The sequence below is a fragment of the Mucilaginibacter sp. AK015 genome (assembly GCF_014200785.1).
Taxonomy (GTDB): domain Bacteria; phylum Bacteroidota; class Bacteroidia; order Sphingobacteriales; family Sphingobacteriaceae; genus Mucilaginibacter.
In genome coordinates, this window is sequence record NZ_JACHCV010000005.1 from 173014 (window position 1) to 230684 (window position 57671).

57 protein-coding genes (2 of these 57 only partly in view) are annotated in these 57671 nt (G+C 43.9%); 20 read left to right on the plus strand and 37 right to left on the minus strand.

From position 1 onward, the window contains the following. The 7 genes from HDC91_RS18170 to HDC91_RS18200 all read right to left on the minus strand — a co-directional run. On the minus strand, positions 1–119 hold the beginning of the coding sequence (locus HDC91_RS18170) for a hydroxymethylglutaryl-CoA lyase (RefSeq protein ID WP_183554602.1). Its footprint begins 739 nt before the window's first position; the window shows 119 of its 858 coding nt (coding positions 1–119); it begins with the start codon at positions 117–119; its stop codon lies beyond the left edge, outside the window. 3 nt (positions 120–122) lie between these two features. Next, the gene (locus HDC91_RS18175; protein WP_183554604.1) at positions 123–1436 is read right to left on the minus strand and encodes an NAD(P)/FAD-dependent oxidoreductase; all 1314 of its coding nucleotides are present in this window, start codon (positions 1434–1436) and stop codon (positions 123–125) included. 168 nt (positions 1437–1604) lie between these two features. Continuing rightward, positions 1605–4583, minus strand: a complete 2979-nt coding sequence (gene secDF / locus HDC91_RS18180) for a protein translocase subunit SecDF (protein WP_183554606.1) — start codon at positions 4581–4583, stop codon at positions 1605–1607. Between the two features lie 114 nt (positions 4584–4697). Beyond that, entirely contained in the window at positions 4698–5180 is a 483-nt protein-coding gene (locus tag HDC91_RS18185) for a dihydrofolate reductase (protein WP_183554608.1), read from the minus strand. After that, complete coding sequence (locus tag HDC91_RS18190; RefSeq protein WP_183554610.1) at positions 5177–5557, minus strand: type II toxin-antitoxin system death-on-curing family toxin; 381 nt, start codon at positions 5555–5557, stop codon at positions 5177–5179. Before HDC91_RS18190 ends, HDC91_RS18185 begins: the two co-directional genes overlap by 4 nt. Further along, the gene (locus tag HDC91_RS18195) at positions 5554–5754 is read right to left on the minus strand and encodes a hypothetical protein (protein ID WP_162432962.1); all 201 of its coding nucleotides are present in this window, start codon (positions 5752–5754) and stop codon (positions 5554–5556) included. Before HDC91_RS18195 ends, HDC91_RS18190 begins: the two co-directional genes overlap by 4 nt. Positions 5755–5778: 24 nt before the next feature. After that, positions 5779–6600 carry a thymidylate synthase gene (locus HDC91_RS18200; protein WP_183554612.1) on the minus strand — a complete coding sequence of 274 codons (822 nt, stop codon included), beginning with the start codon at positions 6598–6600 and terminating at the stop codon, positions 5779–5781. Positions 6601–6766: 166 nt separating this feature from the next. Here HDC91_RS18200 and ispE point away from each other — a divergent pair, with 166 nt between their 5' ends. After that, positions 6767–7570 (plus strand): 4-(cytidine 5'-diphospho)-2-C-methyl-D-erythritol kinase, encoded by an 804-nt coding sequence (gene ispE / locus HDC91_RS18205; RefSeq protein WP_183554614.1) that lies wholly within the window; start codon positions 6767–6769, stop codon positions 7568–7570. A gap of 51 nt (positions 7571–7621) precedes the next feature. Here ispE and HDC91_RS18210 read toward each other — a convergent pair whose 3' ends face one another. From HDC91_RS18210 to tgt, 4 genes are all read right to left on the minus strand, one after another. Further along, positions 7622–7906 (minus strand): hypothetical protein, encoded by a 285-nt coding sequence (locus HDC91_RS18210; RefSeq protein ID WP_183554616.1) that lies wholly within the window; start codon positions 7904–7906, stop codon positions 7622–7624. Positions 7907–8733: 827 nt separating this feature from the next. Further along, positions 8734–9636, minus strand: coding sequence for a DMT family transporter (locus HDC91_RS18215; protein ID WP_183554618.1), 903 nt, complete (start codon positions 9634–9636; stop codon positions 8734–8736). Then, positions 9636–10751: an LptF/LptG family permease gene (locus tag HDC91_RS18220; RefSeq protein ID WP_183554620.1), complete on the minus strand. Its 1116-nt coding sequence runs from the start codon at positions 10749–10751 to the stop codon at positions 9636–9638. The genes HDC91_RS18215 and HDC91_RS18220 overlap by 1 nt, the downstream gene beginning before the upstream one ends. Then, positions 10752–11882, minus strand: a complete 1131-nt coding sequence (gene tgt, locus HDC91_RS18225) for a tRNA guanosine(34) transglycosylase Tgt (RefSeq protein WP_183554622.1) — start codon at positions 11880–11882, stop codon at positions 10752–10754. 404 nt (positions 11883–12286) lie between these two features. Here tgt and HDC91_RS18230 point away from each other — a divergent pair, with 404 nt between their 5' ends. From HDC91_RS18230 to rsmG, 3 genes are read left to right on the plus strand one after another with little or no spacing between them, the layout of a single operon-like run. Further along, positions 12287–13420, plus strand: coding sequence for a glycosyltransferase (locus HDC91_RS18230; RefSeq protein ID WP_221262268.1), 1134 nt, complete (start codon positions 12287–12289; stop codon positions 13418–13420). Then, a complete protein-coding gene (locus HDC91_RS18235) occupies positions 13411–14016 on the plus strand; it encodes an RNA polymerase sigma factor (RefSeq protein ID WP_183554624.1) in 606 nt (201 codons plus the stop codon). The genes HDC91_RS18230 and HDC91_RS18235 overlap by 10 nt, the downstream gene beginning before the upstream one ends. Further along, complete coding sequence (rsmG, locus tag HDC91_RS18240; RefSeq protein WP_183554626.1) at positions 14006–14632, plus strand: 16S rRNA (guanine(527)-N(7))-methyltransferase RsmG; 627 nt, start codon at positions 14006–14008, stop codon at positions 14630–14632. Before HDC91_RS18235 ends, rsmG begins: the two co-directional genes overlap by 11 nt. Before the next feature lie 9 nt (positions 14633–14641). On the opposite strand, the gene HDC91_RS18245 is transcribed toward rsmG, so the two are convergent. Continuing rightward, entirely contained in the window at positions 14642–16294 is a 1653-nt protein-coding gene (locus HDC91_RS18245; RefSeq protein WP_183554628.1) for a M56 family metallopeptidase, read from the minus strand. Beyond that, positions 16291–16668 (minus strand): BlaI/MecI/CopY family transcriptional regulator, encoded by a 378-nt coding sequence (locus HDC91_RS18250; RefSeq protein WP_183554630.1) that lies wholly within the window; start codon positions 16666–16668, stop codon positions 16291–16293. The genes HDC91_RS18245 and HDC91_RS18250 overlap by 4 nt, the downstream gene beginning before the upstream one ends. A gap of 228 nt (positions 16669–16896) precedes the next feature. Here HDC91_RS18250 and dprA point away from each other — a divergent pair, with 228 nt between their 5' ends. After that, positions 16897–17922 carry a DNA-processing protein DprA gene (gene dprA, locus HDC91_RS18255; protein ID WP_370576860.1) on the plus strand — a complete coding sequence of 342 codons (1026 nt, stop codon included), beginning with the start codon at positions 16897–16899 and terminating at the stop codon, positions 17920–17922. 64 nt (positions 17923–17986) lie between these two features. Here the strand turns inward: dprA and HDC91_RS18260 are convergent, their stop codons facing one another. From HDC91_RS18260 to sppA, 8 genes are all read right to left on the minus strand, one after another. Beyond that, the gene (locus HDC91_RS18260; protein WP_183554632.1) at positions 17987–18469 is read right to left on the minus strand and encodes a histidine phosphatase family protein; all 483 of its coding nucleotides are present in this window, start codon (positions 18467–18469) and stop codon (positions 17987–17989) included. Positions 18470–18532: 63 nt separating this feature from the next. Continuing rightward, a complete protein-coding gene (locus HDC91_RS18265) occupies positions 18533–19156 on the minus strand; it encodes a porin family protein (RefSeq protein WP_183554634.1) in 624 nt (207 codons plus the stop codon). 57 nt (positions 19157–19213) lie between these two features. Further along, positions 19214–20182, minus strand: coding sequence for a glycosyltransferase family 9 protein (locus tag HDC91_RS18270; protein ID WP_183554636.1), 969 nt, complete (start codon positions 20180–20182; stop codon positions 19214–19216). A gap of 53 nt (positions 20183–20235) precedes the next feature. Next, positions 20236–20748: a D-glycero-beta-D-manno-heptose 1-phosphate adenylyltransferase gene (rfaE2, locus tag HDC91_RS18275; RefSeq protein ID WP_183554638.1), complete on the minus strand. Its 513-nt coding sequence runs from the start codon at positions 20746–20748 to the stop codon at positions 20236–20238. Between the two features lie 197 nt (positions 20749–20945). Next, a complete protein-coding gene (locus HDC91_RS18280) occupies positions 20946–21500 on the minus strand; it encodes a D-sedoheptulose 7-phosphate isomerase (RefSeq protein ID WP_183554640.1) in 555 nt (184 codons plus the stop codon). Positions 21501–21522: 22 nt separating this feature from the next. Beyond that, entirely contained in the window at positions 21523–22515 is a 993-nt protein-coding gene (gene rfaE1 / locus HDC91_RS18285) for a D-glycero-beta-D-manno-heptose-7-phosphate kinase (protein ID WP_183554642.1), read from the minus strand. Between the two features lie 75 nt (positions 22516–22590). Then, a complete protein-coding gene (locus tag HDC91_RS18290; RefSeq protein ID WP_183554644.1) occupies positions 22591–24270 on the minus strand; it encodes a DNA polymerase/3'-5' exonuclease PolX in 1680 nt (559 codons plus the stop codon). Between the two features lie 118 nt (positions 24271–24388). Continuing rightward, the gene (gene sppA / locus HDC91_RS18295; protein WP_183554646.1) at positions 24389–26176 is read right to left on the minus strand and encodes a signal peptide peptidase SppA; all 1788 of its coding nucleotides are present in this window, start codon (positions 26174–26176) and stop codon (positions 24389–24391) included. Between the two features lie 82 nt (positions 26177–26258). Here sppA and folK point away from each other — a divergent pair, with 82 nt between their 5' ends. Together folK and HDC91_RS18305 are read left to right on the plus strand one after the other, a co-directional pair. Next, entirely contained in the window at positions 26259–26738 is a 480-nt protein-coding gene (gene folK, locus HDC91_RS18300; RefSeq protein WP_183554648.1) for a 2-amino-4-hydroxy-6-hydroxymethyldihydropteridine diphosphokinase, read from the plus strand. 23 nt (positions 26739–26761) lie between these two features. Continuing rightward, positions 26762–27139: an Hpt domain-containing protein gene (locus HDC91_RS18305; RefSeq protein WP_162432939.1), complete on the plus strand. Its 378-nt coding sequence runs from the start codon at positions 26762–26764 to the stop codon at positions 27137–27139. Between the two features lie 138 nt (positions 27140–27277). Here the strand turns inward: HDC91_RS18305 and purS are convergent, their stop codons facing one another. From purS to rho, 3 genes are all read right to left on the minus strand, one after another. Next, the gene (gene purS / locus HDC91_RS18310; RefSeq protein WP_183554650.1) at positions 27278–27535 is read right to left on the minus strand and encodes a phosphoribosylformylglycinamidine synthase subunit PurS; all 258 of its coding nucleotides are present in this window, start codon (positions 27533–27535) and stop codon (positions 27278–27280) included. A gap of 36 nt (positions 27536–27571) precedes the next feature. Continuing rightward, complete coding sequence (gene pssA, locus HDC91_RS18315) at positions 27572–28312, minus strand: CDP-diacylglycerol--serine O-phosphatidyltransferase (protein WP_162432937.1); 741 nt, start codon at positions 28310–28312, stop codon at positions 27572–27574. A gap of 89 nt (positions 28313–28401) precedes the next feature. Next, entirely contained in the window at positions 28402–30027 is a 1626-nt protein-coding gene (rho, locus tag HDC91_RS18320) for a transcription termination factor Rho (RefSeq protein ID WP_183554652.1), read from the minus strand. 259 nt (positions 30028–30286) lie between these two features. On the opposite strand from rho, the gene pyrF reads away from it, so the two are divergent. Then, entirely contained in the window at positions 30287–31117 is an 831-nt protein-coding gene (pyrF, locus tag HDC91_RS18325) for an orotidine-5'-phosphate decarboxylase (protein ID WP_183554746.1), read from the plus strand. 75 nt (positions 31118–31192) lie between these two features. On the opposite strand, the gene HDC91_RS18330 is transcribed toward pyrF, so the two are convergent. The 6 genes from HDC91_RS18330 to trpS form a co-directional block, all read right to left on the minus strand. Continuing rightward, entirely contained in the window at positions 31193–31726 is a 534-nt protein-coding gene (locus tag HDC91_RS18330) for a pyridoxamine 5'-phosphate oxidase family protein (RefSeq protein ID WP_183554654.1), read from the minus strand. A gap of 182 nt (positions 31727–31908) precedes the next feature. Further along, positions 31909–33279: an exonuclease domain-containing protein gene (locus HDC91_RS18335; protein WP_183554656.1), complete on the minus strand. Its 1371-nt coding sequence runs from the start codon at positions 33277–33279 to the stop codon at positions 31909–31911. A 156-nt stretch (positions 33280–33435) separates the two neighbouring features. After that, on the minus strand, positions 33436–35277 hold the full coding sequence (yidC, locus tag HDC91_RS18340) for a membrane protein insertase YidC (RefSeq protein WP_183554658.1): 1842 nt from the start codon (positions 35275–35277) through the stop codon (positions 33436–33438). A 21-nt stretch (positions 35278–35298) separates the two neighbouring features. Then, positions 35299–36909: a CTP synthase gene (locus HDC91_RS18345; RefSeq protein WP_162432932.1), complete on the minus strand. Its 1611-nt coding sequence runs from the start codon at positions 36907–36909 to the stop codon at positions 35299–35301. A 361-nt stretch (positions 36910–37270) separates the two neighbouring features. Then, positions 37271–37885, minus strand: a complete 615-nt coding sequence (locus HDC91_RS18350; RefSeq protein WP_183554660.1) for a deoxynucleoside kinase — start codon at positions 37883–37885, stop codon at positions 37271–37273. A gap of 126 nt (positions 37886–38011) precedes the next feature. Then, the gene (gene trpS / locus HDC91_RS18355; protein ID WP_183554662.1) at positions 38012–39007 is read right to left on the minus strand and encodes a tryptophan--tRNA ligase; all 996 of its coding nucleotides are present in this window, start codon (positions 39005–39007) and stop codon (positions 38012–38014) included. Positions 39008–39146: 139 nt separating this feature from the next. On the opposite strand from trpS, the gene HDC91_RS18360 reads away from it, so the two are divergent. The 4 genes from HDC91_RS18360 to HDC91_RS18375 all read left to right on the plus strand — a co-directional run bounded on the left by HDC91_RS18360 (position 39147) and on the right by HDC91_RS18375 (position 41453). After that, complete coding sequence (locus HDC91_RS18360; protein WP_183554665.1) at positions 39147–39899, plus strand: 1-acyl-sn-glycerol-3-phosphate acyltransferase; 753 nt, start codon at positions 39147–39149, stop codon at positions 39897–39899. Beyond that, on the plus strand, positions 39874–40161 hold the full coding sequence (gatC, locus tag HDC91_RS18365) for an Asp-tRNA(Asn)/Glu-tRNA(Gln) amidotransferase subunit GatC (protein WP_183554667.1): 288 nt from the start codon (positions 39874–39876) through the stop codon (positions 40159–40161). The genes HDC91_RS18360 and gatC overlap by 26 nt, the downstream gene beginning before the upstream one ends. A 138-nt stretch (positions 40162–40299) precedes the next feature. Next, positions 40300–41058, plus strand: a complete 759-nt coding sequence (locus HDC91_RS18370; protein WP_183554669.1) for an ABC transporter ATP-binding protein — start codon at positions 40300–40302, stop codon at positions 41056–41058. Positions 41059–41147: 89 nt separating this feature from the next. Continuing rightward, positions 41148–41453: a GIY-YIG nuclease family protein gene (locus tag HDC91_RS18375; protein ID WP_255476790.1), complete on the plus strand. Its 306-nt coding sequence runs from the start codon at positions 41148–41150 to the stop codon at positions 41451–41453. A gap of 126 nt (positions 41454–41579) precedes the next feature. Here HDC91_RS18375 and HDC91_RS18380 read toward each other — a convergent pair whose 3' ends face one another. Continuing rightward, positions 41580–42203, minus strand: a complete 624-nt coding sequence (locus HDC91_RS18380) for a hypothetical protein (RefSeq protein ID WP_183554671.1) — start codon at positions 42201–42203, stop codon at positions 41580–41582. A 130-nt stretch (positions 42204–42333) separates the two neighbouring features. On the opposite strand from HDC91_RS18380, the gene HDC91_RS18385 reads away from it, so the two are divergent. Both HDC91_RS18385 and HDC91_RS18390 read left to right on the plus strand, forming a co-directional pair. Next, positions 42334–43548 carry a penicillin-binding protein activator gene (locus tag HDC91_RS18385; protein ID WP_183554672.1) on the plus strand — a complete coding sequence of 405 codons (1215 nt, stop codon included), beginning with the start codon at positions 42334–42336 and terminating at the stop codon, positions 43546–43548. 3 nt (positions 43549–43551) lie between these two features. Beyond that, positions 43552–43926 carry a chorismate mutase gene (locus HDC91_RS18390; protein ID WP_183554674.1) on the plus strand — a complete coding sequence of 125 codons (375 nt, stop codon included), beginning with the start codon at positions 43552–43554 and terminating at the stop codon, positions 43924–43926. Positions 43927–43980: 54 nt separating this feature from the next. Here the strand turns inward: HDC91_RS18390 and HDC91_RS18395 are convergent, their stop codons facing one another. Continuing rightward, positions 43981–44769 (minus strand): hypothetical protein, encoded by a 789-nt coding sequence (locus HDC91_RS18395; RefSeq protein WP_183554676.1) that lies wholly within the window; start codon positions 44767–44769, stop codon positions 43981–43983. 66 nt (positions 44770–44835) lie between these two features. Next, positions 44836–45843: a chitinase gene (locus HDC91_RS18400; RefSeq protein WP_183554678.1), complete on the minus strand. Its 1008-nt coding sequence runs from the start codon at positions 45841–45843 to the stop codon at positions 44836–44838. A 93-nt stretch (positions 45844–45936) separates the two neighbouring features. On the opposite strand from HDC91_RS18400, the gene HDC91_RS18405 reads away from it, so the two are divergent. Together HDC91_RS18405 and HDC91_RS18410 are read left to right on the plus strand one after the other, a co-directional pair. Beyond that, on the plus strand, positions 45937–46485 hold the full coding sequence (locus HDC91_RS18405) for a cob(I)yrinic acid a,c-diamide adenosyltransferase (protein WP_183554679.1): 549 nt from the start codon (positions 45937–45939) through the stop codon (positions 46483–46485). Positions 46486–46570: 85 nt separating this feature from the next. Next, positions 46571–46792 carry a DUF2795 domain-containing protein gene (locus HDC91_RS18410; protein WP_002996718.1) on the plus strand — a complete coding sequence of 74 codons (222 nt, stop codon included), beginning with the start codon at positions 46571–46573 and terminating at the stop codon, positions 46790–46792. A 61-nt stretch (positions 46793–46853) separates the two neighbouring features. On the opposite strand, the gene HDC91_RS18415 is transcribed toward HDC91_RS18410, so the two are convergent. Further along, positions 46854–49244, minus strand: coding sequence for an ABC transporter permease (locus HDC91_RS18415; RefSeq protein WP_183554681.1), 2391 nt, complete (start codon positions 49242–49244; stop codon positions 46854–46856). A 238-nt stretch (positions 49245–49482) separates the two neighbouring features. Here HDC91_RS18415 and HDC91_RS18420 point away from each other — a divergent pair, with 238 nt between their 5' ends. Both HDC91_RS18420 and HDC91_RS18425 read left to right on the plus strand, forming a co-directional pair. Continuing rightward, positions 49483–49629: a lmo0937 family membrane protein gene (locus HDC91_RS18420; RefSeq protein ID WP_183554683.1), complete on the plus strand. Its 147-nt coding sequence runs from the start codon at positions 49483–49485 to the stop codon at positions 49627–49629. 125 nt (positions 49630–49754) lie between these two features. Then, positions 49755–49901 carry a lmo0937 family membrane protein gene (locus HDC91_RS18425; protein WP_162432918.1) on the plus strand — a complete coding sequence of 49 codons (147 nt, stop codon included), beginning with the start codon at positions 49755–49757 and terminating at the stop codon, positions 49899–49901. A gap of 30 nt (positions 49902–49931) precedes the next feature. Here the strand turns inward: HDC91_RS18425 and HDC91_RS18430 are convergent, their stop codons facing one another. Further along, positions 49932–50651: a 2-C-methyl-D-erythritol 4-phosphate cytidylyltransferase gene (locus HDC91_RS18430; RefSeq protein ID WP_183554685.1), complete on the minus strand. Its 720-nt coding sequence runs from the start codon at positions 50649–50651 to the stop codon at positions 49932–49934. Positions 50652–50751: 100 nt separating this feature from the next. Then, the gene (gene queA / locus HDC91_RS18435; protein ID WP_162432916.1) at positions 50752–51801 is read right to left on the minus strand and encodes a tRNA preQ1(34) S-adenosylmethionine ribosyltransferase-isomerase QueA; all 1050 of its coding nucleotides are present in this window, start codon (positions 51799–51801) and stop codon (positions 50752–50754) included. Between the two features lie 199 nt (positions 51802–52000). Between queA and HDC91_RS18440 the strand changes: the two genes are divergently transcribed. Next, positions 52001–53248 carry an ABC transporter permease gene (locus tag HDC91_RS18440; RefSeq protein WP_183554687.1) on the plus strand — a complete coding sequence of 416 codons (1248 nt, stop codon included), beginning with the start codon at positions 52001–52003 and terminating at the stop codon, positions 53246–53248. 157 nt (positions 53249–53405) lie between these two features. On the opposite strand, the gene HDC91_RS18445 is transcribed toward HDC91_RS18440, so the two are convergent. After that, a complete protein-coding gene (locus HDC91_RS18445; protein ID WP_183554689.1) occupies positions 53406–56690 on the minus strand; it encodes a PAS domain S-box protein in 3285 nt (1094 codons plus the stop codon). 146 nt (positions 56691–56836) lie between these two features. Between HDC91_RS18445 and HDC91_RS18450 the strand changes: the two genes are divergently transcribed. Continuing rightward, on the plus strand, positions 56837–57671 hold the 5' portion of the coding sequence (locus HDC91_RS18450) for a citrate synthase (protein WP_183554696.1). Its footprint extends 455 nt past the window's final position; only the first 835 of its 1290 coding nucleotides appear in the window; its start codon is at positions 56837–56839; its stop codon lies beyond the right edge, outside the window.

Consider the following 57671-nt stretch of genomic DNA (forward strand, 5'->3'; position numbering starts at 1 on the left):
TCAAAGCCCACCTGTAAAAGCAGGTTTATGTATTCGGCTTTAACATCGGTAGGCACAAAATCGTGCAAACCCTGCATAGCGTCGCGGGGGCATTCGGTAATCTTAATATGTTCGGTCATCAGTTAGTCGGGTTTAGAAACTTGTTCGTCTTTTTGAACCAGTTCGTCGCGCTTAAAGTTACGAATTATAAGCCTGCTGCCACCGTTGTAGGTGATATAGCTGGCAACCCAGTTGATGAATACAATAACCCTGTTACGACCGCCCATAAGCGATATCAGGTGAACAAACATCCAAATAAGCCAGGCGAAGAACCCCTGGAATTTCAACTTACCCAGGTCGGCAATGGCTTTGTTGCGGCCAATGGTTGCCAGCGACCCTTTGTCGTTATATTTAAACGGCACGGTTTGTTCGCCTTTTATTAGCCGGTAAATGTTCTTGCCTGTAGTCTCACCCATTTGTATAGCTACCTGCGCAACGCCAGGGTGCCCTTTGGGGGTTTCGGGGGTTATCATGGCTGCCACATCGCCAATGGCGAATATGTTACCAGTGCCAACAACGCGGCATATAGTATCTACTTTAATACGGTTGCCACGTTCAATCGCGTCTTTAGCAACCCCATCGGGTACAACGCCCATTACGCCCGCGCTCCAGATAACATTTTTCGTTAAAATGCTTTTGCCGCCTTCAAATTTTATTTCGTTACCGTCATAACTTTCTACCTTAACGTTCAGCAAAACCTCAACGCCCATGTCGTGCAAAAATTTCTCGGCAGCTTTTGAGCCTTCATCTGAGAAGGGGCCCAGCACTTTGGGTAAAAAATCTACCAGGTAAACCTTCATCTCTTCCCGGGCAAGCTCCGGATAATCCTTACAAAGCACATGATTACGCAATTCGGCCAGGGCGCCTGCAAGCTCTACACCGGTTGGGCCGGCGCCTACCAGTACAAATGCCAGGTAAGGCGCACGTTCTTCCACAGAGGGCTTTAAAATGGCTTCCTCAAGGTTCTGAAGTACCATATATCGCAGGTTCAAGGCTTCGGGGATAGATTTCATTGGCATGGCATAATGCTCTATCTCTTTATTGCCAAAAAAGTTGGTGGTCGAACCTGTTGCTATTACCAGGTAATCATAAGGGATATCGCCAATGGTGGTAACTACGGTGTTTCGCGCTGTATCAATACGGCTTACCTCGGCATGCCGGAACCGAAGGTTTTTTTGGCCATCGAAATTTTTGCGCAGCGAAAACGCTATCGACTCGGCTTCCAAACTTCCTGTGGCTACCTGGTATAACAGTGGTTGAAAGGTATGGTAGTTGTGCTTATCAATCAGGATTACTTCTACAGGTTTTTCGGCAAGTTGTTTGGCCACCTGTAAGCCGCCAAAGCCGCCGCCTATAATTACTACTGTTGGGAATTTTGATTTATCGGTAGGGTTCATGTTGTAAATATTGAGGCCGGCCCCACCCAAACCTTACGTGAGGCAGGGCTTCAGCGTATAATTCCCTCTTAAAGGGATGGTTTGAGGGGGGCTGACGCGATTATTTACTTTTACAACAAAAAAGGCTCCAAATGTTCTTTGGAGCCTTTAATTTATGTGAGATATTTTTTACCTCAGGTCTTTCTTTCCAAAGTCGATGATAACCGGTGTAGCCACGCAGATAGACGAATAGGTACCAAAAACAACACCTATAAGCAATGCGAACGAGAACCCGCGGATAACATCTCCACCAAATATGAACAATATCACCAATATCAATACCACGGTAAACGCGGTGATGATAGTACGGCTTAAAGTATTATTAATGGCATGGTTAATAACCTCTTTAGGGTCATCTGTTTTGGCATGGTGCAGTTCAAGGAACTCGCGGATACGGTCGAACACTACCACGGTATCGTTAATTGAATAACCTATAACCGTAAGCAGCGCAGCGATGAACGCCTGGTCAATATCCAACGAGAACGGAAGGATATCCTTGAATAAGGAGAAGAACGACAGCACCAGCAATGAATCGTGCGCGGTAGCCACCATCGCACCAAGGCTGAACTGCCATTTACGGAACCTGATCAATATATAGGCCGATATTACAATAATTGCTAAAATAATGGTCCATTTAGCCGAGGCCTTCACCTCGTTTGCTATGGTGGCCTCTACCTTTTGATGGCTTAATATTTGTTTAGCGTCAATTTTGGTTGCGGGGTTTGCAGCCAGCGCTTTTATCAATGCTGTTTGTACTTTGGCATCAGCATTTGCAGATGTATCATTTATCTGATAGTTGGTATTGATGCTCATTTTGTTATCAGTACCGTAAGTTTTAACCTCGGTACCGCGGCCAAGTGTTGCATCAACGGCATCGTGTATTTGCTCGGTAGTAACGGGGTGGTTAAACTTAATGATATAAGTATGCCCGCCGCCAAAGTCGACACCATAGTTAAAGCCGCGTGTAACCATAGATACTAAACCTGCCGCAATAAATATCCCGGAGAATGCATAAAACTTAAACCTGTTTTTTACAAAGGCATAGTTAGCGTTTTTAAAGGTGTGCGAGCTCCATGGACGAGAGAAGGTGATATCCCAGCCTTTTTCGAGCATAAACTCGAATATAAGCCTTGAGATCAACAGGGAGCAGAAAAGGGTAGTTACGATACCGATCATTAAGGTCGTTGCGAAACCCTGTATTGGGCCGCTACCGAATAAGAACAGTATAACCCCTGTTAAGAATGTACTGATGTTGGCATCAAGGATAGAAGGTAAAGCATGTTTAAAGCCATCGGCTACAGCTATACGGATGGATTTGCCCAGGGCAAGTTCTTCGCGCACGCGCTCGTAAACCAACACGTTGGCATCAACCGCAACACCCAATATTAAAATGATACCTGCAATACCCGGCAGCGTTAACACTGCGCGCAGGCTCACCAATACCCCCATCAGGAAAAATACGTTGATCAGTACCGCTATTACGGCAACTGTACCCGCGCGTTTGTAATAAGCGATCATGAAAATAAGGATCACCACCAAACCTAATATACAAGATAACAAACCGGCGTTTATGGCTTCCTGACCTAATGACGGACCAACTACAGCTTCGCCAATGATGCGTGCAGGTGCAGGTAAACGGCCGGCTTTTAATATGTTGGCCAAATCCTTTGTATCTTCAAGGGTAAAGTTACCGCCCGATATGGATGATACGCCACCTGAGATTTCGTTCTGAACGTTAGGGGCCGAGTAAACGTTATCGTCGAGTACGATGGCTATAGCCCTTTTATTAGCGCCTGAAGAAGCTTCGGCGGTAATGGTTTTCCATTTTGCGGCACCCTGCGAGTTCATATACATGGTAACCTCGTAGCCGCCTTTCATTTGGTCTACATCGCTGCGCGCGTCGTTTATCACGTCGCCCGACAGGACAGGGCCGTTCTCGGCACCCGAAAGTTTGATAGCGTAAAGTTCAAATACTTTTGAGTTTTTAATAGGTTTTACGCTCCATAAGAATTTCATGTTTTGCGGAATAACCGATTTGACATCGGCACTACGCAGGTAGCTATTTACCTTAGCGGTATCTTTTTGTGCAGTGTAACCAACAATTGGGCCCGGGCTTAATTGCTGCTGGCCCGTTTGATCCTGATAAGTTACAGGCGACATAACCGCGAATAGCGGGTTAGCGGCCAACTGGTTTTTAACCAAACTGGCAGAATCTTTATTGGTGCTGTTTTTTAATTTGTTTACTAACGAATTTGCTGGCTTACCGGCAGCAGATGTATCTTTTGCCGCTGCCAGTAATTTTGCGGTATCGGCTTTTGAAGTATCGGCTTTTGAAGTTTTGTTTTTAGCAGCTAACAGGCCGTTAATGTTGTTCAGCAAACCGTAAACCTCGGTATTGTCAAAAGTTTGATAAAACTCCAGTTTGGCCGAACCTTGCAAAAGTTTGCGAACGCGCTCGGGCTCTTTAACGCCAGGCAACTCAATTAATATACGATTAGTGCTTTTTTGCAGCTGAATGTTTGGCTGCGTAACACCAAACTGATCTATACGGGTGTGTAACACCGTGTACGACTGTTGCACAGCAGTGTTTGCCTGATCTTTTAAATACGCCTCAACATCGCTGTTTGACGAGTTGAATTTCAGCTTATCCTGGTTGTTGCTGTTTGCAAATATAGCAGCAAGTTTGCTGTTGGGCGCCAGTTTTTCGTACTCGTCAACAAAAAGGGTTATGTAATCCTTTTGTTCGGTAATGCTGCGTGCCTGCGCGTTGGTTAGTGCCTGGTTAAAGGCCGGATCGGTGTTGTTGTTTGACAACGCTGTAACCAACTCGCGCAACGATATCTGCATGGTTACGTTCATACCACCTTTTAGATCGAGGCCCAGGGCCAGTTCCCGCTCTACGCAATATTGGTAGGTGTGGTTAAGTACCGGGTAAACCGGTAATGTGGAAACAGAATCAAGATAAGCCTTCTCCTTTTCAGGATCGCCTTTAGCATACGCCTTGGCATCTTGCTCAACTTTGTGGGCCACCCATGTGAACGAAAACTGGTATAAGCACACCACAGCCAGCAGAATGGCGAAAAATTTAATAACCCCTTTACCTTGCATCGCGAATTAAATATGTAATTAATTAGTTTATAAGCTTTTTAAATAAGACGGCAAATCTAATAAAATTTCACAAGCATGAAATTTTTAATTGAAACAAAATAATCTGTGTTTTTGTTAGCGGCGGTAAAGTGTGATAAATGAGTACGGCAGCGGATTTTTTTCATCCGGTTCGTTGTAAACTCGGCTTACCTCGTTCCATTTCAGGTAGTCAATTTCGGGGAAAAACGTGTCGGCCTCAAAATCCTTGTGGATAATGGTCAAATATATCCGGTCGGTTTTATCCATCGCCTGCCGGTATATCTCGGCACCACCTCCAATAAACACTTCATCCTCATGCGCGCAAAGGCTAAGCCCTTCGTCAATTGATTTTACCACCTCGCAACCCGGTATTTGTATATCCTGCCGGGTAACTACAATATTGCGGCGGTTGGGCAGCGGCTTACCAACCGACTCATACGTTTTGCGCCCCATAATAATGGTGCGGCCTGATGTTATCTGCTTAAAGTGTTTAAGATCATTGGGCATATGCCAAAGCAACTGGTTGTTTTTGCCAATGGCGTAGTTTTGGGCGATGGCTACTATAATGGAGATTGTCATTGAATTTTAATTGAATGCTTAACGATCCAATTTTTTATTTGATCGAAATTAAATTGACCCATACTCGCAGCTATTGCCATATCATATTTTTCTTTTGGGGATGCTACTAGCGTAGTATTTTCAACCCTCATGGTAAGGCGAAGTAAAAGATATGCTATACGTTTATTACCGTCGATAAAAGGGTGATTGATAATAAGACTTTCAAATACCGCAGCAGCTTTATCAGCAGCTGTCGGATAAAGATCTTGCTGATCGAAGGTCATTGACAGACGCGCTAAAGCAGCTTCCAAACCTGCGATATCTCTTAGGCCCTTACTTCCACCAAACTGATCAATTAAATCGTTGTGATATTGTTCGACCTCCTGTAAGTCAATCATTGCGCAAGTTTCCTAAATACTTCTTCGTCTTCAGCAATTATTTCTTTAACATATTCAGCACGTTTTGCCTTTTCAGTGATTTTATTACTTACATCTTGTATGTAACCTAAAACCTCTTGCAGCAGATTTTCAGGAGCATTTTCAGGAATTTGCTCAACGGCTTTCTGTATCTCTTCTTTTAACTCTGTAGTGCTCATAATCCAAATTTACAAAACATCCGTCTAAACCGCAACAACGCCCTTAATATGCGGGTGTGGCTCGTAATTTTCCAACGTGAAATCCTCGTACTTAAAATCGAAGATGTTTTTCACATCCGGGTTGATGCGCATGGTTGGTAATGGCCTTGGCTCGCGGCTTAGCTGCAGGCGGGCCTGCTCTAAATGGTTGTTGTAAATATGGGCATCGCCAAAGGTGTGAATAAAGTCGCCGTAATCCAGGTCGCATACCTGGGCCATCATCATGGTAAGCAAAGCATACGACGCGATGTTGAAGGGTACCCCTAAAAATATATCCGCGCTGCGCTGATATAATTGACAGGATAATTTTCCTCTTGTTTCACCTTTAGCGGCGTTGGGGGGCTCCACATAAAACTGAAACAAACTATGGCAGGGTGGCAGGGCCATCTGGTTAACATCGGCAACGTTCCATGCCGATACCATAATACGCCGCGAATCGGGGTTTGTCTTTAATTGGTTTACAACCTGTGTTATCTGGTCTATATGGCCGCCATCGGGTTTTGGCCAGCTGCGCCACTGGTAGCCATACACCGGGCCAAGGTTGCCGTTCTCGTCGGCCCACTCGTCCCAGATGCGTACGCCATTATCTTTAAGATATTTGATATTGGTATTGCCGCTCAGAAACCAGATCAGCTCGTGGATGATGGATTTAAGGTGGAGCTTTTTGGTAGTCACCATCGGGAACCCGTCCTGCAGGTTAAAACGCATTTGGTAACCGAACGCGCTAAGGGTGCCTGTACCGGTGCGGTCGTGCTTCTGCGCTCCGTTCTCCATCACATGCTGCATCAGGTCGAGGTACTGTTTCATTTTGTGGTTGTAAGGGTTGTAGTGGTTAAAGGGTTAAAAGTTGCCAATGTGTTACTACAACATTTACAACCTCTCTAAACATCCCTAATCAAATGCAAATAAAAATAATCTATTTTTGGTATCCTACTGATGTGTATAAATACATACGGTGTTAATTGAATTTTTGATGATAGTATTCCCGAACGCCAAAATAAATATCGGCTTAAATATTGTTGCCCGCCGGCCTGATGGTTACCACGACCTGGAAACCGTTTTTTACCCGGTGAAAATTAAAGACGTACTGGAAGTTACAGAAGCTGACAAATTGAGCTTCGAATCATCGGGACTTGACATTCCCGGGGCAGGGGTTGATAACCTTTGCATCAAGGCATACCACTTGCTAAAAAAAGACCACCACCTGCCGCCGGTAAAAATTCATCTGCACAAAAATATCCCAATAGGAGCGGGGCTCGGTGGAGGCTCGGCCGACGCCGGGTTTTTCATTAGGTTGATGAACGATAAATTTGAACTGGGCTTGTCGGCTGATAGGATGGAAGATTATGCCCGCACACTCGGCGCCGACTGTGCTTTCTTCATCCGCAACCAGCCCGTGTTCGCGTTTGAGAAGGGAGACGAGTTTGAACCGATCACTCTCGACTTGTCGGCATATAAAATTGTATTGGTGATGCCTGATGAGCACGTATCAACCGCAGAGGCTTACAGAGGCGTAAAACCGGCACCGGTCCGCGATTCGTTATACGACCTCATAAAAACGCCCCTTACGGCGTGGAGAGGGCGCATTAAGAACGACTTTGAAAGCCATATCTTCCGCGATCATCCCGTTATACGTGGCGTAAAAGCAGAACTGTACGAACATGGCGCCGTATACGCAAGTATGAGCGGCTCAGGCGCATCGGTTTTTGGCATTTTTAAAGACACACCAAACCTTGATGTGATGAAAGAAAACTACCGGGTTTTTGAAAATGTGTGACGCTTTTGGAAAGATGAAAAACCTTAAGGATTAACCGGTGATCACCAACCTCTAATCCCGGCTGATATAATCCCTGTCTTCGTCACTTAGTGTATTTTTGTCTTCGCCGGCATGTAGTTCGTCGTAGTGTTCGCTGATATTGTACTTTTTATTTTTTGGCCGTCCAACCAGTACGCCCAGGACGAAAGCGGCCAACGCTATGGCTGTCATCACCGCAAGTTTTGAAACGCTTTTTTTAACAAACAAAATGGTGAACCACGCCTCGTCGGTATTTTGCATAATGACGATAGTGATGAGCACTACAAGGACGAGTGCGAAAATATTTTTAATACTCATGGTTGTCTTCCTGGTTTTAGTTTATACAATATGCGCTTTTTAAATCTTTTTTAAAAACGCCGTAACTGATAAGCGGTTTGCAATTAAAAAACATAGCAGTAAAAGCCCGCTCATGCTACTCTGTGATAACAATCGTTTCAAAAAGTTTTAAGCACGTTTTTCCCGCGCGAGGGGCCGCATCCCTTTTGGCCCGATTTTGGTAATTAACCAATGACTTGTCTTGAACAAATGACCGCTGCCTCGAACCGATTTTTAACTATCAGTTTTGATGTTAAAACGCGCTGCTGTATACAAAGTTAATACTCCCCGTATTTTTTTAAAAAGCTTAAAGTTTGAGTTCGGTACACTTTGAAAAGAATACCGACTTATTTTTCGGCCTCAAATTGTTTAATGATTTAACCTGTTGTATTTATCTGATTAATAATATGTTATTGACATATTTTACTCTGTTTATGAACGGTTGCTATTTTTTTTAGTATTTGTAAATTTAAAAGCTGAATTTTATTTAAAATTATTATTCTTATAAAAATTATAAATATTTGATTTTAAATTTTTTATATTAAAACATCAATTGATTAGTTTAGTTGTAAATTACCGAAATAAGCACTTTCATCAGCTATGTTTATAACTGAACTTTGCCTGAACAATCAGTACACTAACTGATTTTTAAATTTGCCCCAGTTTCGCACCAAAATATTTTTACAGCATGCAGGTGGGCAAAAATTAATAGTGTCTTAAAACGACTTAAAACGCGCTGTACAGCAGGCGCACTTTATCCCCTACCCCACAAGATATGGTTGCAACCAGCGGAATTAGAAAGAAGAAATTTACAATTTACGGCGTTTAGCAACCTGCTTTTGTGCCACAGGAAAAAGGAAGATAGTAGATAGTATAATAACCGAACCTACCCAAAAACCAACCGACATTTTGTTCATATCACCAAAAAAAAGGAAGGCCATAATGATGCCATAAACCGGTTCGAGATTGGTTATAAGGGCTACGCGAAAGGCGGACAGCTCGCGCATTACCGATACGCCCGCGACGTACGCAAGCGATGTACATACAGTGCCCAGCAGGAATAAATATCCCAGATCAGCAGCTTTCGGTATCAAAAAACCAGCTGTGCCTGCAGTAGCAAAAAGGTAGATAGTGATCCACAGCAGCGCACCAGACAGTTCATAAAAAGCGATAACAGGCGCCTGGTGGTGCTTTACCTGGCGGCTGTTGATGATGGCAAACAGGCTTGCAAGCACAGCGCTGATTAGGCCGGCAATTATACCCTTAGTGTATTGTGTTTCGAATTTGAAAATTAATATGATACCCGTTATGATCAAAATACCGGCCAAAATCTCCATTCTTGAGATGCGCTTTTTATTAATCAGCGGCTCAAAAATCGCCGTAAAAAGCGTGATGGAAGACAGGCATACCAAGGTTACCGGCACCGTTGAAAGCTTAATAGAAGCAAAGAAAAGTATCCAATGGCCGCCCACTAAAGCACCCGTAAGCAGTAATTTCAGCGCGGTTTTGGCGGTAACTTTGAACGCGGTTTTGTTAAATTTGAAGTATAAAAATAACGACAAGCTTGCTATAAGCACCCTGTACCACACCAAATTTACTGCTGAAATAGAAATAAGCCGACCTAAAATTCCGGTAAATCCCCATACAAAAACAGTAAAATGCAGTATTAAAAGGTTCTTGTTTATGCCTGCATTATTGTTTGAAACAGTCATTATTTTGGTGCTTTAGCAAGAAGAATATAGCCCAGTGTGCCAAATATCAGGTTGGGCATCAGCACTGCCATAAGCGGCGGAAAGCCCCCTTTTATGGCAAATACGAGGGCGAATTTATTCACTACAATATAAGTGAAACATATAAAAATGCCGATACCTAATGGCAAACCAACGCCACCACGCACTTTTCTCGACGCTATGGCGACCCCGATACAGGTGAGTACGAACGAAGATAATGGCTCCACAAAGCGGCGGTATTTTTCAAATTTCATGTCGGTAATTACGCCGGTGCCACGTGTCTTTTCTTTCTCGATACCCTTGTTTAAAGCGGTTAAAGACATAGCGCTGTAGATGTTGCTGGCTACATTATCATGCGCTTCAAAATCAATCGGGCGCATGTCTAAAACGGTATCGATGGAGGGCATGTTTTGTTTAAAGACTTCTTTTAAACCGTTAACATATCGTATGGTTGGCATGATGATGGTCCATCGGTTTTTAAGCGAATCGTACTTGATACTGGTAGCGGTAAGCTTCTCTTTTAGTTCGTCGCCATCAAATTTTTCGAGTGTAAAGTTATAGCCGGTTTGCACATCCGGGTCATAAGTTTCCAGGTAAACAAAGGTGCGTTTATCAAGCTGAATGTGTACTTCTTGTTTTGAGGGGTCGTCGTTTTTAAAAAAATGAGCGCCTTCAAAAGTGATCTTTAGCTTATTGGTAAAGGGTAGCAGGTAAACATTTGCGAACAAGGAAACGGTAAATATTAGCCCGGCAGATAACACATAGGGCCGCAAAAAGCGATAAAAACTGGCCTTACTTGTTAAAATAGGCACAATCTCTGTTTGATTGGCCATTTTAGCCGTAAAAAAAATAACCGCTAAAAAGTTAATGAGCGGCGAAAGCAGCATCAAATAAAAGGGGATAAACCCGGCGTAATAAGTAAAAACAATATCGTTTACCGCTACGTCGTCGCCTAAAAAGTTATCAAGGTGCTCAGATATATCAAACACAACCGATATCACCATAAAAATTCCCAATGTAAACACAAAGGTGCCCAAGTATTTTTTGATGATGTACCTGTCAATTACGGTTAAATATCGGTGTAAGAATGCTCTCATTTATAATCTTTGGCCTAAACGGTTCACCATAACTTTCTTCCACTCGTAAAACTCTCCGGCAATGATTTTATTGCGTGCTTCGGTAACTAACCACATGTAAAAGTGCAGGTTATGCAATGTAGCTATTTGCGCCCCCAGCATCTCGCCGCTGTGTATCAAGTGGCGCAAATAAGCTTTAGTATAACACGTGTCCGCGTAAAGATCACTATCAACCTCAATAGGGCTAAAATCGTTCTTCCACTTCTCGTTTTTAATATTAATGATGCCGTCCTTTGTAAACAACATGCCATTGCGGGCGTTTCGGGTAGGCATTACGCAATCAAACATATCAATACCCAAAGCAATGTTTTCTAATATATTAACCGGTGTACCCACACCCATCAGGTAACGTGGTTTATGCCGGGGTAAAATATCGCAAACAACCTCTGTCATGGCGTACATTTCTTCGGCAGGCTCACCTACCGATAAGCCGCCAATGGCGTTGCCTTCACGTTCAAAAGAGGCGATAACCTCAGCCGAGCGCACCCGCAGGTCCTTATATACCGATCCCTGAACTATCGGGAAAAGCGTTTGGTCGTAACCATATTTGGGGCCGGTTGTATCAAAGCGGTCGCAGCAGCGTTTAAGCCAGCGGTGCGTCATCTCTATAGAACGTTTTGCATAGTTGTAATCGCACGGATAGGGGGTACATTCATCAAATGCCATAATGATATCGGCACCTATAACGCGCTGTATATCCATTACGTTTTCGGGCGTGAACAGGTGTTTTGAACCGTCAACGTGTGAGCGGAAAGTAACGCCTTCTTCCTTTATCTTTCGCACATCGGTAAGCGAATACACCTGGTAGCCGCCGCTATCGGTTAAAATAGGACCCTGCCAGCCGTTAAATTTATGCAAGCCGCCGGCCAATTCTATGGTATTTAGCCCGGGCCTTAAATATAAGTGATAGGTATTGCCTAATATGATCTGTGCTTTAATATCGTTCTTCAGTTCGCGCTGGTGTACTGCTTTTACCGTGCCGGCTGTGCCAACAGGCATAAAAATAGGCGTTTGTATAACCCCGTGGTCTGTAGTAAGCTCGCCCGCGCGGGCTTTAGAGAGCGGGTCTTGTGCGGTTAAATTAAATTTCATTTACTGGTGCAAAATTAACAAAAGTTTGCGGGTTTACTCACCCCGGCATCGCTGCGCTTGCCGACCCTCTCTGCTGCGCAAAGAGGGTGAAGAAAAAGAGGCTTACCCTCTTTCCGCCGCAGGCGAAGAGAGGGTCGGGCGCGTAACGCCGCGGGGGTGAGTAAGATTCGCCGCTTTGTTAGTCAACTCATCCCGGCATCGCTGCGCTTGCCGATCTTCTCTGCTGTGCAAAGAGGGTGGGAAATAAAAGGAAGAGATAAAAGTTCCTCACCCTCTTTCCGCCGCAGGCGAAGAGAGGGTCGCGCACGTAACGCCGCGGGGTGAGTAAATAGCCGCTTTGTTAAGAAATTTTGCCTCAAAGTCTCACCTATTTTTATCAAATTTGCACCTTATTATCAAGGGGTTTGGAAGTTTATATTCACGAGGCGTTATTTGTTCTGTTTCAGCTATGTTTTATTCTTCAGCTGTATTACCTGCTAAGTAACCACAGCCGGCTTACACGCTACAAACCTGCCCACACCTCAATAGCTATCGGGATGCCACCGCCAACTGTACCCGTTTCAGTTATCATCAGCGCACGTAACGAGGCCCGTAATTTGACAGAAAACCTGCCTTATATTTTGCAGCAAAACTATCCGGATTATGAAGTGGTGGTTATAAACGATTGCTCTACCGACGATTCGGACATGATACTGCTGGAGATAAAACAAGAGTTCCCGCATCTTAAAATTGTAACGATCACGGAGCATGAGCGGTATAAAACCGGTAAAAAGTTTGCCCTTACCCTGGGTATAAAAGCCGCAAAAAACGAACATCTTTTGTTTACCGATGCCGATTGCAAGCCGGCTACCCTTAATTGGATAACCCTTATGGCGGCCGGTTTTACGGGTTCAACACAAATTGTTTTAGGTTATTCGCCATACACCCGCACCGGTAACTTCCTGAATCCTTTCATCAGGTTCGAAACCGTAAAAACCGCGATAAGTTACCTTTCGGCAGCGCTTAACGGCGATGCTTATATGGGTATAGGGCGCAACCTGGCGTATACCAAATCGTTGTTTTTTAAGGCGAAGGGATTCGCGTCCCACATGCACGTTATATCCGGCGATGACGATCTGTTTGTGAATCAAAACGCCACGCCTGGAAACACCAGTATACAAATACACCCGGATACCTTTACCTATACCGATGCTAAAACTACATTGGCTGGCTGGTTCAGGCAAAAAAAGCGGCATATGGGCGTAGGCAAATTATATAAGAACAGCCACAGGCGAATGCTAAGTTTTGATGCCGTTAGCGGGTTTTTATTTTATGTTTTATTTATATTGTGCCTGGTATTTAAATTTGAACCCTTTTTAATTATAGGCGTTTTTGTTTTCAGGTGGATACTGCAACTGTTGGTTTATAGCAAAGTATTTAAAAAGCTGGATAACGGCGACCTGGTATGGGCGCTGCCATTTTTTGATATGATATATTATATATACTTAAACGTGTTTGGATTGATAGGTACTTTTATTAAAACAACGCGATGGAAATAAATAAACATTTCACCGAAAATGCTAAAAACGATTTCCACTTGGTTGTAAAGGCAAGGGGAGGTAACCAAAAAGCTTATGCCGACCTGATGCACCGGTATAAAGATTCGATATATTTTATGGTGTTAAAAATGGTTAACAACAAAGAGGACGCCATGGACCTTACCGTTGAAACCTTTGCCAAGGCTTTTGAAAAACTGGAAAAGTACCAGCCCGAATATGCGTTTAGCACATGGCTTTTCCGCGTAGCCACCAACAATTGTATCGATTTTATACGCAAGAAAAAGCTTAGCACGCAATCCATACATAGCATGATGGATGAAGATGGTGACGAAAAGCCGCTTCAAATAAAATCAGATGGCTTGAACCCCGAAGAAACATCCATCAAAAAACAACAAACCGAAGAATTAAAAGTATTGATAGATAGCTTACCCATACGCTACCGTAACCTGATAACCCTGCGCTACTTTGATGAACTTTCGTACGAGGAAATAGCTCAACAGCTTGATCTGCCCCTGGGTACGGTTAAGGCGCAGTTATTCAGGGCCAGGTATTTGTTAGGTAATATCATTAACCGTTATAATAAGGATGACATCTGATATCCTGCTTAAATATTTCCCGGATATTACGGCCCACCAGCAGGCCCAGTTTGCACAGCTGCAGCAACTGTACACCTTTTGGAACAGCCAGATCAACGTAATATCCCGAAAGGATATCGACCTGTTGTATGAGCGCCATGTGCTGCACTCGCTCGGGATAGCCAAAGTAATGACCTTTTTACCCGGCGAAAACGTACTGGATGTTGGGACGGGTGGTGGTTTCCCGGGCATCCCGCTGGCTATACTTTTCCCCGAAACCAATTTTCACCTGGTAGATTCTATCGGAAAAAAAATTAAGGTGGTTGCCGAAGTTGCCACCGCATTAGGGCTTAAAAATGTGCGGGCCACGAATGCACGTGCCGAAGATATTAAAGAGCAATTCAACTTTGTGATATCGCGCGCAGTTACGCAGCTAAAGGATTTTTACCCTTGGGTGAAGGGCAAATTCAAAAAGCAGTCGGTTAATAAATTTCCAAACGGAATACTGTATTTAAAGGGGGGGGACTTAACGCAAGAAATTGCCGACGCGGGTTTAACCGTGCAGCAATTCTACCTCAGGGATTATTTTGAGGAGGAGTTTTTTGAAACCAAGCAGGTTATCTATATAAAAGGGTAACCATTACCGCTACTTTAAATATCCTGCCAGGGTTACTTGTCCCATAAAGTTTTTGGCATCTACCACATTGTCAGTTAAGGCTGGCGGTGCGTAAAACTGACGCGCCTTCTCATTTATCAACATAAATGTTGCTACCATTGTATAGGTGCCCGGTGCCTTATCTATAGTGCCGTTAAATGCTTTTAACGCCCTGATGGCTTCTTCGTCGCAACCGTATCCTATTCCCTTTGCTACTTTAACATCAGTTATTTTATGTTCGTTATTAATAACAAGCGAAAGTATCACATCTCCGTTTATCCTTTTATCGAATGCTGCGGTGGGATAGCGTGTGTATTTAGCCATATAAGTGAACAATTGATCATAAGCAGAATCGTAAGGTGGCGGCGGCGGCGGTGGTGTGCCGTTAAACTTGTCTCTGGTTACAACCGGCGGCGGAAATTTTACATGGCTAACCTTTAACTTTTTTGGAGGTGCGGGTGGTGGCGGCGGTGATTTAAGCTTAACTTTAGGCGGTGCAGGCGGCGGAGGCGGCGGTATAGTATCGTTTTTTTCGCGCGCAACAACAGATACATCAAGCCCTTTTTCCTTTAGGGTTATTTTGTCTTTTTCGGTTAAGCTGTTTACTGTGTAAACGGATTCAACATTGGTTTTAGGGTTAGTGAACACCATTTTATCCGATATTATCGTAACCTTATCTGCCTTATTAACTATTTTCAGGGCATACTTGGTGCTGTCAATAACAGGATCGGGTATCTCCACAGTTTTTTGTGGCGCCAGGTCTATCACCCCGTAATCCTTACTAAACAATAATGTTGATGTGCAGAGCATGCCGGCACAAAGCGGCACCGCTGCCAGGTACTTTAGCCTTGCTAACTTACCCGATCGTTTTTGATTTAACATAATGATCCTCTTTTTTAATAGGTTATAATTGAAAAATGAATGCGAGATAGGCGCGCCCTGTATGCCATAGGCGTTGTTAAGTAAAAACGAAGAATAGGCGAGTGTGTCTCGCTCGTGCGCGGCGGTTTGTTCGTCGGCTATATATTCGTGTATAGTTTTGAGGCTCCGCTGAACAAGATAAATAAGCGGATTGAACCAGTTGATTACTTTCAGCAACTCTAACAAAAGAATGTCTGCAGAATGCTTTTGCCGTATATGCACCAACTCGTGCGCGATAATGGTTTCGGCCTGCGGCAAGTTGCGGCCAATAAACAGGTAATTAAAAAATGAGAAGGCGGTATTTTCGTCGTTCAGATTAATGAGTTTGTATTGGTTTTGATAAACCAAATGCTTTTTGCGCGTTAGCATATATAATTTGTATAAACGGTACACTAATGTTAAACAGGCAATTGCTGCCCCCAGCGCATACGCATACAATACCAAGTTTTGCAAGGTGAAATGATATTCCGGCGGGCCAATTTGAGCAGGCGTGTATGTCAGCGGCCCGCGTGCAAGCGGTGTTGCGGGTTGTATAACCAGTTCTTCAACAGGTTTTAACATGCCCAGTTTGGTTATGGGCAGCACAAACGACGCAACGCTGCTAAAAATGAGGTAAGCCCTGCTTAAGGTATAATGAGTATCGCGGTTCAAAAACAGGCAATAGCACAAATAAAAAACGCCCAGGTAAATATTTGCTTCGATGAGGTAGTGCAGCCAGCTCATTTTTTTTGAGATTTAAGTTTGTTGATCAGTTCGGTAAGCTCGTCAAGCTCTTTAAGGCCCAGGTTTTTTTCGTCGGCTATGAACGATACCAGGCTTTTGTAGGAGTTATCAAAATAATTGCTCATCAGCTTGTCGAAAGTAAATTTCTTGTAATCGTCTTCGCTGATTACCGGAAAGTAAACATGGGAGTTGCCGTAGGCTTTATGGTCTACAAAGCCTTTTCCTTCAAGCACACGCACTACGGTTGATACCGTGTTGTAGGCGGGTTTTGGCTCGGGTATTTTTTCGAGGATGTCCTTTACTATCGCTTCGTTCAATTGCCACAGTATCTGCATGATCTGTTCTTCGGCCTTGGTCAGTTCTTTTAGTTTCATAGCAAACTATTTTTATAGTTAGACTAAGGTAGAACTATTTTTATAGTTTGCAAACTATTTTTATAGTTTTTTTTCATGAAAGTATTTACTTGTTTAACCGTAAAAAATGCTAATTATTTTAGGAAATTTTATATTTTAGACGACCGAAGCTTATGTCGTTACAACACCAGGTTGCCTTAACATTTATTAAAAGTATTGGCTGTACCCATGCCAAAAGCCTTGTAGCGCATGCGGGCAGTGCCGAAAACGTATTTAAAACCGCCAAAGGCCAAATTTCTTAAGATATCCGGCATAGGCGAAAAAATCATCAAGCAGATAGATTTTGACCATGCCTTGCGCAAAGCCGAACAGGAGTTAAAATTCATCGACAAGAATAACATCGACGTAATATTTTATACAGATAGCCGCTATCCCAGGCGGTTAAAAGGCTGCCACGATTCGCCCGTGTTGCTATACAGTAAGGGCAATGCTAACCTAAACCCATACCATTGCGTAAGTATTGTTGGTACGCGCAACGCTACCGATTATGGCAGGCAGCTTTGCAGGCAGCTGGTTGAAGAATTACAGCAATACAACGTGTTGGTAGTAAGTGGCCTTGCCCTGGGCATTGATGTAGCCGCCCACAAAGAATGCCTTAAACAGGGTGTACCTACGGTTGGCGTGTTAGGGCACGGTCTTGATAAATTATACCCGCACCAAAACAAAGGCACCGCCGAAAAGATGCTGGAGAATGGCGGTTTGTTGAGTGAATATCCATCGGGCACTATCCCCGACAGGGAAAATTTTCCGCAGCGTAACCGTATAGTGGCGGGAATGGCCGATGCTACTATTGTGGTAGAGGCAGGGCTAAAAGGTGGCGCGCTAATAACCGCTGAAATAGCCAACAGCTATAACCGCGATGTATTCGCGTTTCCGGGAAGGCTGGGGGATGAGTATTCTGAAGGCTGCAACTTTCTGATCCGTAATAATAAAGCGGCTTTGCTTACCTGCGTTGCGGACCTGGCTTACAGCCTGGGTTGGGAAAAGAACACTGATATAAAAGCTGCACCCGAGCAATTATTGTTACCGATAGACCTATCGGCTGAGGAACGGGCAGTGTACGAAATTATCAGGCAGCATAACCAGGCACTTGCAATTGACGATTTAGCCATTAAGGCAAATATGCCCATGAGCCAGCTGGCGATGACCTTGCTGGATATGGAACTGCAGGGCTTTATCCGATCGCTTCCGGGTAAAATGTATAAGGTGAATTAAGTCTTGAGTTTTTAGTCTTAAGTCTCAAGTCGGTTTATATTACAGACTAAAGACTCAGAACCTTCTACTTAGTCTCCTTCGGGGTATCGTAATGTGCAAGTTTACCGCTTCCCTCAAAGACTTCTTGCCAGCTATCTGCGTCGAATTCAATTAAAGCAACTGAACAAGGCGGCACTTCTTTTATAACGCCGGTTAAATAATAAAGCACCTGGCTTATACCGGGATTGTGGCCCACAAGGGCTATAAAACCAAACTCCTGGGGTAAATTATATATCACGTTTAGCAGGGTGCTTTCGCTGGAGTCGTAAATATTTTTGTTGGTCAGGCTTTGTGGTAACCCCATTTCCTGCGTAAAAACATTGGCTGTTGACAAGGTGCGCAGGGCTGGGCTTGCTACCATTATCTCCGGCCTTATCCCATCGGCTATTAGCCTTGATGCCATTAGTTCGCATTGCTTAAAACCCTTGTCGGTTAAGGGCCTTTCAAAATCCGCATACCCGCTTTCGTGTGTGGCTTTGGCATGGCGAATCAGCAGTAGTTTTTTCATTTCCTCTAAAATAAAAAAAGAGGAACGCATGTCCCTCTTTTTTATAAATATTGTTTTTTCTGATTAGAATTTAAATCCTACAGAAACACCAAATACGCGGTTTTTTAATGACTCACCGTCGCTTGTATCGTTGCTGATGTTTGACAAGCCCAGGTCGTAATTAATACCTAAGATAAGGCCACCTTTAAATTCAACGCCGGCAATTCCATTTAAACCAAAATCAGTTTTCTTTAACATTCCCGGTTCGCTACCAAATTCAATGTCTTCGCTCACGGAGTTACCATCCGCATCAGTACCTTTTGCCTTACCTGATAAGCCCATGCCTACGTAAGGGCCTGCACCAAAATATACATTGCCAATAACAGCAGGTATGTGGTAAACAATATTTACCGGCACCTGCAGGTAATAAGTTTTAAAATCTGCTTCCCCATCAATACCCTCGAAAGAAAAGTTACCACCTTTACCGGTGTAGTTTAAAGCCGGCTGAATGGAAACTGCACCCACCTTAAAATCGGCAAATACACCTGCTGCAAAAGTGGTGGTTGAACCTGTTGATAAGGATAAGTTACCGCTTGATGCGCTAAGTTTTGCGAAATTTACACCACCCCTGATACCAAAGGTTGGCAACTGGGCAAAAGCGGTTGATGCTGCAAATGCACAGCAAAGCAATAGTAGAATTTTTTTCATGTATAATAAGATTTATGTTTCGGCAAAAATAATCTTTTTCCCAAGAAAAATTATCGGCTAAGTAATATTTACAAAGGTTGCAATGGGTTCTTCCGGTATATTGTACATGCACTTGAAATGACCAAGCGGGCATTTCTCTAACCCAAACTTTGAGCAAGGGCGGCAGCTAAGCTCTATACCGGCAACCATCGCGGTTTTCACCATATAAGGCTGAACTCCAAGCAGCTCAGGTACGGTACCGCCCCATATGGATACGATGGGCTTATTAAATGCTTCGGCGATGTGGGTAAGGCCGGTATCAAAACCAATAACGCTTTGCGCCTTTGATACCAGGAAAACAGATTCGTCAAGCGAGGTTACACCGCAGGCATTATAAACGTTAGCGCCAACCGCTGCTGCTATTTCTTCGCCGTTTGCTTTAACGTCGTTGCCGCCTAATAATGCTATTGGATAGTTAAGCTGTTTGCAAAGGCTGATGATCTTTTTATTGGGCATACGTTTGGTAAAGTGCGTGGCGCCTATAACAAATGCTACATAATTGTTTTGGTGCGATGCAGGCAGCAGCGCCTGCAACTGGTGATCTTGTTTAATATAATAATCTATCGGGCGGCCATCATTGGTAACCCCCAAAAAGGCTACAGCCTTTAAATAACGGTCGACAAGGTGTACCGGTGGCACAAGCTTTATATTAAGCTTTAAGCTCAGCCATTTACGTATGGTTTGTTTTTTATAGGTAGACGATTTTATACCGGTGCGCAATTTAATGATCGCGGTACGTAAATTATTATGCAGGTCGATAATGTAGTCGTAACCCTCTGATTTGATATCGGCGATCGTATCTGATAGGTTTGGTTTTAATAACAGCAGCTTATCAACATATGGGTTATTATCGTAAATATATTTAAATGCGGGTTTGGTAATAAAGTGTATCTCGGCATCGGGCAGTTGCGTTTTAAGGCAACGCACCACAGGAGTGGTGTATATAATATCGCCCATCGAGCTGAAACGGATTACCAGTATCTTCATTATTTATTTCGGATTTCGAATGTTCGATTTCGGATTTCTAAACTTTTAGATTTTTACCTTGCAGTCCCACTTTGCGCTTTTATTTTGTTGATGATATTAGTGGATGAATACCCCTCAACCAATGTAATGGTTTTAACCTCGCCGCCATTAGCCAATACCTCTTTGGCGCCGGCAATGTTTTCAACAGTATAATCTGCGCCTTTTACCAGTACATCGGGCATAAGTTGGGTTATCAATTCGCGGGGGGTATCTTCTTCAAATAAAACAACGGCATCTACAAAAAACAAGGCGGCTAACAGGGCCGCGCGGTTATTTTGATCATTAACAGGGCGATTTTCGCCTTTTAACCGTTTAACCGATGCATCGGCATTTAAACCAATAACCAGTTTATCGCCAAGCTCTGCAGCTTTGGAAAGATAGGTGATATGCCCCAGATGCAGCAGATCAAATACGCCGTTTGTAAAAACAACTTTTTTACCCCCGCTTTTCCAGGTGATGATATGCTCCTTTAGTAGCGGCAGGGTGGTTATTTTCTCAAGGAGTGTTTTTTCAAGATCGTGGCGCATGGTATAAAATTAAAAAAATAATTGGGTAACGCCCCGATGAGCTACTGTGTATACACATCGCTATTCCGCAGTCGCCCGGCTCCAGCCGGGTGACTATTATTATGCGGCGTTTCGCCGCAGTGTGCTGGTATACAGGCGGCCAGAGGCCTTATAATAATCATCACTCGACTATAGCCGAGTGATTGCAATAAAGATTATTAATACGCATCATCCACAGCCTTACACATAACGTGACCAATAAGGATGTGCATTTCCTGGATACGTGCGGTAACTTCAGATGGGATAACGATATTCAGGTCGCACAAACCATTCATTTTACCGCCATCGCGGCCGGATAAACCCAGCGTTTTGCAGCCTATATTACGCGCTGTTTCAAAGGCGTTTAAAATGCCCTGGCTGTTGCCGCTGGTTGATATACCGATAAACAGATCGCCGGATTGGGCCAGCGCTTCGACCTGGCGTGAGAATACATGATGGTACCCATAATCGTTAGCTATGGCCGTAAGCGCAGATGTATCAACCGTTAAGGCTATGCCGGGCAGGGCTTTACGCTCTTTTACAAACCGACCGCTAAGCTCGGCGGCAATATGCTGTGCATCAGCGGCGCTGCCGCCGTTACCGGCAATTAAAACCTTTTTACCATCTTTTAATACCGAAACCATAGTACGGCAGGCCAATTCAATATCGCCCGACAGGTCCTCTATAACCTTTTGTATCAAATTACGATGTTCATATAATTCTTCAAGTACCATCTCTTTATTTCGGATTTAAAAATTAGTGTTTAGAATTTCTAACCTCTATATCTTCCAGTATTTCATCAACTGTTGTTACGGCGCTTCCGGTTTGCCTTATTACAATAGCGGCGGCATGGTTGGCCAGTTCGCAGGCTTCTTCTACATTTAGGCCCTGCGCCATAAAATAAGCCATTGCTGCAAGCACTGTATCGCCGGCCCCTGTAACATCAAACACCGAGGTGGCCTTTACAGGCAGCAGTTTATAAGCCAGTTCGCTGATAATAACCATACCTTGTTCTGATAAGGTTACCACTATATATTCGGCGCCCGTTTGTTTAATAATAACGCGGGCGGCTTGCTGCAGTTCATCAATATTGGTAATTTTTTCTGTTTTAGCGGCTTCGGCAAGCTCCTTACGATTAGGTTTGATAATAAAAGCGCCTTTATACTTGCCATAGTTAAGCCCTTTAGGGTCAATAACTACTTTTTTGCCCATGCGCCCGGCTTCTTCAATAAGTTGTTGCGCAAGCCCTTCAGAAAAAAGGCCTTTGTTGTAATCTGACAAAACCACAATATCCGCCTGGCCTATGTTGGTTTTTATACCTTCTAAAAAACGGCGTTGTAAATCTTCATTTAACGGATTAGTTACTTCCCTGTCTACGCGGACCAACTGGTGGCTGCCCGCCATTACGCGTGTTTTTGTAGTGGTAGGGCGGGTGCTGTCTTTAAAAATGCCCTCAGCGTTAATGCCTTCAGCCCTCAAAATGGTTGTTAGGCGTTCGGCATCCGCATCGTCACCGGTTATACCTGCCAGCGATACTTTTGCGCCAAGCGCTAATAAATTTTGTCCGACATTAGCAGCGCCGCCGGGAGTGGTAAACTCGTTTTTTACGTTGACTATAGGAACGGGGGCTTCGGGCGACAGCCTGGTAGCATCGCCTATAATATAGTGGTCTATCATCAGGTCGCCTATTACCAAAATGTTTGGCACCGCGCCCGACTGCAGAATTTTTCGTACTTTATCTGTTAGCATTCTGTTGTGTCATTGAGTCATTAGGTCATTGCCTTGTTCAGTCTTTGACTGACTTTCGGACGTTCCGACTTTCGGTTACCGACCTTCTCTTTTCTTTTTAAACACCTCGGTTATCTCTGTTATAGATAACGCGTTTAAGCACATATCTTTTGTTAAACCACCTTTACGGGCAACATTTATGCCATAGTACATGTCGTGGAACCCGGCGTTGCGGTGTGCATCAGGATTGATAGATAACATAACGCCCTTATTAAGCGCGTATTGATGCCAGCGCCAGTCAAGATCAAGCCTTAACGGGTTGGAGTTTATTTCAATAACCACTTTATTAGCGGCACAGGCATCAATAACTTTTTTATGGTCGATATCGTACCCTTTGCGGCTAAGCAAAAGCCTGCCTGTTGGGTGGCCCAAAATGGTAGTGTAACGGTTTTCGATAGCTTTTATTAATCGGGCAGTAGCCTTATCCTCCTGCATCTTCAGGTTAGCGTGTATAGATGCCACAATAAAATCAAAGCGTTTTAATATTTCATCCGGGTAATCCAACGATCCATCGTTCAATATATCCGATTCGATCCCTTTAAATATGCGGAAACCCTCCAGCTTTTTGTTCAGGTGATCTATCTCTTCATGCTGTTGTAAAACCCGCTCGATACTTAAACCCTTGGCATAAAAAGCGCTTTTGCTATGGTCGCTGATGCCTAAATATTCCAGCTTAAGCTCATCGCGGCAGTACAAGGCAATTTCTTCCAGCGTATTTACCCCGTCGCTCCAGGTGCTGTGATTATGCAAAGTGCCTTTCAGGTCGTGGTAACTTATCAGTGTTGGCAGGTTGTCCGCTGCAGCTTTCTCTATAAAAGACTTGCCTTCGCGCAGTTCGGCAGGCATCCACGCCAGGCCGGCTTTTTGATATATAAGCTCTTCTGTTTCGGGCAATTCAAGCGGGGTGTTTATCCGCGCCAACACCGCATCAACGTGTTCCGTATCGCCTGTATTTATAAACAGTTCATAGTAATAATTTGCCTTGTCAACGCATATAATATCAACCAGTAAACCGTTATTTAACTCGGCAGATATATGAGTGCCACTAAGGGTTACATTTTTTAGGGTATCTAATTCGGCAAGTGCCTGGTAGGCTATTTCCTGGTTCAGGCTGCCCACTACAATAACCACCTCGCTTATTATCGGACTACGGCGGCGAAACTCTCCTGCAATGTGTTTTAACGCATCCGGAAAAATACCGCGAATCTCCTCCATCAGCGCCTTAACCTCATTCTCTACCTGGGCATACAAAAACTTGCCGTTACCGGCCATCCTAAATTCCAGCACCTTTATGATCTCTTCCTGCGTTTTTAAACCGAATCCTTTTGCTTCAATAAGGCGGTTCTCGTTACAAGCGTAATAAAGTTCACCGGCATTTTCAATTCCCAGCTCTTTCCAGATGATGGCAACTTTTTTTGGTCCTATGCCTTTTATACCCATCATTTCTATGACACCATCAGGCGTTTGGGCAAGCATTTCCTGCAGCTCGGTCATGGTGCCGGTCGCTAACAGTTCGGCTATCTTGGCAGCAAGGCTTTTTCCTATACCATCTATCTTCTCTAATTCGCTTACAGTTTTGCCTGCCAGCGGAAACGGCAATTTATCAACCTTAAAAGCAGCATTAGCTATCGATTTTATTTTGAAGGGGTTAACCTCGTGCAATTCCATCAATTGCGATAGTAAGCGAAGCGCGCGTGCGATGGGTTTGTTCTCCATAATTTAGTTGTGGCGTAAAAATACAAAAGAGGTGGGGGAGTTCATAGACAATAGTTAATGGTTCATAGTTTTCCCGGTTTTTACCATGAACCATGAACCATTAGCTATAAGCGGGTGGTTATCGAATCACCACATCGTAAGGCATACGCATTTGCGGGGTGCGCATCATTTTGGTAACGCCTTTTATTTGTTCGTAATAACGGTAGTTATCGCCAAGCTCGGCTTTTACAAAATGGGCTTTCACTTCGGCTGTTAAGCCTTCGCCAAATCTGTTCAAGAAGCTTTTTTGCTCGGGGTAGCTTACTATTTTATATTCTTTAACACCGGCTTTTTTAGCTGCGGATTGTATAGCGTCGTTAATATTGCCCAACCTGTCAACCAGGCCATTTTGCAGGGCTTGCGTACCAGTCCATACACGGCCCTGGCCAATGCTGTTTATATAAGCCTGCGTTTTACCGCGGCCGGCCGCCACTGCTTTTGTAAAATCATCATAACCGCGGTTAACGCTGTTTTGCAGTATAAGTCTTTCTTCGGGGGTTAGGGGGCGGCTTACATCGCCAAGGTCGGCAAATTTGCCCGTCTTTACACCATCAAAGGTAATACCCAGCTTATCATTAAACAGTTTTTGCATATTGGGCAGCACGGCAAAAATGCCTATCGACCCGGTGATGGTATTAGGCTCGGCTATAATAGAATCGGCCGCGCAGGCTATATAATAGCCGCCTGATGCAGCCACATCGCCCATAGATACAATAATAGGTTTCACTTTTTTAGTAAGCATTACCTCGCGCCATATCACGTCAGATGCCAGCGAACTGCCTCCCGGCGAATTTACGCGCAGCACCACGGCTTTTACATTGTTGTCCATCCGTACTTTTCGCAAAGCCTTTGATATGGTTTCAGACCCTATACTGTTATCATCGCCGTTGCCACCCGAAATTTCACCCGATGCATACACAATTGCTATGCGGTTTTTGTAGCTTACATCCTTAGGGTCGGTATCTGCCCTCGTACCGCTTTTCACATAATCGTTAAGGTCAACGCTGGCCATATTATTTTTTTCCTGGAGGCCGGTACGTTTTTTCAGGTCAGATAGTATTTCGTCCTTATACTTTAAGCCATCAACCAACTTATATTTCAAAGCGTCTTCGGGTTGTTGTATACGGCCGCTATTGGCATAATTAAACAACGAATCTTTGTTGATATTGCGGCTTTTGCCTATTCCTGTAAGGAAATGATCATACATTGAGCCTAAATATGAAGTTACCTGTAAACGGTTGGCATCGCTCATTTTAGTTAACACCAATGGCTCAACAGCGCTTTTGTAAGTACCAACCTTGATGATCTGAGCCTCGATCCCCAGCTTATCAAGCGCGCCTTTCAGGAAGGTGATCTCTGAACTGAAACCCCTGAATTCGAAGATCCCCTTTGGATTAATGTAGACCTTATCGGCCACCGACGCCAGGTAATAAAAGCCTTGGGTGTAAATTTCTGAATAGGCGATCACGAATTTTTTGGATTTTTTGAAGTCGATAAGTGCGTTACGTATTTCTTCGGTAGTGGCCTGGCCACTCATCATATAGCTCTCATCCAAAAAGATGCCTTTAATATTATCATCTTTTTTAGCTTTTTTGATGCATGCCAAAATATCGTTCAGGCCGATAGCCTTTTCGCCGTCAAAGCCTAAAAAGCTCAGGTTGGCAAGCGGGTTATTTGGTGTACGTTCGCTTATGGGGTAATCAAGCTTGATATGCAGTACAGAATTTGCGTCAACGTCTACCGCTTTATCACTCCCGGCTGATAGGATAAGCCCCGATAACAGTATAAAAAACAAAAAGAAAAGGATAATTGAGGAAATAATGACGCCTAAAACACTGGCCAATACAAATTTGAAGAATTGTTTCATTAACTGTTATAAATGATCTATATATGCAAACTTAGCGATTCGCATATTATTAAGAGCCTTAAGCTCGATATTTGTTACAACAATGATTAATGTTTTTTTATTACTGGGCAGCAATCTTGGAGATCGTAATGTGTTTTTGCACAAGGCAATAGCATGCATTGAGCAGGATATAGCGCCGGTGGTTGATAGGTCGGCAGTTTACGAAACACAATCGTGGGGTAAAACCAATCAGCCCGACTATTTAAACCAGGTGATTATGCTGCAAACCAATTTAACGGCACAACAGGTTTTAGCAAAAATATTGCACATCGAAACAGTGCTGGGGCGCAGTAGGGAGGAAAAATGGGGTTCGCGCACTATTGATATTGATATTTTGTTTTATGGGGACGAAATCATCAACCAGCCCAATCTTATCGTTCCGCATCCGCAATTGCACAATCGCAGGTTTACCTTAGAGCCTTTAGGAGTGCTGGCCCCCGGTTTAATACACCCCGTATTAAATAAAACAATTTTGGAGCTGAAAAGTGATCTAAAAGACGACTTGATTGTAAAAAAATTATAATTTTGATTTGATAAACCTTTATAATGTCTGATAATTTACCAACTCAAGACCTCGATCTTTCTTTCCTTTATGAGATAGCCGATGGCAGCGATGAATTTATTGTTGATTCGATAGGCATGTTTTTAGAGCAAACACCGCAACTGCTGGATGCCATAAGCATGGCTATAAACACAGGCGATTGGGTAGTTGCAGCGCAATCGGCCCATAAACTAAAGCCAAACCTGGGCTTTTTTGGAATGCCGCTAAGCCAGGCCAATATACAGGAAGTTGAACTTGCCTGTAAAGCTGGCGGTGCAAATCCTGCAGAAATAACTGCTAAATTTAACACAGTTAAACAGGTTGTAGAAAACAATCTTATAGCACTTGAAAAAATAAAAAGAGAAAAGGAAGCGAATTTATAGAAGTCTTGAGCCGAAAGTCTTAAGTCGGAAAGTATAGAAAAAGGGAAAGGCAAAATCATATGTGATTGCCTTTCCCTTTTATGTTTATAGATATTAGCCCGTTAAACAGACTTTCGACTTAAACTTTCGATTTATAACTTATGCAACTTCCACCAGCTTAAAGCTGTAACTTTCCATGATCAGGTTGGCTAATAGGTTTTTGCAGGCCTGGTCAACTTTTGCACTGGCGGTTTCGGCGCTGTCGGCATCAATCTCAAGCGAAATATGTTTACCAATACGCACATTTTGTATCTCAGATAAGCCCAGGTTTTTCATGCTGCCGGTAACTGCCTTTCCCTGTGGGTCAAGTATCTCTTTTTTGGGCATTACATCAATTTCGGCCAGGAATTTTTTCATCAGGTGTTTTTGTTAAAGAACGGTAATAATAAGGGCTTAATAATTTTTTTTGTGGCCGCTCATTAGGGTACCGTCTGCAAATTTTAGTTGAATTAACGATAGGGTGATATACATTACTATAACCACCGGAACTGCGGCAAATTTAAAAAATAGTATGAGTATTGCCGAAAACAGCAGCAATAAATAACGATAAAAGTTTTTGTTAAAATCGCGGTTCTTAAATTTAAGCGACATCAACGGAATTTCGGCAACCAGCAGTGTACACATCACCACAATAAACAGCGACAGGCCATATGGGTTTAGGATATAGCGCGAGAGGCCATTGTATTGTGCAAGTATCAATGGTATTGAGCCTATCAGTATGGCATTTGCAGGGGTAGGCAGGCCGATAAAGCTTTCGGCCTGGCGCGTATCGGTATTAAATTTAGCCAGGCGTAATGCCGAGAATACGGGGATCAGAAATGCTATAAAGTTGAGGTACTCGCTTACATGATCAATTTGCGGCGCGCGCAAAAGCAACTCGTACATTATGGCTGATGGTAGCACGCCAAAACTCACCATATCTGCCAGCGAATCAAGGTCTTTACCGATTCCCGAAAAAGATTGCAGCACACGCGAGGCAAAGCCATCAAAAAAATCGAAAATAGCTGCCAGGAAAATGGCATAGGCGGCAAAAACAAGGTTATCCTGAAAAGTAAAAACAATGCCAATGCAGCCACTGAACAGGTTTGCACATGTAATAGCGTTTGGAAGATGTTTTTTAACCCGTCGCCTCATAATGTCATGAAGGTATCATAAATTTTACAAAAACCAAAGGAGTTATAATTAACCTTACGTTATTTATAACTCCTTTTGGTGTAAATATATTATGAATTCATGGATATCAAAAATTCTTCGTTGGTACGGGTACCTTTTATCTGCGCCTGTAAAAACTCCATTGATTCCTGCGAGTTCATATCGGCAAGGTGGTTGCGCAGTATCCAGATACGCTGCAACGTGTCGCGGTCAAGTAACAGGTCATCGCGGCGGGTGCTTGACGCGGTAATGTCAATAGCCGGGAATATACGTTTGTTTGAAAGTTTACGATCCAGTTGTAACTCCATGTTACCCGTACCCTTAAACTCTTCAAATATAACCTCGTCCATTTTAGATCCCGTTTCAGTAAGCGCTGTAGCTATAATCGTTAGCGAGCCGCCATCCTCAATGTTACGGGCCGCTCCAAAAAAGCGTTTCGGCTTGTGCAATGCGTTGGCATCAACACCACCCGATAATATTTTGCCCGATGCAGGCGCCACCGTGTTGTATGCACGCGCCAAACGAGTGATAGAGTCTAACAGGATAACTACATCGTGGCCACATTCCACCATACGTTTTGCTTTTTCTAACACAATATTAGCAATTTTTACATGTCGCTCCGCAGGTTCATCAAAGGTTGACGACACTACTTCTGCGCGCACGCTGCGGGCCATATCAGTAACCTCCTCGGGGCGTTCATCTATCAATAATATGATCAGGTACACCTCGGGGTGATTTTTGGCTATCGCGTTAGCAACATCCTTCAGCAACATGGTTTTTCCCGTTTTTGGCTGCGCGACAATTAAACCGCGCTGGCCCTTCCCAATAGGTGAAAACAGGTCCATAATACGGGTAGAGTAGTTACCCGCATCAGTAAACAAGCTCAGCTTTTCAGAGGGGAAAAGTGGCGTTAAGTGGTCAAAAGGTACCCGATCGCGCACTTCGGCAGGTATGCGGCCGTTTATAGCCTCAACCCGTACCAGCGGAAAATATTTTTCGCCCTCTTTTGGCGGGCGTATACTGCCGCGCACCGTATCGCCGGTTTTTAACCCGAACAATTTTATCTGCGATTGCGATACGTATATATCATCGGGCGAAGTAAGGTAGTTATAATCTGACGAGCGCAGGAAGCCGTAACCATCAGGCATTATTTCTAACACGCCCTCGTTAACAATTACGTTATCAAAATCAAGATTAACCGCTGGTTCCTGGTTCTTAGGCTGGTTTTGATTAGCGCGGCGATCAAATTTTTGCGGGCGGCTTTCTGCAGCAGGCTGTTCCGGCTGTCCGGCCTGCTCCGTTGTTTCTCCGGTTTCGGCTACTTCGCCAATACGGGTTGCTTCGGGGGTAGCGGCATTTTCGTTATCGTCGGTTAACGGTTCGTCATCCTCCTGGTTAAAAAGGTTAGTGTCATCCAAAGGTACTTCTATGCGTGGCTGGTCTTTGGTTTTCACAGAGCGTACACGTTTCCGTGTTTTCTCGATATTTTCGGCGGCTGCAACAGCCGGTTTTTCTGCATAATTATTTTCAACAGTGGCTTGCTGGTTTCTTGCGGCTTCTATCAATTGCTGCTGCTCAACAATTTTACCTATCAGCTGTGCTTTTCTAAGCTCATCTGCCTCTGCAATACCTAAACTTTTAGCAATTTCGCGCAACTCAGATACGAGTTTGTCGTTCAATTCGATTGTATCAGACATGATATGAATTATAGTTCAAAAGGATTTTTTATATGAAAGTTGTTTTGTGAAGCCCTGATTATGCAATTACTAAGCCCAGGTAATGTATTAGCTAATAAATAACGTGGAGATCAAAATTGTTTCTTTAGTGCAAGAAATAATGCAGGAAAACACTGCAATTTTAACGAAATTAAATTACAATGCAAATTTATTAAAAAAATAAGCTGTTAAGTTTAATTTTTTAGTTTTGCTGCACCATAACAAATTCAAAATCTACATGATATCACGCGCCCAGCTAATTGAACAGATCAAACAAAAAAAGTCGTTTTTATGCGTTGGGCTTGATACGGATATCGACAAGATCCCGGAATTTTTGAAGCAATACCCTGACCCGGCATTTGAGTTTAACAAACGCATTATTGATGCTACAAAAGATCTGTGCATTGCCTATAAACCCAACGCTGCCTTTTACGAAAGCCGAGGTTTAAAGGGCCTGCAAAGCCTTATCAGTACAGCACAATACCTGCCAAAGGACGTTTTAAGTATTATTGATGCAAAACGGGGCGATATAGGCAACACATCAGACAATTATGCCAAAGCCTTTTTTAATGAGGAAACATCGGGCATGGGCTTTGATGCTATCACCGTAACTCCTTATATGGGCAATGATAGCGTAACCCCTTATTTGAAGTACGACGGTAAATGGGTGATCATACTGGCGCTAACTTCGTCAGTAGGAAGCAAGGATTTTCAGTACCTGAACACAGGCGACGGCTACCTTTACGAAACCGTAATAAAAAAGGCAAATACCTGGGCCGGTGCCGACAGGCTGATGTTTGTTGTTGGCGCTACAAAAAGCACGGAGTTTACCGATATACGCAAGCATGCGCCCGATAACTTTTTACTGGTGCCCGGCGTTGGTGCGCAGGGTGGTAGCCTGGAGGATGTTTGTAAGTATGGTATGACGAAAGACTGCGGCCTTATTGTAAACTCATCGCGCGGCATCATTTATGCAAGCAACGGCGAAGATTTTGCCGATGCTGCCCGTGCCGAAGCACTAAAACTGCAGCGACAGATGCAGATAGAGTTACAAAAAGCGGGGGTTATTTAGAGCCAAGAAATAAGAGTCAAGAATCAAGAAAGAGTATGTCCTATGTCTTGATTCTTGACTCTTGCGTCTTTTATTCTAAACTTCCAATTTTCCTTCTATCGAATCATCGAGCGTTTTGCCGATAGCGGCGCCTACCAGTTGTTTTACGAATGCGACGGCATTGCCGTGTTTGTTATCCCAGTAGTAACCTTGTGTTGGCGATACTTTTATCACCGATATCCTCGGGTCGTCCTCACCTTCGGTAAACCAGGTTTTTAGGATGGGTTCCCATAGTTCTTTTATTTTTTCTTTATCCTCGCTTATTTCGGCAATGCCGTAAACGGTTAAAAAGTCGGAGTACTTAGAACCCTGGAACAATAACTGCACCATTGGGTCCTGTTCTATTTCCGCGTTTTTATGACTGTCGTTTGCGCTCAGAAACCACATATCGCCATTGTCGTCAACCTTTTGCGGCGACATAGGGCGGGTAGAAAAAGGCAGCCCGGTTTTAATATTGCTGCAAAAAAAGCAGCTTACACCTTCGGTCATTTCCTTTAGTTTTTTCCAGGCCTCGTTTCCTTGTAAATTCTCAAAATTATCTTCGGGTTGGTTTTGATTAATGCTATCCATAGGTTAGTTAATAATGTTATTTGATAATCTATTAACCTGCGAGAAAAAGGTTTGTTTTGAATTTCTCTGGTGAAAGGTTGAAGGAAGGGTAAGCCGGGTAAATGAATAGCGGTGACGCTATTTTGTAAGTGTGTGATATTCAAGAATGTTCATGTGTTAAGCATGAACACCGTATTGGGTTTTTACAAAACTGAAAAACTCACTTTACGTTGCGGAAATCTGTCGGCGTAACCGGTTACAATATTGCGGATATAATCGTTACCCGGGTAGGGTGTTAAGTAATTTTTAAGCGCCTGAATATTATCGGCGTTATAGTAATGAGATATATAACCCATGCCATAAAAGCGGCCTTCTTCGATGAGTATGCAGCTATGCTCGTCATCGGTACGGCCTTCGCCGCGTATAGCAAAGGTTGGTAATGCTTTTTTCAGTTCGTTAAGCGCGCCTTGTATGCGCTCGTTGTATACGTTGGGTAACTCGTGGCCCTCGCAGGCGCATGTCCCCACGTTGGCACCGTTACATGGCTGATCGTTTTTTTGGATAAAGCACAGCTTCGGGCAAAGGCCATACGTATCAATCAGGTTTAAAAGCAGGTTTCGCCCCTCGTACAGCGAATTGCAGGCATAAACTGCCGGCATATATTTGCGGTGTTTATCAACAACCAGTCGCATGTATCCGCGCTGATCTTCAAAAACGTACAGCCCGTAAGTATTTTCAAACCGCTTTAACGACCGGTTATATTTGGGCCAAAGGCGTTTTATTTCTACCGCTTCCAGCACAAAGGCAACCAGTTCGGTGCCGCATACCTGGTGGCTGATATGGTAAATATTTTTCAGGAATTCTTGTCGCTGTGCATTAGGGTTGTTGCCGGTAAAATGGCTGCATACCCTTTTGCGGATATTTTTTGCCTTGCCTACGTAAATCACCTTCCCTTTTTGATCATGAAAGTAATATACGCCGGTCATGTTTGGCAGCGCCTCGATATCAGCTTTCGGCAGGTTAGCTGGCAGTACCTGTTCTTTGCTGTTTTGCTTCAAAGCCTGGGCAATATGGTTGTTGGTATCGCTTTTTAGGTACAAACCGAACAATTGCGCGGTAGCCTCGGCATCCCCCATGGCACGGTGGCGGCTATTGTTTTGGATACCCAGGTGCGTACAAAGCTTACCCAAGCTGTATGACATCAACCCAGGCATAATTTTACGACCCAAACGTACGGTACAAAGTTTATTTGCGTTTAAATCGTAACCAGCGGCGTTAAGGTGATAACGCAGGAAAGAGTAGTCGAAGTTTACATTGTGAGCTACAAATATCTGCCCCTTAAGCAGATGGTATATCTCGTGTGCCACATCCTCAAAAACGGGGGCGGTTTGCACCATTTCGTTAGTGATACCTGTTAATGCGCGGATATACACCGGGATATCACGCTGGGGGTTTACCAGCGTTTCAAAGCGACGGGTAACCTTTTTGCCATCATGTATACATATAGCAATCTCTGTAATGCCATTAGCGCTGGCATGCCCGCCCGTCGTCTCGATATCTACAATTGCATACATGGTTTCAAATATAAAACATTTTTGCTAATAATATTAGTCGGAAGTCCGAAAGTCCGGAAGTCCGAAGTTTGGAAGAAAATGAGCAGCAAAAAAAATCCTGATAGTATTACACTACCAGGATATATCTTTCGGACTTTCGGACTTCCAACTTTCGGACTATTTTCCTTTCTTCGCCTGTATTTGTTGCTGCTGGCGCATCATTTCTTCCATTTTGGCAGCGAAGCCTGATTTCTTCTTTTTAGGATCATCTGGTTTCTTTTTGTTTTCCTGGATCTGGGCGTGTATCTTTTTATCATCAACCATCAGCCTGATCATATATTGCTGCGCGAATGTCAGCATGTTGGCTAAAAAGTAGTAATAGTTCAAACCTGAGGGATAGCTGTTTAATGTAGCCAGGAAAATGATAGGGGTTATATACCCTATATATTTCATTTGCCCGGTAGCGCCAGATATCTGATTATTAAAATAAGTGTATATCAATGTAGATATGGTCATTAGCAAACACATTAAGCTGATGTGGTTACCAATAAAAGGGATCTTCCCAAAAGTAATTACCGCATCGTAGGTCGAAAGATCATGCATCCACAAAAAGCTTTCGCCCCTAAGCTCAAACAAGCTTGGGAAAAAGCGGAAGAAGGCGATCACAATCGGCATTTGTATCAGCAGCGGCAAGCAGCCTCCCAGCGGGTTTACCCCTGCTTTTTTGTAAAGCTTTAAATATTCCTGTTGTAAAAGGGTAGGGTTATCCTCGCCAACCTTACCTTTTATCTCGTCCATTTCAGGCTTAAGCACACGCATTTTAGCCATGCTTAGGTACGATTTATAGGTAAGCGGCGCCAACACCAGCTTAAGTACAATGGTTAATATCAAAATGATAATACCATAGTTCCAGTTAAACTTATTTAAAAAGTTAAACAGTGGTAATACAGCAAACTGGTTGATGTATTTTAACGGCCCCCAGCCCAGGTTAACCAGCTTTTGCAGGTCGTAGCCCTGTTCTTTAAGCGTGTTAAAGCGGTTAGGGCCAAAGTAAAATTCAAGCGGGGCCGAGCCATCGGCATTACGGTTAAGCGTAAGGTCGGCCTTCATTTGTTTTACGTCGGTGGTGTCGGCCACGTCGGTAGCAACGTTAAGGTCAGATTTTGTTATGCCGCCCTTGGCGATGAGTACATTCGAAAAGAAATGCTGTTTAAAGGCAACCCACTGTAGCTTTTTATCTGTAATCGATTTCTGATCGTCCTTAGCCTCGCTTAAGTAATCTACTTCGTTTTCGGTGTTTTTGAAATAAACAGTACTGTACTGGCGCTCCTGGGCAATGTCTTTTTCCTGCTTAGGCAGGCTTGCAGCCCAGTTAAGGTTATAAACGTTGCTGTTAGCAACAACCTGGTCTAACCCGGTTGATTTTATATTAAGGCCCAGTTTAAAGCCTTTGCCTTTAAGCGTATATATATAATCTATATACTGGGTGGGGCTATAGCTTAAGCGCATGGTAACCGATCCCGAATCCTGTTCAGCAACCTTTAATGATGTTGCGGTAGGGGTAAAGTACAAGTCATTTGTATTCAGGTTCCTGTCGCCGGCTTTAAGGGTTATACCAAACTTATTTGTATTGCCTTCAAACAGTATCAGGGGTTTTTTATCAAAAGTTTTGTAATTTTTTAGCTCGGCGCTAAAAATACGACCGCCTTTTGTAGATAGCTTTAAGCGCAGCTCTTTATTTTCGATGGTTACAAATTGCTCGGTGCCTATGGTAGCCGCGCCGAAAGGTGTTTTTAAAACAGCAGAATCAACACCTGCTTTTTTAACGGTATCGGCTTTAACAGCCACAGTAGTAGTTGCTGCTGAAGCCTGTGTTTTGATCAGGCCTTTTTTTATCGAATCCTGGTGAACAGTAAGCTGTTCTTTTTTGATGTCGGCTTCCGAGGGTTTCATAACCCATATGCCAACACCCATGATGATCATGATCAGGAATAACCCTGTAAAAGTATTTTTATCCATTATGTGTGTATCGTACTAAAATTAGTTCTTGCGGGCGTAAGCCAGCGAAGCGGCGACAAAGTTAATAAAAAGTGGGTGCGGATTAGCAACCGTTGATTTTAATTCGGGGTGAAACTGCGCGCCTACAAAAAACGGGTGATTTTTAAGCTCTACAACTTCAACAAGGCCATTATCAGGATTGATACCCGATGGTACCAGGCCGGCCTGCTCGTAATCTTTCAAATATTTGTTGTTAAACTCAAAACGATGCCTGTGGCGCTCGCTGATATGTGTTTTACCGTAAGCAAGGGCTGCCTTGCTGTTCTTTTTCAGATCGCATGGGTATGCGCCCAAACGCATGGTTCCGCCCTTATTTACAATTCCTTTTTGCTCTTCCATCATATCAATTACCGGATGAGGCGTATCGGGGTTCATTTCGGTGCTGCTGGCGTCCTTTAACCCTAAAACATTGCGCCCAAACTCAACTACCGAACATTGCATCCCCAGGCAAATGCCAAAGAACGGGATATTGTTTTCGCGCACATAGCGTATAGCCTCTATCTTACCTTCAAAGCCACGCTCGCCAAAGCCCGGTGCAACCAATACGCCATGCAGGCCGCGCAATTTTTCGATAGCGTTAACCGGCGTTAACTGTTCTGACGGGATGTATTGTACACGTACCTTGCACTCGTTTTTTGCACCGGCATGTATAAACGCCTCTATAATTGATTTATAAGCATCCGGCAGCTCTACATATTTACCTACCAACCCAATTTTCACTTCAGAAGTAGGGTTTTTCAAACGGCCCAGAAAATCCTTCCAGTTTTCCAGGTTTGGCTCGTTTTTGTGCGATAACTTTAACTTTGTTAAAACCGTTTTGTCCAGTTGTTCTTTCAGCATCAGCAACGGCACATCATAAATCGTCGACGCGTCCATGGATTCGACAACGGCGTTGATGTTAACGTTACAAAACAATGCTATTTTTTTTCTGATATCGGCGTTTATATGGTGCTCGGTACGGCACACCAGTATATCAGGCTGTATACCATACTCAAGCAGCATTTTAACAGAGTGCTGGGTAGGTTTGGTCTTTAGTTCGCCGGCAGCGGCTAAAAACGGTATAAGCGTAAGGTGTATCACCAGCGCGTTGCCAGAGCCCGCTTCCCATTTAAACTGTCTTACGGCTTCCACAAACGGTAACGACTCGATATCTCCTACGGTACCGCCTATCTCGGTAATTACAATATCGTAATCGCCGGTTTCGCCCAGTATGCGCATGTTGCGTTTTATCTCATCGGTAATATGGGGTACAACCTGTACGGTTTTACCAAGGAATGCGCCTTCGCGTTCGCGATTGATTACGTTCTGGTAAATACGGCCGGTGGTGATGTTATTGGCTTTTGAGGTAGGCGTGTTTAAAAAACGCTCGTAGTGGCCAAGGTCAAGGTCGGTTTCGGCGCCATCCTCGGTAACATAGCATTCGCCATGTTCGTAAGGGTTTAAGGTACCCGGATCAATGTTAATGTAAGGATCGAATTTTTGGATGGTGACGCGGTAGCCGCGTGCCTGTAAAAGTTTAGCTAATGAGGCCGAAATAATGCCTTTTCCTAACGATGAGGTAACTCCACCCGTAACAAAAATGTATTTAGTCATGATTTTTTTGAAATCCGGTAAGCGGTTTTTATGCCGAAACCAATTGTTTGTGTACGGGATACAAAAGTAGTAAATTTTGCGGTATTTGCAGGCTTAAGTTATAAATGTTGAAAAGGTTTTGGTTATTGAAAGTTATAGCGGCTTACTGTCAGAAGGATGTATATAAGTATCAATGAAGTGTTCACGTTCGCGCCACGTGAACACCGTGAACAAACGTGAACGCCTGATAATCAGAACTATGAAAATATTGGTGACACAACAACGTCACTACGTTTATTATCTGTGATTATTGCATTGACAATATAGTGTGCTCTGTAACTGCAAAAGCGGCTGTTTGCGTGGCGGGGCCGGTATCTGATAATTAAAACAACCCGTTTATTTCGCGCTCTATCAGGTTTACAATGGTGGCCATGTCTTCGGTGTTGTTGGCAAAGTCAAGGTTGTCCTTATCAAGCACCAGCAGTTTGCCCAAATTGTAGCCCTTTATCCACTTGTCGTATTTCTCGTTGAGTTTAGACAGGTAATCTATCCTGATGCCTATTTCATATTCGCGGCCGCGGCGCTGTATGTTGTTAACCAGGGTAGGCACGCTGGCCTTTAGATAAACAAGCAGGTCGGGTGGTTTGATAAATTCGGTAATATTATCAAACATGCTTTGATAATTCTTGTAATCGCGGGTGGTCATCAGGCCCATATCGTGCAGGTTCTCGGCAAAAATGTGGGCATCCTCGTAAATGGTGCGGTCCTGTATAATATTACGGCCGCCTTTCTGAATATCCACTATCTGGCGGTAACGGCTGTTCAGGAAATATATCTGCAGGTTAAAGCTCCAGCGCTTCATTTCGTTGTAAAAATCTTCCAGGTAGGGGTTATTGTCAACCGCCTCAAAAAGGGGTTCCCATCCGTAATTTTTCGCTAACATTTCGGTAAGGGTGGTTTTACCGGCGCCAATATTTCCTACAATAGCTATGTGCATACTTTTATTGCGATTATTTGTTCATGGTTAACAGATCATAGTTCATGGTCAGGAGGCCACCGCTCAAACACATTAGCTACATCGCTAATATACACTATGAACTACGAACCATCAACTATCAACCATCTAAAAACTTCTGAAACCGATAATTTCACGTACTTCCTTAATGGTTTTTGAAGCACTTTCGCGGGCTTTGGCCGCACCGTACCGGGCAACCTGCCTTAATAAAGGTGCATCGTTGGCTATGTCGTTTATTTTTTCGCGTATGGGTGCCGTCGCGATGATCATATCCTCGGCAAGCTGCTTTTTAAGGTCGCCGTAGCGGATAGCGCAGGTGTTATACAGGTTATCAAAATGTGCCAGTGTATCAGGTGCCGATACTACCTTCATCAGGTCGAAAAGGTTTTGTATCTCCTGAGGCTTGGGTTGGTTTTCCTGTGTGGGGCCACCATCGGTAACCGCGCGCATTACCTTTTTGCGAATGGCCTCGGGTGTATCCGAAAGGAAAATGGCATTGCCTTCTCCTTCGCTTTTACCCATTTTGCCTTTGCCGTCAAGTCCGGGTATTTTTACAAGGCTCTCGCTAAAGTTAAATGCGTAAGGCTCGGTAAAATAGTCATTTTTATATAGCCTGTTAAAGCGGTTGCCAAACGTGCGGGTCATTTCCAGGTGTTGTTCCTGGTCTTTACCAACGGGCACTTTAGTTGCATGATGTATCAATATATCGGCAGCCATCAAAACAGGATATGTTAACAGGCCTGCGTTAACATTATCCGGATTGGCGCGTACTTTATCTTTAAACGATGTGCTGCGTTCCAGTTCGCCCTGGTATGCGTTCATGTTCAGGTACAAATAAAGTTCAATAACCTCGGGTACATCGCTCTGTAAATATATGGTTGCTTTTTCCGGGTCGATACCGGCCGCCAGGTACTCTACCAAAACCTGTTTGGCAGCGCCATGCAGATTGGCAGGCGTGGGGTGCGTGGTTAACGAGTGCAGGTCGGCTATAAAAAAGTAGCACTTATACTCGTTTTGCATTTTTACAAAGTTTTGTATCGCCCCGTAGTAATTGCCCAGGTGTAAATTCCCGGTAGATCGAATGCCGCTAACAACAGTTTCCATATAAGGGGCGAAAGTAAGTATTTTTAGTCTCACCCCAAACCCCCTCGCCGGGGGAGAGGCGCTTTTTTAAAATTCGCACCTGTAGAGCGGGATTCAGGGGGCGGCTAAAACGTCACTATTTTTTCTAATTTTGACGGCGATGAATATGATATTGAAAAAAGTGCACCTTTACCTTTACCAGGGTAGCGTGGCATTTTTTTATTTCCTGTTATGGCCCCTTATGTACTATTTTTCGCGTAAGCCGGAAAGGTATAAGCACCTTAACAGGCTGCGCCGCGTGTGGGGCGTGGTAAGTTCGTTTTGTGTGGGCATTAGGTACCAATATCATTTCGAGGAAAGTATCGACTGGACCCAAACCTATATTGTTTGCCCCAACCACACCTCTAACCTGGATATTACCGCCATGAGTGTGCTGGTAAAAAGCAACTGCTGTTTTATGGGGAAAGAAGAACTGGTAGATGGGGTGGTTACGCGCCTGTTCTTCCGCACGGTAGATATACCAGTGAACCGCGAAAGTAAGATAGCATCTTTCCGGGCGTTTAAAACCGCGATGGAGAGACTCGGAAATGGCATTACGGTTATTATATTTCCGGAAGCAACTATTCCTGATACCTACCCGCCTCATCTGCACCAGTTTAAGAACGGGCCGTTCCGCATGGCTATCGAGCTTAAAGTGCCTATTATCCCGGTTACGTCAGTAAATACATGGAAAATATTATGGGACGACGGTGATAAATATGGCTCGAAGCCGGGTGTATGTGATATATTTGTACATAAGCCTGTTGAAACGGCGCATTTAACTATTAATGATGCTGATGCCCTGCGCGACCAGGTGCACGCGATTATCAGTAAAAAGATCAAGGAAAATGACCATAGACGAACAAACGGTTGATAAAATTGCCCACCTGGCCAGGCTGCAACTTGCCGCCGATGAAAAGCAGGCCATGATAAAGGATATGAATAAGATACTGGGCTTTATGGACAAACTGAACGAGGTTGATACAACAGGCGTCGAGCCCCTTGTTTATATGACCGAAGGGCCAAACATACTGCGCGAGGATGTGGTAAAGCAGGAAATTACTACTGCCGAGGCGCTGCAAAACGCTCCCGATCATGACGGAAGCCATTTTTTGGTAGCGAAGGTTATTAAGTAGAGTCAAGATATTAGAGACAGGAGTCAAGAAAAAACATTGCTAATATTAGTCTTGGCTCTTGATTCTTAACTCTTGATTCTTTTTCAAAATCCTGTAACATTTTGTACCACTATACTGTCAAAGTAACAAAAACGGAACATGCCCATAGCTACAAAAACGGAAGAGCCCCTTATAATCATTAAGGATATCGGTAGAAAATACGTTATTGGATCTGAAATTATCCACGCGATAAAATCGGTAAGCCTAACTATTAATAAGGGGGAATTTGTTGCGCTGATGGGCCCTTCGGGTTCCGGTAAATCAACCCTGATGAATATTTTAGGGTGTTTAGATACGCCAACCAAAGGCGAATATATACTTAACGGCATAAATGTTAGCCACATGACTGATAACGACCTTGCCGAGGTGCGTAACTCTGAGATTGGCTTTGTTTTTCAAACATTTAACCTTTTACCACGCAACAGCGCCCTGGATAATGTTGCCCTGCCGCTGGTATATGCCGGTATAAGCAAAGAGAAAAGGAACGAGCGCGCCCGCATAGCCCTGGAGAATGTGGGGCTTGGCAACCGTACCGATCACCGTCCCAACGAACTTTCGGGTGGGCAGCGACAGCGCGTAGCTGTAGCCCGCGCGCTGATAAACAACCCATCTATTATCCTTGCCGATGAGCCCACCGGTAACCTGGATACAAAAACCTCGATAGAAATTATGGGCCTGATGGAAGATATCCACGCAAAAGGCAACACCATTATACTGGTTACCCACGAAGAGGATATTGCCCTGCACGCCCACCGCATTGTGCGTATGCGCGATGGCCTGGTTGAAAACGATTATAAGAACGAAAATATCATAACCGTTAGCAAGCGCGAACCCGAGGCAATTAATTTAGAAAAATAATATTCTAGTCATTGCGAGCGTAGCGTGGCAATCTTCGATGGAAAGGTAGATAAGATGCATTTATAGTAAGCTATTTTATAAATTGCACTATGATAATGCAACGTGGCGGATGTGTTTACATCATCACAAATAAAGAACACACCGTCTTATATACCGGTGTTACGTCTGATATTATAGGTCGTATATCGGATCATAAAAACAAGACTTATCCTAAAAGCTTTTCAGCAAAGTATAACTGTAATAAATTAGTTTATTATCTTTTCTATTCTCATATCGAAGAGGCAATAGCAGAAGAAAAACGGATAAAAGATAGAAATCGACAAAGTAAAATTGATTTAATAAATGCTACGAATTCGGAATGGAGAGATCTTTATGACGATTTATTAAACGAATAATATCTTGATAGTCGACAGTCCGTCATTGCAGCGATAGCGTGGCAATCTTCGACAGAAAAGTTTGAGATATGCATGTCTATGATTACCACGTCGCTATCGCTCCTCGTAATGACGTAAGAGGAATCATCAGCACTTCAACGCTGCCAGCCTGGCAACAAAATCTGCCAGGTATAAAGTGTGCTCTGGCGTTAGGGGTTTAGGATTACTGATGATGAGCGTATGCTCAAATATCTCCACCACAAAATCAGTTTCCTTTATGGCCATCATTGCGTCTCTAAAGTCCTGTTGCATGGCCAGGGCTGTTTTGTACTTATCATCGGTTAATACGTAAAAACGTTTGCTAAAAGGCCTATCCTCGCTAAAATCAAGCTCAATCGGGAATATCAATTCCCTCATTTTGTCTATATAGGTTTCGGTACGTATAAATACACGGCCAAAATCGCGTTTTAAATAAACAAGCCCTACCGGTTGCTGCTCCGTTTGATATTTGATTTTACTTTTAGCCGGATTAGCCAAAGCTTCTATCTCCACAAATAACAGGTAGCTATCTCCACAAATATTTTTAATCGCAAAGGCATCTCTTACGGTGGTTTTACGGTGGTGGTTCAACGCCTCGAACTGCTCCAGTTTAAAATCGATATAACCAGGTACCTCAATCCTGAAATTTTCTTTCAATGCCTTGCAGGTGGCCTCAAAATCATTGATTTGTGCTGCCGAAAGCCCCGTAGTGTCAAATAAAAGTTTACCCATTCCGTATAAATAAAAATCAGACTAAATTTACTAACAGATGTTACAGCTACGCAGATTTTGATTATTAACCGCGCGGCGTAAAAAATCTGTAAAATAAACGTATTTTGGGCAATAAATCTCTTATAACTAAATGAAAAGAATATTACTCCCCGTTATTACCCTTTTGGCTGCCGCGATCGCATTTCAGTCATGTAAAAAAACAAAAAAAGTAGAGGTGGTAAGGGCCATAAACATCAGGGGCTTGTTTACACTAACCGGTAGCGGAAGCACGTTGGGTAAAACCTCCAGCGCGGCCATACAGCTTGCGGCCGAAGATGTAAATAAGTACCTGGCCGCTAAGGGCGTGCCATACAGCATAGGGGTAAACGTAAACGATACCAGGCATACTGCCGACCTTGCCGTAGCACATTTTAAACAGGCAAAGGCCGACGGAATCAGCTTTATTATAGGGCCGCAAAGCAGTTCGGAACTGGCCGCATTGAAGCCCCTTGCCGATCAATCTAAAATTATTGTAATAAGCCAGAGCAGTACCGCAGGCAGCCTGGCAATTGCCGGCGACGCGATATTCCGTTTTTGCCCTTCAGACAAAATTGAAGGTGCGGCCAGCGCTAACACCATTTATAAAAGCGGTAAAAGGGGCCTGGTAACCGTTGCGCTTGACGATGCAGGCAACAAAGGCCTGCAAACCTCGGTAGGGAACGCTTTTACAGCCAAAGGCGGCGTGGTTAGCGCTGTAACACCTTACGCTGTCACTACCACAGATTACAGCGCGGTTGTTGCTGATATCAAAGCGAAGGTAGCAGATCTTTCTGCAACTTATGGCGCCGATAAGGTGGCCGTGTACCTGGCATCATTTGATGAAGGCGTGGATATATTTGAACTGGCCGCAAATGAACCAACATTATCAGCGGTTAAATGGTATGGTGGCGACGGGTCTGTATTGAGCGCTGCTTTTACCGGCAACGCCGCAGCTGCCGATTTTGCAATAGCCACCGGCTTTTCGTCTCCATCATTGGGATTACCTGCCTCGTTTGCCGCCAAGTATCAACCGATTATAGATAAAATTAAAGAAAAAACAGGCTTAGAAGCTGATGCTTTCGCGTTAGCCGCTTATGACGCTGTATGGGCTATTGCTTATACAATTGAAGCCAATAATGGTGATATCAGCGATTTTGAAAAGCTGAAGTCATCGTTTGTAGAGCAGGCTAATTCGCACCAGGGCATTAGCGGCAGCGATGCGCTTGACGAAGCAGGCGACCGCGCAACCGGTACCTTTGATTACTTTGGAATTGTTAAATCAGGCGCTACCTACAACTGGGTTAAAGTTGGAACCTCTGAAGATTAAACAATGGCTGCCGGATATTTTAAATATACACTGCTTTTAACCTGGTTATGTTTAATTAGTTATTCATCTGCATGGGCACAGGCTAAAAGCACCGAGGTTATAAACCAGGAGCTTAGTCAAAGCCGCAAGAAGATAGACTCGCTTGACAAGTTGCTGATTGAGGTGCTGGGCAGCAGGCAGCGCGTGGTTCAGGAAATCGGCGTTTATAAAAAAAAGAACAATGTGCCGCCGCTGCAGCCGGCGCGGTTTAAACAGGTTGTTGATAAAGCAATTGCAGCCGGCGCTAAAGAAGGCTTATCTGCCGAATTTGTTACTGAATTAATGAACGCCATACATAAAGAAAGCCTGCGCATGGAGGGGGATACCACCAGGCATTAGTAACAGCAACAAGTAAAAGATGACCGCTTTAAATCCGGTGCTCTTTTTTAATTTTTATTCCCACCATTTAGCGTTTTCTACCTGTTTTGCTTTGGCAGACAAAGCGGTGTTGTTATAAGCATCATGGACAGTTTGCCAGCCTGCCGAAAGGTATTTATCAGCAGGAGAAAATTCGCCCGCGCCTATATCAAGCGCCTCGGCGTAGGGTATACGGTAATCACCCCAGTTACATATTTTAATCAGTTTTTTATTATGGCTTATCCATTGGCCAACAAACTGATTATTTGCATAACCATCCGCATTCTTATCAATATCATCGTAATGCACGCCGTTGTTTTTATCAAGATAAAAGCCAGAACGGAATGTCCCTTTAAATACGCCGGCGTGTTCCTGTGTAGCCGCTTCTCCCAAATTATAGGTTCCGATCAACAGATATTGACCTTTAATGCCTTTGCCTTTTAACTCGTCATCCACTCCGTAAGATGTTTGCTTGTATTTGCGGATGTTTGTTATCGTAATAATGCCCTTAAAATCATCAATGTTATTCTTAACCATCGATTTGCCGTAAACCTGGTAAATATAAGGCGACCGGGGGGCTTTTGTTATAGAGATGATCTTTAACCTGATGCGCTGAAAATTATCGCCAATAAAACCATATACAAAAGCATTATTCGTTACCGTAAACAGCTTTGAATAATCGTAACGGATAAGTTTGCTTTTCAGTTCCGTTGGCGACAGGCGCGTGTTACTCAAATTTTCCTTACTGAATTTTTCCGCTTCGGTTTGCGCGACAACAACTGTCAGCTGGCACGCTATTAAAATGGTGAGCAGGACTTTTTTCATTGTGATGGTTTGTATGATAAAGATATACAATTTCCAACAGGTTTAAGTGCTCACGATTTACTGCTTTTAATACTTATATGGCTCCATTTTGCCGCAGCTGCAGGCGCAGTTAGGGTCTGCTACACCCAATTTTTTCAGGAAGAACTGGTAAAAACCAATACGGTCTTTCATACTGTAGTTATCGTCGCCTTTGTTGCATTCCAGGTCGCCGTTTATGATATTTATGGTCATGCCAAAGCCGGGGGTGCGGCCTTTGGCTTTATCAATGGCATTTGGCTGCCACTTGCCCGTCATAACATCATGGGCCGACGGTTTGTGGGTTTCGGGCGTCATCCAAAAGTATATAGCTGTTTTAAAGGCCACAACAGGGTCGGTTTCTACCAGTCCCGGGTTATTCAGCAGTACCTTTTTATCGCCGAAGATACAATCAGAAGCGTAACCATAGTTGCCATTGTAGCTTATCTGCATCGGGCCGCGGCCATAATACTTTTGCCCTTTAACCGGTGGGTACTCATCACTATCGCTGATATAAACATTATTGGTGTTATCCTCGTGCAGCAGCATCAGGCCATCGGTATAGCTTTCGTTGCGGCCGTGGCGGGTTTCGTGTGCTATTTGCGCAAAAAAAGCCGCCAGTTCGCGTTTGTTGCCAACAGCGTCTTTTTCGGTGCAAAAGTTACCATAGTCAACCGTATAGGTGCTGTCGGGCTTGGCTTTAGCCCATTCCTCGTTCCAGTCGGCATCCTGCCTAACGGTGGTTGCCTTTCCGGTAGTTTTATCGGTACGGATGAACTGGTAAACAGATACGGCCCTGCGCGTTACCTGCACCTTTATTTGAGCCAGCTCGTTAACGGCCTGTATAAAGGCCCGGTAAGTATAAAACTTATCACGCTCAGGAAATAATGCGTTAAACTGCTGCTCGGTCAAAAACGCCGAAAAATCTGCCCTGGGCGCCGGGGCCTTGGCAACTGGCTGCCTGGTGTTACCGTTACCGTTGCTGCATTTAAAACTGAGTAGCGCCAAAGTAAATAAACATATAAGGGCGGCCCTGCCCGATGATATTATAGGTTTCATAGCTGTAAATTATATATTTGAACAAAACAACGCTACACAAGTTTAATACAATATGCTGAAACGCTGATACTTTTGTTAAATTGCCGCCACACCATGAAAATATATACTAAAACCGGCGATAAGGGTTATACATCGTTAATTGGCGGTACCCGTGTGCCGAAGCATCATTTAAGAATTGAAAGTTACGGCACGGTTGACGAACTGAACTCTTATATCGGCCTTATCCGCGATCAGGATATCAGCACGCATGATAAAGACCTGCTTAAGCAGATACAGGACAGGCTGTTTACCATTGGCTCGTCGCTGGCGGCCGACCCGGGGAAATCAAAAATGGTTATACCCGACCTGCACCCAGAGGATGTTGAGTTGCTGGAAAAAGAGATGGACAGGATGAACGAAACCTTGCCCGAGCTACGGCACTTTATATTACCGGGCGGGAGCAACACCGTATCGTACTGCCACATAGCGCGCTGTGTGTGTCGCCGGGCCGAGCGGTTATGTGTACACCTCGCCGGCGAAAGCACGGTTGATGAAAAGGTGAATATTTATCTTAACCGCTTAAGTGATTATCTTTTTACCCTGGCACGAATGGTGGCTTATCAACACAAAATACCTGAAAATCAATGGATACCAAGGGTTTGAAAATTTTACAAAAAAATATTGATAATCAATTTAAAAATATTATACTTTTGCGAAAAAGTAAAATTTACCAATTTAATATAAAAACATGTATTGGACACTTGAATTAGCATCGCACCTTGAAGATGCCCCCTGGCCGGCAACTAAAGATGAATTAATTGATTACGCCATACGTTCCGGAGCACCGGTTGAGGTTATCGAGAACCTGCAGGCGCTTGAAGATGATGGTGAGCCTTATGAAAATATCGAGGAGATATGGCCGGATTATCCAACCAAAGACGATTTCTTTTTTAATGAAGACGAGTATTAACACCCTTGATTCTTCCCGAAAATAATTGAAGGCCCTGCATGCAGGGCCTTATTTGTTTGCGCTACTCGGTACGTAAACTTTTAATAGGGTTAACAAGGGCGGTTTTAATTGCCTGTATACCTATGGTAACCGCTGCCACGCTGATTGCGGCCAGACCTGCAAGCGCAAACACCACCCAGCTAACCCCCGTATGGTAAGCAAAATCCTGCAGCCACACCTTCATTAGCCACCAGGCAACGGGCATAGCAATAACAATGGCTACAAAAACCAGTTTAACAAAGTTAAAAGATAAGGCAACTGCTATATTGCCTACGCCTGCGCCTAAAATTTTGCGTACGCCTATCTCCTTGGTACGCTGTTTTGCGGCATAGGCTGATAAACCCAGCAAGCCCAGGCACGCTAACGCGATCGCCATGCCTGCAAAAATGTTAAGCACCTTGCCCAAGCGGTTCTCAGACCGGTAAAGCCGGTTAAAATCATCATCCAGAAAATGGTATTCAAACGGGCGGTATGGTACTATGGTTTTCCATTTACTTTGCAGCGCGGTAACAGTTTCGGCAATGTTATGGCCGCTAAGCTTTACCAGCAGTGTGCCGCCGCGATTTTGCGGAAACAGCACTAATGGTTTTATAGCGGTATGCAGCGATTCGAAATGGAAGTTTTTGATCACCCCGGTTACAAAGCCCGGCCGCGACGCATCCAGGAACATACGTTTGCCAATGGCCTGCTCGGGTGTCCAGCCTAATTCGCGGGCAGCTGCTTCATTCAAAATAAAGTGAAACACGTTTTTCTCAAGGTCGTCATTCATTACATCCTTTACGTCTTGCCGGGTAAAATCCCTGCCAGCAATAAGCTGCAGGCCGGTGGTTTTGATAAACTCTTCATCAACATTGTTGGCTGTTACGGCTATTTGTTGATTTTCGGGCATAGTGGCCGACCGCATGTTATACCCGCTGCCTATATTTACCGGGGTATTATTACAAAGCGATACGCTTAATACGTTTTTATTTGCCTTTAGCTGTTCTTTAATGTAAGGCAGGTCGTTAAACATACGCTTCTCCATTGGCAACACCATTACATGGTCGCGGCTATAGCCAAGCTTTTTGTTTTGAATATAGTTTAACTGCTTTTGGATAATTACCGTTGCTACTACAAGCACTACCGAAATTGAGAACTGGAACACAATTAACGATTTACGAACCCACTGCCCCGAGCCGGAGTTTTTAAATGAGCCTTTTAAAACCTTAACCGGCTGAAAGTTTGACAGTATAAGCGCCGGGTAGCTGCCCGCCAGCAGGCTGACTACCACAATTAAACCTGTACAAGCCAGTATAAATGACGGCGACGCCAATGTGTTTACCTGCAGATGCTTATCTGTTAACTGGTTAAATACCGGCATAAGCAGGGCTGCGGCAACAATGCTCAGGATGGTTGCTATGATGCAAAACAAAACAGATTCGCCCATAAATTGCCAAAAAAGCTGCTTTTTACCTGCGCCTATAACCTTGCGCACGCCAACCTCTCGGGCACGTTCCATTGAGCGCGCTGTGCTTAAATTAACATAGGTAAAGCAGGCAATAGCCAATATCATTAATACCACCACCTCCAGTATATGTATATAAGTAATACTGCTGTTTGGCTCAAAGCCATCAAACTGCGAGTACAGGTGTATGCGGTTAAACGGCTCTAATGTAAAATTAACAGTTGCGCCCTGGCCGGCCATCTCCTTTTGCATAAAGGGCGCAATTTTTTGTTGTAACGGCGCAAATGAATGTTCGTTTTTGAGTAGCAAAAAAGTGGTGTAATTGGCATTCCAGTACGTTTTTTCTTTATCCGGGTTTAACGAGGAAAATGAAGCCAGCAGGTCAAATTTAATTTGCGAGTTTGACGGGCAGTCCTTCATCAGGCCGGTAACCTGGTACAAGCTGCTGTCAGACCCTACCTGCAATGTTTTACCAACCGGGTCGGCATCGCCGAAATATCTTTTAGCTGTAGATTGGGTGAGCACCACCTTTTTAGGGCCGTCAAGGGCGGTAGCTTTATCGCCCTTTAGCAGATCAAACGAGAACATATTAAAAAAGCCGCCGTCGGCAAACATAAAGTTCTTCTCGTTTATCAGCTTATTGTTGTACTGTACCAGTATCGGGTAGCTCGCCATCCTAACCGCCTCGCTTATCTCCGGGAAGGTTTGCTTAAATACCGGCGCTACGCTGGAACTGGTAAAGTTCCCTTTTTTTGATTCGCTGCCGCCGTCAAACTTGTACTCCATTATAACGCGGGCAATGCGCTTGCCGTTAAGCTGAAAGTTATCATAGTTTAACTCGTGCTGTATGTACAAGCCAATAAGCAGGCAGCACGTTAGCCCTATGGTTAACCCAAATATATTGATACCCGCAAAGGCTTTATTTTTCCGGATATTGCGAAAGGCGATTTTAAAGTAATTCTTAATCATAGCGTATATTGTAGTTATTATTAAACACAAACCGGCAATTACCGTATATTTTACGCTAAGTAAATGCCAAACATGTAAATATTTAATATCCAATAAATTACGAATATTTATAGCTAAAAAACGTTCGGTTTTGATACAAAGGGATGTACGTTTATAGCTGTGCCGGCATACCAACCCCTTTTTGGAATGATTTTAGCATAATACCTGTAACATTTACTTAAACATAAAAACATTAATAATGAGAGGCTTATTGTACATTATTGCAGTTATCCTGGTGATAGGATGGGCATTCGGATTTTTCTACGCAGGTTCTACAGGTATTATTCACATCCTGCTGGTAATAGCTGTCATAGCGTTGCTTTTAGGGTTGATAAGAAGAGCGTAAGAACGTTGCAGATATTTGTAAAAAAACATCCCGGGCAACCGGGATTTTTTTATGCGAAAACTTTTTTTACCAACGGTGGTTTAATATTAAACATCTATTTAAACATTAACTAAACACACAACATTATGAGAGGCTTATTGTACATCATCGCGGTAATTTTGGTAATAGGATGGATCTTCGGGTTCTTTGTTAACCATGCCGGCGGTTTAATTCACATTTTATTGGTAATAGCGGTTATCGCTTTACTGTTAGGCGTTATCAGAAGAGCCTGATAATTTTTTGTGACATATTACAGCCATCAGCTAAAACTGATGGCTTTTTTTGTTTATGAGTGCTTCGGCAATAACGATATCCTCGGGGAAGGTGATCTTGATATTGCTGTAGCTGCCCGGTATCAGTTTAATGGCAACACCGCTTTGCTCTACTACCGAAGCATCATCTGTAAACGCATCTTGATAAGGCTGTTGATAAGCCTTCTTAAGTAAATTTGACTGAAACGTTTGAGGGGTTTGCACCAGGTATATACGCTCGCGATCTAAAGCGGCAGATACCCCCGCGTTTATCTGCCGTATGGAGTCGCGGCTTTTAACGGCCGTTACCGCGGTGCCATTTTCGGCGGCGCATTGGTAAGCCTCATTTATGATATCGCTACTTACAAGGGGGCGTACGGCATCATGTACGGCAATTAAAGCATCATGATCGCTAATGGTATCAACCGCGTTCTTAACGGAATCGAAACGGGTTTGGCCGCCCGAAATGATGGTATGCGGAATGGTGAAGTTATGATTATCGCAAAGGCTGGCCCAGGTGCTGTGGTAGTCTGCGTGCAATGCCAGTATAATTTGAGGCGATGAACCGCTATCGTAAAAGGCCCTGATGGTATGCATTAACACAGGTAGCCCGCAAAGCTCTATAAATTGTTTAGGCAATGCCGACCGCATCCGACTGCCAGATCCCCCGGCTACAATGATAGCGTAGAATTTCGGATTTCGGATTTCGGATTTCGGATTTGAGAATTGCATCTGCGGCTAATTTACAATTTGATAAGCAAAAAAAATGTCATTCCGGTTAGAATGACATTTTGTATGATAAATCAGAAATTGAAACTTCGAGATCCGATGCTTAAATGATCAGCATCGCGTCGCCATAACTATAGAAACGATATTTTTCTTTTACCGCTATCTCATAAGCGTTCATCACATTTTCGTAACCGCCAAAAGCGCTTATCATCATCAGCAAGGTTGACTCGGGCGTGTGGAAGTTAGTAATCATAGAGTTGGCAATGCTAAAATCGTATGGCGGGAAAATGAACTTGCTGGTCCAATCGTTTGCGGCTTTCAGCGTTTTACCAGCCGATACGGCGGATTCAACAGCGCGCATTGATGTGGTACCTACCGCGCAAATACGGCTTTTGCGTTCAATAGCACGGTTTACAATATTAGCCTGCTTCTCTTCTATAATAAACTGCTCAGAGTCCATTTTGTGCTTGGTCAAATCTTCAACCTCAACCGGGCGAAAGGTGCCTAAGCCTACATGCAGGGTAACTTCGGCAAACTCAACGCCTTTTAGTTCAAGGCGTTTCATTAGTTCGCGGCTAAAGTGCAGGCCCGCGGTAGGGGCGGCAACCGCGCCCTCGTGCTTGGCAAATATGGTTTGGTAGCGTTCTTTATCTTCCGCGGTAGCCTTCCGTTTTATATATTTTGGAAGTGGGGTCTCGCCCAGTATCTCTACGTTACGGCGAAACTCCTCGTCGGTACCATCAAACAAAAAGCGTATGGTACGGCCGCGCGATGTGGTGTTATCAACAACCTCGGCAATTAGCAAGTCGTCGTCGCCAAAATAAAGTTTATTGCCCACACGTATTTTACGGGCCGGGTCAACCAGTACATCCCAAAGGCGTAGTTCCTTGTTCAGTTCGCGCAATAAAAATACTTCAATGGTAGCGCCGGTTTTTTCTTTGTTACCATACATACGCGCCGGGAATACTTTTGTATTGTTCAGGATCATCACATCCTTATCGTCAAAGTAATCTAAAACATCTTTAAATATTTTATGCTCAATTTTGCCCGAATCGCGGTGTAGAACCATTAAACGTGATTCGTCACGGGTGTCTGCTGGAGAATGTGCAATTAATGATTCGGGTAGATTGAATTTAAATTGAGATAATTTCATGCTTATATATATGAATTTTCAGGGCGCAAATGTACGGATTTTTTGTTATTTTTAACGATTTTTTTTAGTATGACCGCCCGGTTACCATTAAAATCAAAAATAACTGTAACTTAACTGCTTTAACACCGTCTAACCAATACTGTTTTCGGGCAAGCTAAAAATCAATTGGCCGGTACACCGGGTTACATCAAAATAGCGTATGATATTACTAAAACTTATCCGTGAAAGCTTCCTGTTCGCCTTTGATGCGCTCAGGCAAAACAAGCTGCGCACCATGCTGTCGTTATTGGGTGTAACCATCGGTATATTCACCATTATAGCGGTGTCATCCGCAGTGGATACCCTGCGTAACAACCTGCAAAAAAGCGTTGATAAACTTGGTAGTAACAGCATTTATGTGCAGAAGTGGCCATGGGTTGGCGAGGATAATTTTCCGTGGTGGAAATACATGCAAAGGCCTGTACCCAAGCTGCGCGATTTTGAACAACTAAGCCGCCGCAGCCAAACCGCCAAGGCCCTGTCATACGAAATTAGCATCGATAACCGTACAGTTAAATATAAAAGCAACACGGTTGACGGGGCGCAAATTGATGCCGTATCCCACGATCATGATAAAACATGGAACTTCAACTTCCAGGACGGGCGGTACTTTACCGAGATCGAATCGCGTACGGGAGCCCCGGTTACCATAATTGGCGCCGATATAGCCGATGCACTTTTTCCTGACGGTACCGGTGTGGGCAAGCAAATTAAGATCATGGGCCGCAAGGTTACCATTATTGGCGTATTTAGCAAAGAAGGTAAAGATATGCTGGGTATAACCAGCGATAACGAAATATTGCTGCCGCTTAATTTTGCCAAAAACGTGATTGATATTGAAAGCGAACGGTACAACCCCCAGATAGTTGTGCGCGGGCACGATAACCTGAGTGATGTTGAAGTAGAAAGCGAGGTGAGAGGCTTAATGCGTTCCATTCACAGTATACGCCCGGGAGACGAGGATGATTTTTCGCTTAATAAATCAACAATTTTAACCAACCAGCTCGATCAGCTTTTTGGTATCATAAACAAAGGGGGCTTTATTATCGGCTTTTTCTCGGTACTGGTAGGTGGTTTTGGTATTGCCAATATTATGTTCGTATCGGTAAAAGAGCGTACCAACATCATCGGCATACAGAAATCACTGGGCGCAAAAAATTATTTTATACTCCTGCAGTTTTTGATAGAAGCTATCGCGTTATGCCTGATGGGTGGTTTTATTGGCCTGTTTTTGGTTTATCTTGGCACACTGGGCGTGAAGGCCGCGGCCGATATACAGGTAGTGCTCGATATCAGCAATATCACTTATGGCATTGGCATATCGGTTACCATAGGTATGTTATCCGGTATTATCCCGGCTTACTTCGCATCAAGGCTCGACCCGGTGGAGGCTATACGTACCAATTAAAAGGAAATCGTTTTTAACCTGCGTTTGTCGAAGACCTGCGCGCTGGCTAATGGTTAAACAGCCGGGCACCATGACAGAAGGTGAGCCATTTTGAGCTTGCCGAAGATTTATACATACTGTAAATGGTTCGGTCGACTCATCAGAAACCTATGTTTGATCAGGCGTTCAGTTCATCGTCAGCTACCGCTGCCTTGTAGTACTTAAATACCTTACCGAACAATACATCGGGCACAAATGGTTTGGTCAGGTAATCGCACATGCCGGCTTCAAAGGCTTTGCTATGTGTTTCGGGCATGGCATCGGCGGTAAAGGCTATTATTGGTAAATCGGGGTAGCTTTGTTTGATAATGCCGGTAGCCTCAAACCCATCCATCACCGGCATTTGCAGGTCCATAATGATCATATCATAAGCCCTGGCGTTTGCCATGTCAACCGCTATCCGGCCGTTCATAGCCTCATCCACATCGGCGTTCCATTTTCTGAGGAATTTAGACGCTACCATCAGGTTCATTTTGTTATCATCAACAACCAAGATGGCCATACCGCTAAGGTCTGGCGGCAGCAAAGTGCCCGGGTGCGCAGTCGCCGCGGGGGCAAGTTCTGCAACTGTAGGCGCTGGCGTAAAATGAATGCTAAAGGTAAACGTTGTGCCTTTACCAACCTCGCTAAACACCTGTATAGTGCTTTGGTAAAGTTCTACAAGCCGCTTGGTTATGGCCAGGCCAAGACCCGTGCCGCCGTAGCTATACGTAGTAGTTTGGGGCCCTTGTATAAACGGATCGAACATAACGGGGATGTTTTCGGCAGGTATGCCAATACCCGTATCGGCCACCGCGAATTTTACCATCACCCCGTCACCGGTAAGCTGCTCTTCTTTTTCAACTTTTATGGTCACCTTGCCCTCGTTCGTAAACTTAACCGCGTTGCTTACCAGGTTTATCAGTATCTGTCCCAGCCGTATCTGATCGCCCATTAAAAATTCAGGAATGGTTTCGTCAACCGTTAGTTCAATATCCAGGTTTCTTTCAACTGCTTTAGCGTAAAACGATTGCCTGATATTTTGCGTTAGCTGGTGTATGTTAAACGGCACGTTACTTAGCTGCAGTTTGCCGGCCTCTATTTTATTATAATCTAAAATATCATTGATAATGGCCAGCAGGTTTTCGCTGCTAAATTTTAATGTGTTGAGATATTCAAGCTGCTCGGGTTTGGGGTTTTCGTCTAAAAGCAGGTTGGTTGTGCCAATAACCGCGTTCATAGGCGTACGTATCTCGTGGCTCATGATAGACAGGAACTCCGATTTAAAATGCGAAGAACGTTCAGCCTGTTCTTTAGCTGATATCAGTTCCTGCCTTACCTTTTGCTGTATGGTTATATCTTCGCCAATGCTGGTGGTCTCCTTAATTTTGCCGTTTTCATCATAACTAACCGTATTTTGCCAGCTTATAATGCGCAGTTCGCCATTGCGGCAAATAATAGGATTTACATAATGCGCCCGTATGGAGTTGTTTTTGAACCATCCGTTAAGTATATCGCGATGTTCATCGGCGACAAAATGTTCCATCCAGTTCATGCCCAGTATTTCCATCTGGCTGTATCCAAGCAGGGTTGCCAGGTACTTATTGCAAAATATAACACGTCCGTCGGCATCTAAAGATATTGCCGCCAGCTTTATGGTTTCAAGTACCAGCCGGTATTTATTCTCGGTACGGCGGTAATCAATTTCTGCTTGTTTGCGCTGGGTGATATCCTGCAGGGTGCCAATAATTTTGCGTACGGTCCCATCTTCGCGGTACATTAATTTGCCGGTGATAACACTAATGTGCTTAATGTTGCCCTTTGGCGTTATAATGCGGTACTCGTACGAAGTGCCGCTGTTATCCGCATTTTGAAACAGGTGTTTTACAATATACTTATCATCAGGATGGATATAATCTAACAGCAGCCGGCCAAAGCGCGATATTGCGCCATTGCTGCTGCTTACTTCATAAATGGAGTTTACCTCGTCGCTCCAGGCAAGCATCTTGGTTGTGCTGTCCCATTTCCAATTGCCTATTTTCGCGATGGTTTGCGCCTCAAGTAACTCGGCCTGACTTATTTTTACGGCCTTTTCAGCGAGTTTGCTTTCGGTGATATCCTGTATTATGCCAAATACACGTTTTAGGAGGCCGTCTTTATCCTGCAACAGATCGCCCCGCAGCACCTTCAGGTATTTTAAATTGCCCTTTGGTGTGATGAATTTATGCTCCAGGCTATTCTCGGGTACCGAGTTGATGTTTGTAAAATAATTTAAAGCTTGCTCGTGGTCATCCGGATGCACCAGGCTCATGTAATACTCAAACCGGGTTAAGCCTTCGGGTGCGGCATCTATCTCTAATATCTTACATAAACTCTCCGACCAAAAGTTCTCTTTGGTTTCGCTATCGTACCACCAATTACCCGTTTTGGCGATATCCTGGGCCTGCAGTAAAAGGTTCTTATTTTCTATCAGCGCGTCAGCGTGTCGTTTTTGTTCGGAGATATCCGTAACAGAAATTGATATGCGCCCGGTGTATTTGCCTGTTACATCAACCACCGGCGATGCCTTGGCTAAAAACCAGCCGGGTTTGCCGTATATCGCTTCAAATTCTATTGAAGTGCTTTTATTGTGTTTTAATACATAATCGTAAACAACTAAAAACGGTTTAGCCCGGTCGGGGCCGATAGCTTCAACCAGGGTTTTGTTCAGAAACTGCCCGGCTTTTAAGTCGTCGGGGTTATCGGGGCCAAACCATACGTTTATGCAAGTGTGGTTTTCGTCGAATTCGAAAATGGTATCGTTTATGGAACTGATAAGCGCATGCAATTGCTGCTGGCTGTGGCGAAGCTTTTCTGCATTGGTTATTAGTGAGTTGTTTAGCTGAATAACGTTATTAACGGCCTTTTTAAACTGCATTTTATAAGCAAGCATTACCAAAAACCACACATAGGCTATAGTGGTAAAAACGCCTAATAAAATGAATAGCACACCGGGCGATATATCCAGTTTTGGCGCGGTATAATAGGCGGCTACCACCGCTATAATGTTTAAAATTGTGATACCTACAAATTCAAGGCGTTTTTTGCAGAACAGCGTTAATGCCACAAATATAGTTATTGAACTAAACACGTAAACATGTGCAAACCCGTTTACCCCCAGCAGCAAAAAATTGTTTACAAACAGGTATGAGCATATGGTAAAGTACACCATGCCTTTAAAAAATGCCTTATTATTGCCGTATGATAAACCCAGGGCCACCAGGCAAAAAGCGCAGTTTACCATGCGCAGCCAAAGCGGGTCGTAAGAGTTATGAAAACACAGGTAATGTAACGATGGGCTGGCTATTAATAAGCCTAATAAAATAAGCCTGTAGATAGTAATGTCGTTTTCAATTAACAGGAGCGCCTTATCTTTAAAAGACATATGTAGCAGGGGAATTTTTAATTACGCCAAACAATATTGGGGATTTAAACATAACTACTTAATAAGAATTTTACAAAGAGTAAATATATCTTAAAGGCTATTAATACGCAGATTTATTTACATTTGTTGCAAAACATATTTTTTCTATGTCTGAAACTGCACAATTAAAGATTGGTGATAAAACTTATGATTTGCCGGTTATAGAAGGTACCGAGGGCGAAAAGGCCATTGATATTTCTAAGCTTCGCGATCAGAGCGGGTACGTTACGTTAGATATTGGGTATAAAAATACCGGTGCAACCAAAAGCGCCATTACCTTTTTAGATGGCGAAGTAGGGATATTAAAATATCGTGGCTACAGCATAGAGCAACTGGCCGAAAAATCAACCTTTATTGAAGTTGCCTATTTGCTGATATACGGCAACCTGCCAACCGCCGAACAATTACAGGCGTTTGAGTTCGACATAAGCCACCATACCCTTGTACACGAGGATATGAAGAAGTTTTTTGATGGTTTCCCTTCGGGATCGCACCCTATGGGGCAGTTGTCATCGTTAATAGGGGCATTGGCTGCGTTTAACCCGGCATCATTAAAACAGGGCCTTACGGCAGAAGAGGTGAACCTCGAGATCATTAAGCTGATAGGTAAAATGAGCACGGTAGTATCCTGGATATACAAAAAATCGTTAGGGCACCCGGTTATTTACCCGCGCAATAAATTTGATTACGTAACCAACTTTATGCACATGACCTTTGGGCAGCGCACCGAGGATGTAGAGATAGACCCGGTTGTGGTAAGTGCCATGAACAAGCTGCTGATACTCCACGCCGATCACGAGCAAAACTGTTCAACATCAACCGTGCGGATAGTAGGCTCGTCAGATGCCAACCTTTACGCGTCTATATCGGCAGGGATATCTGCCCTTTGGGGCCCGCTGCATGGCGGCGCAAACCAGGCCGTAGTAGAAATGCTGCAAAAAA

Bases quoted from the DNA above. Each gene is read 5' to 3' on its own strand.
- ispE (WP_183554614.1), top strand. From the start codon at position 6,767: ATGATAGTATTCCCGAACGCCAAAATAAATATCGGCTTAAATATTGTT.
- HDC91_RS18430 (WP_183554685.1), bottom strand. From the start codon at position 50,651: ATGCAATTCTCAAATCCGAAATCCGAAATCCGAAATCCGAAATTCTAC.
- HDC91_RS18260 (WP_183554632.1), bottom strand. From the start codon at position 18,469: ATGAAAAAACTACTGCTGATTCGCCATGCCAAAGCCACACACGAAAGC.
- tgt (WP_183554622.1), bottom strand. From the start codon at position 11,882: ATGAAATTTAATTTAACCGCACAAGACCCGCTCTCTAAAGCCCGCGCG.
- queA (WP_162432916.1), bottom strand. From the start codon at position 51,801: ATGAAATTATCTCAATTTAAATTCAATCTACCCGAATCATTAATTGCA.
- HDC91_RS18250 (WP_183554630.1), bottom strand. From the start codon at position 16,668: ATGAAACTAAAAGAACTGACCAAGGCCGAAGAACAGATCATGCAGATA.
- HDC91_RS18425 (WP_162432918.1), top strand. From the start codon at position 49,755: ATGAGAGGCTTATTGTACATCATCGCGGTAATTTTGGTAATAGGATGG.
- HDC91_RS18245 (WP_183554628.1), bottom strand. From the start codon at position 16,294: ATGAGCTGGCTGCACTACCTCATCGAAGCAAATATTTACCTGGGCGTT.
- HDC91_RS18210 (WP_183554616.1), bottom strand. From the start codon at position 7,906: ATGAGTATTAAAAATATTTTCGCACTCGTCCTTGTAGTGCTCATCACT.
- HDC91_RS18200 (WP_183554612.1), bottom strand. From the start codon at position 6,600: ATGAAACAGTACCTCGACCTGATGCAGCATGTGATGGAGAACGGAGCG.
- HDC91_RS18370 (WP_183554669.1), top strand. From the start codon at position 40,300: ATGCCCATAGCTACAAAAACGGAAGAGCCCCTTATAATCATTAAGGAT.
- HDC91_RS18385 (WP_183554672.1), top strand. From the start codon at position 42,334: ATGAAAAGAATATTACTCCCCGTTATTACCCTTTTGGCTGCCGCGATC.
- HDC91_RS18220 (WP_183554620.1), bottom strand. From the start codon at position 10,751: ATGAGAGCATTCTTACACCGATATTTAACCGTAATTGACAGGTACATC.
- HDC91_RS18265 (WP_183554634.1), bottom strand. From the start codon at position 19,156: ATGAAAAAAATTCTACTATTGCTTTGCTGTGCATTTGCAGCATCAACC.
- HDC91_RS18235 (WP_183554624.1), top strand. From the start codon at position 13,411: ATGGAAATAAATAAACATTTCACCGAAAATGCTAAAAACGATTTCCAC.
- HDC91_RS18440 (WP_183554687.1), top strand. From the start codon at position 52,001: ATGATATTACTAAAACTTATCCGTGAAAGCTTCCTGTTCGCCTTTGAT.
- HDC91_RS18360 (WP_183554665.1), top strand. From the start codon at position 39,147: ATGAATATGATATTGAAAAAAGTGCACCTTTACCTTTACCAGGGTAGC.
- yidC (WP_183554658.1), bottom strand. From the start codon at position 35,277: ATGGATAAAAATACTTTTACAGGGTTATTCCTGATCATGATCATCATG.
- HDC91_RS18380 (WP_183554671.1), bottom strand. From the start codon at position 42,203: ATGGGTAAACTTTTATTTGACACTACGGGGCTTTCGGCAGCACAAATC.
- pssA (WP_162432937.1), bottom strand. From the start codon at position 28,312: ATGAGGCGACGGGTTAAAAAACATCTTCCAAACGCTATTACATGTGCA.
- HDC91_RS18330 (WP_183554654.1), bottom strand. From the start codon at position 31,726: ATGGATAGCATTAATCAAAACCAACCCGAAGATAATTTTGAGAATTTA.
- HDC91_RS18405 (WP_183554679.1), top strand. From the start codon at position 45,937: ATGAAAATATATACTAAAACCGGCGATAAGGGTTATACATCGTTAATT.
- HDC91_RS18185 (WP_183554608.1), bottom strand. From the start codon at position 5,180: ATGACAATCTCCATTATAGTAGCCATCGCCCAAAACTACGCCATTGGC.
- rho (WP_183554652.1), bottom strand. From the start codon at position 30,027: ATGTCTGATACAATCGAATTGAACGACAAACTCGTATCTGAGTTGCGC.
- HDC91_RS18390 (WP_183554674.1), top strand. From the start codon at position 43,552: ATGGCTGCCGGATATTTTAAATATACACTGCTTTTAACCTGGTTATGT.
- HDC91_RS18195 (WP_162432962.1), bottom strand. From the start codon at position 5,754: ATGAGCACTACAGAGTTAAAAGAAGAGATACAGAAAGCCGTTGAGCAA.
- HDC91_RS18415 (WP_183554681.1), bottom strand. From the start codon at position 49,244: ATGATTAAGAATTACTTTAAAATCGCCTTTCGCAATATCCGGAAAAAT.
- trpS (WP_183554662.1), bottom strand. From the start codon at position 39,007: ATGGAAACTGTTGTTAGCGGCATTCGATCTACCGGGAATTTACACCTG.
- HDC91_RS18305 (WP_162432939.1), top strand. From the start codon at position 26,762: ATGTCTGATAATTTACCAACTCAAGACCTCGATCTTTCTTTCCTTTAT.
- HDC91_RS18175 (WP_183554604.1), bottom strand. From the start codon at position 1,436: ATGAACCCTACCGATAAATCAAAATTCCCAACAGTAGTAATTATAGGC.
- folK (WP_183554648.1), top strand. From the start codon at position 26,259: ATGATTAATGTTTTTTTATTACTGGGCAGCAATCTTGGAGATCGTAAT.
- HDC91_RS18410 (WP_002996718.1), top strand. From the start codon at position 46,571: ATGTATTGGACACTTGAATTAGCATCGCACCTTGAAGATGCCCCCTGG.
- purS (WP_183554650.1), bottom strand. From the start codon at position 27,535: ATGAAAAAATTCCTGGCCGAAATTGATGTAATGCCCAAAAAAGAGATA.
- HDC91_RS18335 (WP_183554656.1), bottom strand. From the start codon at position 33,279: ATGTATGCAATTGTAGATATCGAGACGACGGGCGGGCATGCCAGCGCT.
- gatC (WP_183554667.1), top strand. From the start codon at position 39,874: ATGACCATAGACGAACAAACGGTTGATAAAATTGCCCACCTGGCCAGG.
- HDC91_RS18190 (WP_183554610.1), bottom strand. From the start codon at position 5,557: ATGATTGACTTACAGGAGGTCGAACAATATCACAACGATTTAATTGAT.
- HDC91_RS18400 (WP_183554678.1), bottom strand. From the start codon at position 45,843: ATGAAACCTATAATATCATCGGGCAGGGCCGCCCTTATATGTTTATTT.
- HDC91_RS18345 (WP_162432932.1), bottom strand. From the start codon at position 36,909: ATGACTAAATACATTTTTGTTACGGGTGGAGTTACCTCATCGTTAGGA.
- HDC91_RS18280 (WP_183554640.1), bottom strand. From the start codon at position 21,500: ATGGTACTTGAAGAATTATATGAACATCGTAATTTGATACAAAAGGTT.
- HDC91_RS18215 (WP_183554618.1), bottom strand. From the start codon at position 9,636: ATGACTGTTTCAAACAATAATGCAGGCATAAACAAGAACCTTTTAATA.
- HDC91_RS18350 (WP_183554660.1), bottom strand. From the start codon at position 37,885: ATGCACATAGCTATTGTAGGAAATATTGGCGCCGGTAAAACCACCCTT.
- rsmG (WP_183554626.1), top strand. From the start codon at position 14,006: ATGACATCTGATATCCTGCTTAAATATTTCCCGGATATTACGGCCCAC.
- HDC91_RS18420 (WP_183554683.1), top strand. From the start codon at position 49,483: ATGAGAGGCTTATTGTACATTATTGCAGTTATCCTGGTGATAGGATGG.
- HDC91_RS18445 (WP_183554689.1), bottom strand. From the start codon at position 56,690: ATGTCTTTTAAAGATAAGGCGCTCCTGTTAATTGAAAACGACATTACT.
- HDC91_RS18395 (WP_183554676.1), bottom strand. From the start codon at position 44,769: ATGAAAAAAGTCCTGCTCACCATTTTAATAGCGTGCCAGCTGACAGTT.
- HDC91_RS18290 (WP_183554644.1), bottom strand. From the start codon at position 24,270: ATGGAGAACAAACCCATCGCACGCGCGCTTCGCTTACTATCGCAATTG.
- rfaE2 (WP_183554638.1), bottom strand. From the start codon at position 20,748: ATGCGCCACGATCTTGAAAAAACACTCCTTGAGAAAATAACCACCCTG.
- sppA (WP_183554646.1), bottom strand. From the start codon at position 26,176: ATGAAACAATTCTTCAAATTTGTATTGGCCAGTGTTTTAGGCGTCATT.
- HDC91_RS18270 (WP_183554636.1), bottom strand. From the start codon at position 20,182: ATGAAGATACTGGTAATCCGTTTCAGCTCGATGGGCGATATTATATAC.
- rfaE1 (WP_183554642.1), bottom strand. From the start codon at position 22,515: ATGCTAACAGATAAAGTACGAAAAATTCTGCAGTCGGGCGCGGTGCCA.
- secDF (WP_183554606.1), bottom strand. From the start codon at position 4,583: ATGCAAGGTAAAGGGGTTATTAAATTTTTCGCCATTCTGCTGGCTGTG.
- dprA (WP_370576860.1), top strand. From the start codon at position 16,897: ATGCGGGCAGTGCCGAAAACGTATTTAAAACCGCCAAAGGCCAAATTT.
- HDC91_RS18375 (WP_255476790.1), top strand. From the start codon at position 41,148: ATGATAATGCAACGTGGCGGATGTGTTTACATCATCACAAATAAAGAA.